The 52,769-nt window shown below is 69.2% G+C and carries 47 protein-coding genes, 2 pseudogenes and 1 CRISPR repeat array; of the genes and pseudogenes, 21 read left to right on the forward strand and 28 right to left on the reverse strand.

Annotated elements, in window-relative coordinates:
* Together ABTY15_RS32295 and ABTY15_RS32305 are read left to right on the forward strand one after the other, a co-directional pair.
* Nucleotides 1-213, forward strand: a 213-nt coding sequence (locus ABTY15_RS32295) for a putative ATP-grasp-modified RiPP (RefSeq protein ID WP_350603285.1), incomplete at its 5' end; no start/stop codon positions are given.
* A gap of 601 nt (nt 214-814) precedes the next feature.
* Entirely contained in the window at nt 815-1,303 is a 489-nt protein-coding gene (locus ABTY15_RS32305) for a hypothetical protein (RefSeq protein ID WP_350603287.1), read from the forward strand.
* Between the two features lie 464 nt (nt 1,304-1,767).
* Here the strand turns inward: ABTY15_RS32305 and ABTY15_RS32310 are convergent, their stop codons facing one another.
* The gene (locus ABTY15_RS32310; RefSeq protein WP_350603289.1) at nt 1,768-2,598 is read right to left on the reverse strand and encodes a hypothetical protein; all 831 of its coding nucleotides are present in this window, start codon (nt 2,596-2,598) and stop codon (nt 1,768-1,770) included.
* Nucleotides 2,599-2,846: 248 nt separating this feature from the next.
* Here ABTY15_RS32310 and ABTY15_RS32315 point away from each other — a divergent pair, with 248 nt between their 5' ends.
* A complete protein-coding gene (locus ABTY15_RS32315) occupies nt 2,847-3,689 on the forward strand; it encodes an NTP transferase domain-containing protein (protein ID WP_350603293.1) in 843 nt (280 codons plus the stop codon).
* 15 nt (nt 3,690-3,704) lie between these two features.
* Here ABTY15_RS32315 and ABTY15_RS32320 read toward each other — a convergent pair whose 3' ends face one another.
* The 8 genes from ABTY15_RS32320 to ABTY15_RS32355 form a co-directional block, all read right to left on the reverse strand.
* Nucleotides 3,705-4,517: an inositol monophosphatase family protein gene (locus ABTY15_RS32320; RefSeq protein ID WP_350603419.1), complete on the reverse strand. Its 813-nt coding sequence runs from the start codon at nt 4,515-4,517 to the stop codon at nt 3,705-3,707.
* Nucleotides 4,514-5,737 (reverse strand): phosphotransferase, encoded by a 1,224-nt coding sequence (locus tag ABTY15_RS32325; RefSeq protein ID WP_350603296.1) that lies wholly within the window; start codon nt 5,735-5,737, stop codon nt 4,514-4,516. Before ABTY15_RS32325 ends, ABTY15_RS32320 begins: the two co-directional genes overlap by 4 nt.
* Nucleotides 5,738-5,743: 6 nt before the next feature.
* Nucleotides 5,744-7,384, reverse strand: a complete 1,641-nt coding sequence (locus ABTY15_RS32330; RefSeq protein ID WP_350603299.1) for a 1-deoxy-D-xylulose-5-phosphate synthase N-terminal domain-containing protein — start codon at nt 7,382-7,384, stop codon at nt 5,744-5,746.
* Between the two features lie 73 nt (nt 7,385-7,457).
* Nucleotides 7,458-8,744 carry a Rieske 2Fe-2S domain-containing protein gene (locus tag ABTY15_RS32335; protein WP_350603303.1) on the reverse strand — a complete coding sequence of 429 codons (1,287 nt, stop codon included), beginning with the start codon at nt 8,742-8,744 and terminating at the stop codon, nt 7,458-7,460.
* 130 nt (nt 8,745-8,874) lie between these two features.
* On the reverse strand, nt 8,875-11,241 hold the full coding sequence (locus tag ABTY15_RS32340; RefSeq protein ID WP_350603307.1) for a peptidase domain-containing ABC transporter: 2,367 nt from the start codon (nt 11,239-11,241) through the stop codon (nt 8,875-8,877).
* 59 nt (nt 11,242-11,300) lie between these two features.
* Nucleotides 11,301-12,602, reverse strand: a complete 1,302-nt coding sequence (locus ABTY15_RS32345) for a condensation domain-containing protein (RefSeq protein ID WP_350603310.1) — start codon at nt 12,600-12,602, stop codon at nt 11,301-11,303.
* 275 nt (nt 12,603-12,877) lie between these two features.
* On the reverse strand, nt 12,878-13,390 hold the full coding sequence (locus tag ABTY15_RS32350; protein ID WP_350603315.1) for a phosphopantetheine-binding protein: 513 nt from the start codon (nt 13,388-13,390) through the stop codon (nt 12,878-12,880).
* Complete coding sequence (locus ABTY15_RS32355; protein WP_350603319.1) at nt 13,374-14,933, reverse strand: class I adenylate-forming enzyme family protein; 1,560 nt, start codon at nt 14,931-14,933, stop codon at nt 13,374-13,376. Before ABTY15_RS32355 ends, ABTY15_RS32350 begins: the two co-directional genes overlap by 17 nt.
* 174 nt (nt 14,934-15,107) lie before the next feature.
* On the opposite strand from ABTY15_RS32355, the gene ABTY15_RS32360 reads away from it, so the two are divergent.
* The 7 genes from ABTY15_RS32360 (at nt 15,108) to ABTY15_RS32390 (ending at nt 24,142) form a co-directional block, all read left to right on the forward strand.
* On the forward strand, nt 15,108-17,552 hold the full coding sequence (locus ABTY15_RS32360) for an ROK family protein (RefSeq protein ID WP_350603322.1): 2,445 nt from the start codon (nt 15,108-15,110) through the stop codon (nt 17,550-17,552).
* Nucleotides 17,549-18,625, forward strand: coding sequence for a dehydrogenase (locus ABTY15_RS32365; protein WP_350603327.1), 1,077 nt, complete (start codon nt 17,549-17,551; stop codon nt 18,623-18,625). Before ABTY15_RS32360 ends, ABTY15_RS32365 begins: the two co-directional genes overlap by 4 nt.
* A 4-nt stretch (nt 18,626-18,629) precedes the next feature.
* Nucleotides 18,630-19,682: an alcohol dehydrogenase catalytic domain-containing protein gene (locus ABTY15_RS32370; RefSeq protein ID WP_350603332.1), complete on the forward strand. Its 1,053-nt coding sequence runs from the start codon at nt 18,630-18,632 to the stop codon at nt 19,680-19,682.
* Nucleotides 19,683-19,944: 262 nt separating this feature from the next.
* Nucleotides 19,945-20,610 carry a hypothetical protein gene (locus tag ABTY15_RS32375; RefSeq protein ID WP_350603335.1) on the forward strand — a complete coding sequence of 222 codons (666 nt, stop codon included), beginning with the start codon at nt 19,945-19,947 and terminating at the stop codon, nt 20,608-20,610.
* A gap of 1,106 nt (nt 20,611-21,716) precedes the next feature.
* Nucleotides 21,717-22,094 carry a DUF6193 family natural product biosynthesis protein gene (locus ABTY15_RS32380; RefSeq protein ID WP_350603337.1) on the forward strand — a complete coding sequence of 126 codons (378 nt, stop codon included), beginning with the start codon at nt 21,717-21,719 and terminating at the stop codon, nt 22,092-22,094.
* Nucleotides 22,095-22,479: 385 nt separating this feature from the next.
* Nucleotides 22,480-23,733, forward strand: coding sequence for an IS256 family transposase (locus tag ABTY15_RS32385; RefSeq protein ID WP_350603341.1), 1,254 nt, complete (start codon nt 22,480-22,482; stop codon nt 23,731-23,733).
* A gap of 40 nt (nt 23,734-23,773) precedes the next feature.
* Nucleotides 23,774-24,142 carry a hypothetical protein gene (locus ABTY15_RS32390; protein WP_350603346.1) on the forward strand — a complete coding sequence of 123 codons (369 nt, stop codon included), beginning with the start codon at nt 23,774-23,776 and terminating at the stop codon, nt 24,140-24,142.
* A gap of 1 nt (nt 24,143) precedes the next feature.
* Here ABTY15_RS32390 and ABTY15_RS32395 read toward each other — a convergent pair whose 3' ends face one another.
* The 5 genes from ABTY15_RS32395 to ABTY15_RS32415 form a co-directional block, all read right to left on the reverse strand.
* Entirely contained in the window at nt 24,144-24,275 is a 132-nt protein-coding gene (locus ABTY15_RS32395; RefSeq protein ID WP_350603349.1) for a hypothetical protein, read from the reverse strand.
* Nucleotides 24,276-24,670: 395 nt separating this feature from the next.
* On the reverse strand, nt 24,671-25,207 hold the full coding sequence (locus ABTY15_RS32400; protein ID WP_350603352.1) for a hypothetical protein: 537 nt from the start codon (nt 25,205-25,207) through the stop codon (nt 24,671-24,673).
* A gap of 576 nt (nt 25,208-25,783) precedes the next feature.
* Complete coding sequence (gene kilB / locus ABTY15_RS32405; protein ID WP_350603355.1) at nt 25,784-26,254, reverse strand: plasmid transfer protein KilB; 471 nt, start codon at nt 26,252-26,254, stop codon at nt 25,784-25,786.
* Nucleotides 26,255-26,488: 234 nt separating this feature from the next.
* On the reverse strand, nt 26,489-27,523 hold the full coding sequence (locus tag ABTY15_RS32410) for a hypothetical protein (RefSeq protein WP_350603358.1): 1,035 nt from the start codon (nt 27,521-27,523) through the stop codon (nt 26,489-26,491).
* Nucleotides 27,524-28,600: 1,077 nt separating this feature from the next.
* The gene (locus tag ABTY15_RS32415; protein ID WP_350603359.1) at nt 28,601-30,115 is read right to left on the reverse strand and encodes an alpha/beta hydrolase family protein; all 1,515 of its coding nucleotides are present in this window, start codon (nt 30,113-30,115) and stop codon (nt 28,601-28,603) included.
* A gap of 492 nt (nt 30,116-30,607) precedes the next feature.
* Here ABTY15_RS32415 and ABTY15_RS32420 point away from each other — a divergent pair, with 492 nt between their 5' ends.
* Together ABTY15_RS32420 and ABTY15_RS32425 are read left to right on the forward strand one after the other, a co-directional pair.
* Nucleotides 30,608-31,750, forward strand: coding sequence for a sensor histidine kinase (locus ABTY15_RS32420; RefSeq protein WP_350603365.1), 1,143 nt, complete (start codon nt 30,608-30,610; stop codon nt 31,748-31,750).
* Complete coding sequence (locus ABTY15_RS32425; RefSeq protein WP_350603367.1) at nt 31,747-32,424, forward strand: response regulator transcription factor; 678 nt, start codon at nt 31,747-31,749, stop codon at nt 32,422-32,424. Before ABTY15_RS32420 ends, ABTY15_RS32425 begins: the two co-directional genes overlap by 4 nt.
* A 560-nt stretch (nt 32,425-32,984) precedes the next feature.
* Nucleotides 32,985-33,501: direct repeats of the CRISPR family, unit length 29 nt; unit sequence GTCCTCCCCGCGCCCGCGGGGGTCAGCCG.
* Nucleotides 33,502-33,710: 209 nt separating this feature from the next.
* Here ABTY15_RS32425 and ABTY15_RS32430 read toward each other — a convergent pair.
* A complete protein-coding gene (locus tag ABTY15_RS32430; protein ID WP_350603369.1) occupies nt 33,711-35,213 on the reverse strand; it encodes a carboxylesterase/lipase family protein in 1,503 nt (500 codons plus the stop codon).
* Between the two features lie 43 nt (nt 35,214-35,256).
* Nucleotides 35,257-35,544 (reverse strand): antibiotic biosynthesis monooxygenase family protein, encoded by a 288-nt coding sequence (locus tag ABTY15_RS32435; RefSeq protein ID WP_350603372.1) that lies wholly within the window; start codon nt 35,542-35,544, stop codon nt 35,257-35,259.
* Between the two features lie 253 nt (nt 35,545-35,797).
* On the opposite strand from ABTY15_RS32435, the pseudogene ABTY15_RS32440 reads away from it, so the two are divergent.
* Nucleotides 35,798-35,911 (forward strand): annotated as a pseudogene (locus tag ABTY15_RS32440) (IS5/IS1182 family transposase); the annotation flags it as partial.
* Here the strand turns inward: ABTY15_RS32440 and ABTY15_RS32445 are convergent.
* Together ABTY15_RS32445 and ABTY15_RS32450 are read right to left on the reverse strand one after the other, a co-directional pair.
* On the reverse strand, nt 35,912-36,352 hold the full coding sequence (locus tag ABTY15_RS32445) for a hypothetical protein (RefSeq protein WP_350603376.1): 441 nt from the start codon (nt 36,350-36,352) through the stop codon (nt 35,912-35,914).
* Nucleotides 36,353-36,597: 245 nt separating this feature from the next.
* On the reverse strand, nt 36,598-37,608 hold the full coding sequence (locus ABTY15_RS32450; RefSeq protein WP_350603379.1) for a glycoside hydrolase family 113 protein: 1,011 nt from the start codon (nt 37,606-37,608) through the stop codon (nt 36,598-36,600).
* Between the two features lie 130 nt (nt 37,609-37,738).
* Between ABTY15_RS32450 and ABTY15_RS32455 the strand changes: the two genes are divergently transcribed.
* Nucleotides 37,739-38,395: a TetR/AcrR family transcriptional regulator gene (locus tag ABTY15_RS32455; RefSeq protein ID WP_350603381.1), complete on the forward strand. Its 657-nt coding sequence runs from the start codon at nt 37,739-37,741 to the stop codon at nt 38,393-38,395.
* A 250-nt stretch (nt 38,396-38,645) separates the two neighbouring features.
* Entirely contained in the window at nt 38,646-39,080 is a 435-nt protein-coding gene (locus ABTY15_RS32460; RefSeq protein ID WP_350603384.1) for a hypothetical protein, read from the forward strand.
* Between the two features lie 168 nt (nt 39,081-39,248).
* Here ABTY15_RS32460 and ABTY15_RS32465 read toward each other — a convergent pair whose 3' ends face one another.
* Nucleotides 39,249-40,001 (reverse strand): flavodoxin family protein, encoded by a 753-nt coding sequence (locus tag ABTY15_RS32465; protein ID WP_350603387.1) that lies wholly within the window; start codon nt 39,999-40,001, stop codon nt 39,249-39,251.
* A gap of 135 nt (nt 40,002-40,136) precedes the next feature.
* Between ABTY15_RS32465 and ABTY15_RS32470 the strand changes: the two genes are divergently transcribed.
* On the forward strand, nt 40,137-41,045 hold the full coding sequence (locus ABTY15_RS32470; RefSeq protein WP_350603388.1) for a LysR family transcriptional regulator: 909 nt from the start codon (nt 40,137-40,139) through the stop codon (nt 41,043-41,045).
* A gap of 35 nt (nt 41,046-41,080) precedes the next feature.
* Here ABTY15_RS32470 and ABTY15_RS32475 read toward each other — a convergent pair.
* Nucleotides 41,081-41,137: pseudogene (locus ABTY15_RS32475) on the reverse strand (pentapeptide repeat-containing protein); the annotation flags it as partial.
* A gap of 47 nt (nt 41,138-41,184) precedes the next feature.
* Here ABTY15_RS32475 and ABTY15_RS32480 point away from each other — a divergent pair.
* Nucleotides 41,185-41,601 carry a DUF6191 domain-containing protein gene (locus ABTY15_RS32480; protein WP_350603391.1) on the forward strand — a complete coding sequence of 139 codons (417 nt, stop codon included), beginning with the start codon at nt 41,185-41,187 and terminating at the stop codon, nt 41,599-41,601.
* Between the two features lie 94 nt (nt 41,602-41,695).
* Here ABTY15_RS32480 and ABTY15_RS32485 read toward each other — a convergent pair whose 3' ends face one another.
* The 3 genes from ABTY15_RS32485 to ABTY15_RS32495 form a co-directional block, all read right to left on the reverse strand.
* On the reverse strand, nt 41,696-42,628 hold the full coding sequence (locus ABTY15_RS32485) for an aminoglycoside phosphotransferase family protein (protein ID WP_350603393.1): 933 nt from the start codon (nt 42,626-42,628) through the stop codon (nt 41,696-41,698).
* 41 nt (nt 42,629-42,669) lie between these two features.
* Nucleotides 42,670-43,116, reverse strand: a complete 447-nt coding sequence (locus tag ABTY15_RS32490) for a nitroreductase family deazaflavin-dependent oxidoreductase (protein ID WP_350603395.1) — start codon at nt 43,114-43,116, stop codon at nt 42,670-42,672.
* Nucleotides 43,117-43,287: 171 nt separating this feature from the next.
* Complete coding sequence (locus tag ABTY15_RS32495) at nt 43,288-43,746, reverse strand: MarR family winged helix-turn-helix transcriptional regulator (protein ID WP_350603398.1); 459 nt, start codon at nt 43,744-43,746, stop codon at nt 43,288-43,290.
* Between the two features lie 53 nt (nt 43,747-43,799).
* Here ABTY15_RS32495 and ABTY15_RS32500 point away from each other — a divergent pair, with 53 nt between their 5' ends.
* The 3 genes from ABTY15_RS32500 (at nt 43,800) to ABTY15_RS32510 (ending at nt 47,050) form a co-directional block, all read left to right on the forward strand.
* The gene (locus tag ABTY15_RS32500; protein WP_350603399.1) at nt 43,800-44,720 is read left to right on the forward strand and encodes an alpha/beta fold hydrolase; all 921 of its coding nucleotides are present in this window, start codon (nt 43,800-43,802) and stop codon (nt 44,718-44,720) included.
* A 175-nt stretch (nt 44,721-44,895) separates the two neighbouring features.
* The gene (locus ABTY15_RS32505) at nt 44,896-45,519 is read left to right on the forward strand and encodes a histidine phosphatase family protein (RefSeq protein WP_350603401.1); all 624 of its coding nucleotides are present in this window, start codon (nt 44,896-44,898) and stop codon (nt 45,517-45,519) included.
* 331 nt (nt 45,520-45,850) lie between these two features.
* Complete coding sequence (locus tag ABTY15_RS32510; protein WP_350603404.1) at nt 45,851-47,050, forward strand: serine hydrolase domain-containing protein; 1,200 nt, start codon at nt 45,851-45,853, stop codon at nt 47,048-47,050.
* A 103-nt stretch (nt 47,051-47,153) separates the two neighbouring features.
* On the opposite strand, the gene ABTY15_RS32515 is transcribed toward ABTY15_RS32510, so the two are convergent.
* Nucleotides 47,154-47,954 (reverse strand): SUKH-3 domain-containing protein, encoded by an 801-nt coding sequence (locus tag ABTY15_RS32515; protein WP_350603406.1) that lies wholly within the window; start codon nt 47,952-47,954, stop codon nt 47,154-47,156.
* Between the two features lie 71 nt (nt 47,955-48,025).
* Nucleotides 48,026-49,171 carry an NsdA family TPR-like regulatory protein gene (locus tag ABTY15_RS32520; protein ID WP_350603409.1) on the reverse strand — a complete coding sequence of 382 codons (1,146 nt, stop codon included), beginning with the start codon at nt 49,169-49,171 and terminating at the stop codon, nt 48,026-48,028.
* 371 nt (nt 49,172-49,542) lie between these two features.
* Between ABTY15_RS32520 and ABTY15_RS32525 the strand changes: the two genes are divergently transcribed.
* Entirely contained in the window at nt 49,543-49,881 is a 339-nt protein-coding gene (locus tag ABTY15_RS32525) for a hypothetical protein (RefSeq protein ID WP_350603410.1), read from the forward strand.
* A 152-nt stretch (nt 49,882-50,033) separates the two neighbouring features.
* Here the strand turns inward: ABTY15_RS32525 and ABTY15_RS32530 are convergent, their stop codons facing one another.
* The 3 genes from ABTY15_RS32530 to ABTY15_RS32540 form a co-directional block, all read right to left on the reverse strand.
* The gene (locus ABTY15_RS32530; protein ID WP_350603412.1) at nt 50,034-50,780 is read right to left on the reverse strand and encodes a hypothetical protein; all 747 of its coding nucleotides are present in this window, start codon (nt 50,778-50,780) and stop codon (nt 50,034-50,036) included.
* A gap of 466 nt (nt 50,781-51,246) precedes the next feature.
* Nucleotides 51,247-51,777, reverse strand: coding sequence for an RICIN domain-containing protein (locus ABTY15_RS32535; protein WP_350603414.1), 531 nt, complete (start codon nt 51,775-51,777; stop codon nt 51,247-51,249).
* A gap of 170 nt (nt 51,778-51,947) precedes the next feature.
* The gene (locus tag ABTY15_RS32540; protein WP_350603417.1) at nt 51,948-52,343 is read right to left on the reverse strand and encodes a hypothetical protein; all 396 of its coding nucleotides are present in this window, start codon (nt 52,341-52,343) and stop codon (nt 51,948-51,950) included.
* Between the last annotated feature and the right edge of the window lie 426 nt (nt 52,344-52,769).

Here is a 52,769-nt window from a genome sequence, read left to right on the forward strand (position 1 = left end):
TTTGTCCTCGTCCGAGGGGGGGGCCCTTCCCCCCCCCCCCCCCCCCCCGTGAGCATCGACCCGACCACGCAGCTCGGCGTGTTCCTCGACGGCGACGGCCTGGTGGTGGAGATGGGCAAGCACGGCACCAGCCGGGGAACCGAGACCAGCACCACCATCAACTCGGACTCCGCGAACCACCAGGGCTACGACCAGGACAGCGCGCAGGGCTGACCCATGACCTGGAACGGGGCCGTCCTGGTGATCACGGAAGCGCTCGACACCACCGCCGACACGGTGATCACCGAACGCAACCGGCGCGGAACACCGGTGGTCAGGTTCAACCCGGCCGACATCGGCGCCGGCCTGACGGTCTCGGCTTGGTTCGATGCCTGCCCGGCCCCCGTGACGGGCGCTGGTACCCGATCCGGCTGCGTTGTCGGTACCGCGTTGTACGGTTCCTCGCATTGGGCCGGACGGAGATCGCGAGGGACTCGCGGCCATGGGGAGCGGGTGTGGAAGGTCCCCGGCATCCAGCTCGGGACTGGAATGGGATCCATGTCCCCGCTCCCCACATAGAGCACATAGCCGCGTTCGGCGTTCGTACATGGGTTGCAGGAAGCCTGGCCATCCGGTGCCGACAAGCGCGTCCTGTCGGCCACGAAACGCCAGCTCTCGATGTCCTTCCAGTCCCAGCTATCGCGTCCCCGGCTCACGTCGCCGAGCACTTCGGGTTGGCTCTTGAGCAGTTGGCTTGGCATCTTGATCTCTGGCGTTGTGCCCGCGGTAAAGCAACGAACACCATGTAGGCAGGGCCAGAACCAGGGGTGGGCGGATGAGCGTGGTTGGGGAGCGGGAGCGATGGGAGCTGCGGCCCGACATCGGTGTAGGGCCGTTGCTCTTCGGGATGTCTCCAGCGGAAGTTGCCGAGGCGCTGCTGGTTTCCGAGCCTGAGTCACGGGTTGGTGGCCCGTACGGTCAGGAGGACTTCTCGGACGGGGTGAAGGCGTTCTACGACGCCGGCCGGCTTGCATGCGTCGCGCTGGACGCCGTCATCGGTCCGCAGGTCTGGCTGGACGGCTTCCCCCTGGCAGGGAGCGATCCGGGGCAGGGCCAGCAGTTTCTTCTGGACCATGCCGCAGAGCACGGGAACTGCATCCTTTTCACCCCGGACGCATCGCTCGCCCTGACCGACCTCGGGATCCTTCTGCGCGACCAGCGGGTCGGTGAAGCGCGGCTCACACGTCCGCTCTTCGTGAAGGAGGAGTGGCTGGAGTCGCAGTACTACCGAGACCACCTCCCGCTGGAAAGTGCCACGGCCTGAGTGCTCAACCTGTCCGTTCGTGCCGGTCGGACCACGCCACGCCCCCCACGGTCATCGGCACGATCGAAAACCTTGAGGTGAACGACGGGCACCAGGGTTACCGCCCCCAGGGCGCAGGCCATCCCGAGCCGCCGCAGCCTGCCCGAGACCTCGCCTTTCACCACCAGCGGAACCACCTTCCGAAGGAAGAGCTGTGCCCTGGTTACGCCACCTCGTACAGCGCCGCACGGTGAAATCGATCTCCGTCGCCTGGCCACCAACGGCCGCGTCGGCGATCCGGCGTTGATACCGACTGTGGACCCGGGACGGTGGTGGTAACGAACCGGACACTGCGGACACGGAGACCGTCCATGCGTTCTCTCACCACTCCTCTGCACCAACAGCGACATCGGAACCCACCGACGACCCCTGACACGCGATCTCGACCCGCCTGCCGGGAGACCCTGACGGGTCAACACAGCCACCTACGGACGAATCCGGGTCTCCCGTCGGTGTGCGAGCGCCGCCCGGACCTCTGCCAGCGCGCGTTCGCGATCGATCAGCGGCGGCTGGAACTGGCCGCTGGACAGTCGGGCGTGCTCCTCCCAACGGTCCTTCCAGAACTCCACCGTCCAGCCTGGCCATCGCCGCGACATCTCGTAGGCCTCAGCTGACGCCCCCAGCACCCACCAGCCCACCCGGCGCCGAACCGGATCGACATGGACCCCGGCTTCAGCCGGCATACGGCATATCCCCTGCTCCGGAGCGCCCACCAGCCGGTCGAGAAGTGACGGCCCCTCCCGGATCGGATGGTCGGCGACGTTCGCCACCACATGGCAGCGATCCGACCCGACCGTCACCACCGCGATCATCGGCTCGGGGTCCGCCAAGTCCTCCGCGTCCGGTTCCAGCAACGCTCCGACGAGAAGATCGCGGTCGCGGTCGCGGACGAGCTCAGGATCCAGTCCCAGATAAGTCCGCAACTCCGCGGGACCGTCGTACGCCCACCGCACGTCCCAACCCGCCCAGGCCTCTCGCAACAGCTCCAGGGCCGCGGCCCTGTGGCGCATCACGGCACTCGGCCCCTCCCAGGCGAACATCAGCAGCACCCTACGGCCGAGGTCGATCAGCGCCGCCCCCTGGCAGAGCACGTCGTCCAGCCACCAGTCATCGACTCTCAGCCGCCGGACCATCGAGAGCGCTTCCGTCGGCCCGGCCAGCAGGTCAAGGTCGATCCCCACCGCACCGAACCGGGAGAGATACAGCTCGTACGCACCGCTCTCGCGTACGACGACAAAATTCGCACGGTCAGCCACGGGCCCAGGATGGCTGACACCAGAAGCCTGCCACCACCGAATTCGAGCAGCCACGCAGCCGCAAAGCCAGGGCTTCGCCGCCCCGGAGTACTGACCCGTGCACCGGTGGTCCCGGACAGCCTCGGGCGCGGCAATGTAGGGTTCATCAGGCAAGTGATCCGGCCCCCTGGGCAGTTCCGGCGTTGCGGAGGTCAGCGGACGGATCCGCCTGATGAACAGTCAGGGACAGATCGTTCCCAAGGAGAGTCATGTCCGCGGATCCCGTGGTTGATCAGCTGAGCCGCGTGTGGGTGGCCATGCCCATCGGCGGCATGGCCACCCGGGCCAGGGAGATGACCAACGACGCCGTTCCCAAGCATCTGCTGCGCCTCGACAACGGAGAAACGATCCTGTCGACCATCTGCCGCGAATTGCAGCGGATCGGTTTTCGACGATTCGTGTTCTGCGTGGGACACATGGGCGATCAGATCGCCGAGCACCTTCAGAGCGAGGAGTGGGTGTGGAAGGAGGGCGTCTCCTACCTCTTCTCCGAGGAACGGACGCCGCTCGGACCCGACGGCGCGGTGCTCGCGGCGGTCAAACGCTGGCAGTTGCAGGGCCAGGTCCTGATGATGCCGGGCGACCTGCTGCTCCCCTGGGACGAGGTCGCCGAGATGACCTTGGCACACGCCCGCCGTGAGCCGTCGATGACGGCTGCTGTCACCAGTCACATCACCCCTCGCACCACCGATGTCGGACGGTTCATCGTCGATGCCGCCACCTGGCGCCTTCGGCACGTCTACGACCGCAGTGAACCGGTGTCACCCGCGGCACCCGGCGAACTGGCACTCACCAGCGCCGGCGCGATCGTGCTGTCCACGGATCACTTCATCGAGGTGTGCGAGGGGTACGCCAAGGACTCGGGCGAGAACGGTCCGCTGGGACTGCGTGACAACGTGTTCCCCTGGGCCATCGAGAACGGCGGGTTCAACATGTACGCGCACGATCTTCGGGGTGAGTTGCTCGACCTGGGCACTCCCTCGAGCATTCGTCATGGCCGGGAGAACTGGCGGCGGTACGTGAGCGCCGAGGTCGCCGCGATCAGTTCGTGACGGAACCCGCCGGGCTCAGAGAGACCCCCGGCGGTGGGCCAGCTCCAGCAGCAGGTCGCAGGTGCGTTCGCTCCCGACCACGAGGACGGACGAGCCGCTGTCGAGACTCTCGATGCCGATCACGGCTCCGGCCTCTCGTGCGATGACGAGGCCGGCGGCGATGTCGATGAACTTGTTCTCGGTGAGTCCCCAGCTGAGGTACGCGCCGAAGTGCCCCTGAGCCAGCCAGGCGAGGGACAGTGAACCCGATCCTATGCTCCGTACCCGGTAGAACGAGTGGAACAGCTCGGCCAGCAGGTCGTCCTGCCTCGATTTCTTCGCCGGATCTTCCTGGCGCATGAAGAAATCGATGGCCAGCTGCATGCGGGCCGGGTCAGTGGGAGCGTGGTAAGAGAGCCGGCGGCCGTTGAGATGGGCTCCGCGGCCCTCCGCGGCCGTGTAGAGCTGCCTGCTGACCGGGTTGTATATCACTCCGAATACCGGTTCGCCGTCTTTTTCGAGGCTCACGGTCACGCTCCACAGCGGCACTTCGCTGGCGAAGTTCTTCGTCCCGTCGATGGGGTCGATGTTCCACGTGTAGCCGTTACGGCTCTCGGTGCTCAGCTCGGGAAGCTCCTCCCCTTTGAAACCGCATCCGGGGAAGACCTCGCGACACAGTCCGTGGAACGCCCTTTCGATCTCGCGGTCGAGGTTCGTGGCCAGGTCGCCGCCGATGTCCTTGATCTCGACGACATCAAAGCTCCGCCACCTGTCGAAGGCCGAGTCCCCTGCCGACTTCACGAAGTCGATGACCTGTTCGAAATGATGGTCGGCAAACTCCGGCGTCATGGTGCCCACGCGATCGAGGGGACCAGTGCGCTTCCGGCCGACGAGTCCGGACCGGCTCTCTCCATCAGGTCCAGGTGGTCGTTCGCCGACTCCAGGTAATAGAGCAGCAACGGCAGGGCCACCTCGGACCGTGTGGTCGGGATGAAGGTGTGCGCGGCGGCGAAGGCGTGGAGGTCGGCGGCGAGGATGCCTCGGTCGAGCAGTCCCGGGTCGGCGACCAGGTCGGTCGCGAACACCTCGGGCAGCACGTCCTCGATCACGGCTCGCGCTATCTCCCTGGACCGACGGCCGAGGTCGGGATCGACGAAGCTCTTCAGGTCTCCGACCGTGATCTCGCCACCACCTGACGATACGGTCGGCAGGACCAGCTTCCTTTCGAAAGCGGCTTCGACATAATCCAGCGAGATGATGAACTTGCCGATGTCGTAGGCCATGTCGCCGCCGGTGTGGAAGCCGTTCGGATCGAAGAACAGTGGCTTGTCCGTACCCTCCCGGATCATGATGTTCCCCAGGTGCGGGTCGCCGTGTATGAGCCGCATCGAACTGTGCCGAGGCATCATGATCCTCATCAGGGACGGGCTGGCCCCGATCCTGTCCAGAATGGCGAGCGGCGTGAGCAGGGTACGCCCGTTGAGGGAGACGGACGGTCTGCTGATGATGTCCCGGAAAGCCCGGTCCAGCTGGAATCTGCTCAGCTCGCCGACATGGGTACCTGTGATGCTGACGGCCCGGTCGGCCCGGTCGGCCCGGTCGGCCCGGCCAACCCAGCCGGCTTGGTCGGCTTGGTCGGTGAATCGACCGAGCCGCTTCACTATCCGATCGACGTAGTTCCTGCGGGCGAACTCGGCAGGCCGCTCGGTGGAGGGATGCGCGTACAGCGTCGCCCTGAGGGCCGTGATGCTCGCCTTGATGTGGTTGACCGACTCCACGATCCCGGTGTTCCGGTCCAGGGCGATGTTCCTGAGCAATCTGCCCTCATAATAGGGCATTTCGTACGAGAAGCTTCGGCCGACCACGTCCCGCTCGACCCCGATGACCTGGCAGAAATACTCTCTGGCCGACTCCGGCAGGGTGTCGCGGATGAAGATGGCCTCGTTCTCCAGTTTGTCGTCGCCCGGATGTGCGGAAAACTTCCTGACGATCGGTCCGCTATTCGCGTCGAGGCGGTACCACAGTTCGGTGAATTCCCCCCTGTGAAGTAGCCGTGCTGTCCCTCCCATCGTGCCCTACGCGTTGATGAGCTGCCGTGCCGCTGCCAGCACCGTCAGATCGTCGAAACCGATGTCCTCGAAAACCTCGTCGAGCGTGCCGATGCTCGGGAACCGGTCCCGGATCCCGAGGATCTCGTAGCTCATCGGCTTGTGCAGGAGGTTGGCGACGATGTGCTGCCCGATGCCCGACCGCACGAAGCCGTCCTCCAGGATCAGCATCCTGCTGTTGCCGCCCATGGCCCGCTCGAGTGCTTCGAGGTCGACCGGCTTGACCTTCTGGATGTGCAGGACCTGGACGTCGTCCAGCGTGTCGGCCAGGCGGAGTGCCTTGCCCAGCGTGTTGCCGATCGATATGACGCTGAGCCGGCCGCCCTCCCGGACTTCGACGACACCGCTCTCGGTGATGCCGGTTTCGATGTCCTCACCGGGCTTGTGGATGAAGACCGGACCGTCGTGCTCGAGCGCCCGGTCGAGGAGCCGGTCGAACTCGGCCAGGCTCGACGGGTGGTACAGCTCGGCATGGGGAATCGCGTTGAGGATCGGCAGGGTGTAGATCCCCTGAAGGGTCTGCCCCTGGCTCGAGATGCCGGATCCCGGCAGAACGAACACCATGGGGACCCTCAGCATGCACGCGTCGGTGATCTGGTCCAGCGCCCGGGGGAAGAAGGTCGCCGGCACGAAGCAGATCACCTTGTTGCCGTTCAGGGCCAGGGCGGCGGAGAACGTCACGCAGTGTTGTTCGTTGATCCCCGTGTCGAAAACATGGTCGGGGTATATCTGCTTGAGCTCTTTGAGACCGGTGCTGCGAGCGGCGGCGGGCGAGACATAGTACACCTCGCCGTGCTTCTCGACCAGTTGAGGCGCCTTCCGGAGGATCAGCTCCCGGAACTTGTTGACGGGCTTCTTCTTCAGCTCGCCCGTCGCGAGGTCGAACGGATCGAGCCAGTGGAACGTGACGGGATCCCGGAGGGCGGGCTCGTAGCCCTTGCCCTTGACGGTCTTCACGTGAAGGAACACCGGGTGCTTCTTCTGCTTGATGTCCTCGAACAGCTCGATCAGCTTCTGCGTGTCATGACCGTCCACGGCGCCCACGTACTCGAAACCGAGGCTCTCGCTGAACTCGCGCAGGGTGTTCCTGGTGTGCAGGTACCCGACCGTCTCCGTGACGGCGAAGTCGTTGTCGTTGTAGATGACCAGCAGGTTCGGCGCGAGGGCGCCGGCGTGGTTGAGCGCCTCGAAGGGCTGGCCGGCGGTCATGGAACCGTCGCCGAGCAGTGCGATCGACTTGTACTCGGGGTGGTTGACGGCGTAGCCGAGGGCGGCCGAGATGGAGATGCCGATGCGGCCGCCGATGTAGAAGTCGTAGGGGCTCTCATGGATGTCGGCGTACTCGCCGATGCCGCCCCGGTGGTCCATGGTGGCGAAGGCTTCGGCGCGATCGGTCAGCAGCTTGTAGGCGTGCATCTGGTGCGCACCATCGAAGACGATCTTGTCTTCGGGGAAGTCGAAGACCTCGACCAGGGCCTGGATCACTTCGATGACCGCCAGCGGCGAGCCGACGTGGCCGCCGTCGGCGGACATCTTTTCTATGATCACTTTTCGCATATTCGCGGCTTCGGCGACCAGCTGGGCGGCCGACTTCCTGTTCACCGACATGCTCTCTCCTTCGGGGCGATCACGATGCTGATCGTGTCCACGGTCCTTGCGGCTCGACGGCACTGACGTAGGACTAGCCGTCCTGATCGGTCAGGAAGTCCTGGCCGGTCAAGAAGTCCTGGCTGATTCCCATGGCCTTCTCGAACGCGTGCCGTACGTGTGCCGGCTGCCCGGCCTGCATGGCGTAGGACGGGTCGTCGCTGAGCCGCCAGTTGAACACCCTCTTGAGCCGCCATTCGAAGAACTCGCGCTCGACTCCTTCGCGGTACAGCTGGGGTCGGTCCAAGGGCAGTGCGATGCAGGTGTTCAGCTCGGGATCGCGAACGATTCCGCGCGGGTCCTCACCCCGGGAGACGGCTTCGATGTCCGCGAAGAGCCGCTTGCGGAGCAGAATGATCCCCTCGTCACTGCGGCCCAGGTGTTCGCTGGTGCGGTCGGCTATCTCGCCCTGGCCCACCCAGGCCGCGAAGTCCTGGTTCAGGACGTGACTGGTGATCAGCTCGCCGTCGTCCCCCGTCACGGGTCCGTACCAGTGGGGGACCGGGTCCTGATCGACCGCGGGCATGTCCGTCGGGAGGGGGGAGTAGTGCCAGACGATGCTGAGGGTACGGGTGTCGTCCACCGGGACACGCCACTCGAGACTGCTGCCGGCGTACAGCACGTTCGGCCACAGACACGCGATGCCACTGCTGTCCAGCTGGTTCGTCGGAGCGAGCGGAATGGGCAGGACGGGAGTCGTCAGCTCCGCCCGCCGGGCCACGGCGATACCGAACTCGAATTCCTGGAACTCGATGTCCGTGTGGCGGGGGCCGAGTTCGGGATTCTCGGGGTTCCCCGCGCGCGCGACGTAGTTGGAGTGCCGCCACTCGAAGTGCACCGGGTCCACGGCGTTCTCATGGCACTGCAGCCAGTTGCACGGGAGGTCCGACAGGATGATCTGGACGAAGCCGCGGTTCCAGGTGAAGGGTTCGAACACGGGAATGAGGGGAGCCGGCGCCGGGCCCAGGTAGGCCCAGACCATTCCGGCGAACCCGACGGCCCGGTACGACGTGACCTTCACCTTGTCCCGGAACGGTGCGGAGGACTCGGCCATGTCCTCGTAGGGCTGCTCGACGCAGGTTCCGGCTTGATCGAACATCCAGCCGTGGTACGAGCAGCGCAGGCTCCCGCCCTCGACCCAGCCCTGGCCCAGATCCGCGCCACGATGGGGACACCGGCGCTGTACCAGGCCGTATTCATCGCTCTCGGTCCGGTACAGGACCAGGTCCTCTCCCAGCAACCGAAGTGTCTTGACCCGCTTCTCAGCGAGCTCCGAGACGGCGGCCACCGGGTGCCAGTACCGGCGCAGCAGTTCGCCCATGGGAGTCCCCGGGCCGACCTCGGTCAACATCTGATTCTTCGCTTCGGAGAGCAACTCGCCACTTTCCTTGAGTCTGGGGCACATGTCTCGGGGTAACGCCTGCGGCGGCGGCACGGCCGTCTCGGGCCGGCTATTCCCCCTGGCCGGCCACGAGGGTGCGCATGATCGGAGAATCAGCCATGAGATCCTCGTACGCGCCTTGAGCGACCACCTGGCCGGAGTCGACCACGATCACCCGGTCCGTGGCCTCCAGCACCGACAAGCGGTGCGCGATGACGATCAGGGTGTGATCGACGGCGGCAAGTCCGTCGAATATCGCCCGCTCGGTCGCGCTGTCCAACGCGCTCGTCGCTTCGTCGAGGACCAACAGTTGCGGCTTCCGGATCAACCCACGAGCGAGCGCGATGCGCTGACGCTGGCCACCGGACAGGCCGAGGCCCCCCGGGCCGAGCAACGTGTCGTAGCGCATGGGGAGCGCCATGATGTCGTCGTGGATGCACGCCAGCTTCGCCGCCTGTTTGATGTCCTCGAAGGAGGAGCCGGGCTGGGCGTAGCTGATGTTCTGCCAGATGGTGCCGGCGAAGAGCCGGGAATCCTGTGAGACGTAGGAGATCGAACGCCTCAGCGACACCCGGTCGAGCCGGTCCATGGGCTGGCCGGCGATGAGGACGGATCCGCTGCTCGGGGTCTGGAGCCCGGCGATGATGGAGGCCATCGTCGACTTGCCGGAACCCGACCGCCCCAGGATCGCCGTGAACTTCCCGCCCTCGAAGCGGACGTCGATCCGGCTCAGGACGTCCCCGGAGCTCCCCGGGTAGGCGAACGACACGTTCCGGAGCTCGACCGGACCGCTCGTGTCGTCCAGCGGCACGGCATCGGCCGGGCGTTCCTCCGGTTCGGCGCCCAGCACGTCCGTCAACCGGGAGAGCGTCGCGCCGAGGCCGGCGACCTGGAGCGCGCTCTGGACGACGCCCGCCAGGGGCACGAACATCCCGACGGCGAGCGAGGTGAACCCGACCACCGAGCTCAGCGACGCCGTACCGTTCGCAACCCTGAAGTAGCCCAGGTCGAGCACCGCGAGCGGCGCGAGGAACTGGAGCGACGCGCTCAACGCGGAGCCGATGACCTGGTTCCGCCGGCTCAGGCCCCGCTGGTTGATCTCGTCGACGACGGTGTGGCTCCAGCGGTCGTGCGCAGTGTCCTCCAGGCCGCAGGCCTTGATCGTCTGGAGTCCGTCCAGCAGTTCGAGGAGTGCGCCCTCCGAGATGGACTGCCGCTCCAGTTCCTCCGCGGAGAGGTAACGCTGCTTCTTCCAGAACACGACGAGGACGGCCACCATCACGGCCGCCAGCGCCATGCTCATCAGCGCGAACTGCAGGTCGACCACCAGGAGCAGGGTCAGGTAGACCAGCACCAGCGTGCCGTCGAACACGGCGGAGAGGGCCGCGCCCGTCAGGGTCTGACGGACCGCCGAGCTGGTCCGCACCCGCAGCGCGAGGTCACCCGGGTTCCGCCTGGTGAAGTACTCGTACGGCAGGGAGAGCAGGTGGCCGAACACGCCGAGCGTGACACGCCGGTCCGCGATCGACTGGAGCGCCACGAGCGTCAGTCCGCGGACGATCTGCAACAGCGCGAACGAAGCGCACCCCACGAGCGCGAGGCAGAGGATGACGACCGCCTGCCCCGACTGCCCACCGGTGCCGACGTGGGCGACCAGGTAGGAGGAGGCGAACGGGGTGGCGAAGTTGAAGACGAGCAGCAGGAACGACGCGACCACCAGGCCTGCCCAGCGGCGGTCCCGGGTGACGAACAGCTTGAGGTAGTGCCAGGAGCTGTTCGCGACGCCCGGTCCACGGCGGCGCACCGGCCCGCGGCCGTCGGTGAGCGGCGCTTCGAACTCCAGTGCCACCCCGGTGAAGACGTCCGCGACCTCGCTCAGTTTGAGACGCCGCCGGCCCAGGGCCGGATCGACGATGAAGGCGTGCGTCGCGGTCGCGCGTTCGAGCACGACGAAGTGGTTGAAGTTCCAGAACAGGATGCTGCCGGCCTTCAGGCGGCTGAGCCCCCCGACGCCGACCCGCACGCCGCGCCCGAGGGCACCGAAGTGCCTGGCCGCCTGGAGGAGCGCGCGCGCCGAGACCCCCGCCTGACCACCGTTGAGCCGGCGCCGCACGGCTGCGATGTCCACGTCGATGCCCAGGAAGGCCAGGACCATCGTCAGACTCGTGGGCCCGCAGTCGGCGCTCTCCGTCTGGTAGTAGACCGGTACCCGCTGCCGACGGCGTCCCGGCAGCGCTGCCGAGACTGCCGCGATGAGCTTGCGCAGGCGGCCCTCCGGACGCTCCGCCAGCAGTCCGGGCAGCGTGAGGGCATCTCCCAGGCGCCGGCCGGGAGCGTGCTTCTCGGCCGCTTGACGGCTGAACCTGGCCCGGCCCACCGGCCCCGCAACCGGAGACTCGGACGGCCCGGCTTCGGTCACTTCATTGGATTCGATCACGAACGGCACCTCCCTTCGGAGTTGGTGGTCTGGTGGGGACGTACGAGGTACGGCGGGCTTCAGCCCAGCAGGATCCGCTCGACGGCGACGGTCATCTGCCGCGCCGCGGTCTCCGTGAGGCGGGACCGGTTGAACGTGAGACGGAAATGAACGCTTTCGTCCCAGCTCCCGGCCTTGAGCTGCACTCCACTGACCACGCGCTCGACCAGCGGCGCGTAGGCGCCGTAGTGCACGACGAGACCGCCCACCGTGGCCCTGAGCCGATTGCGGGGATGGCTCAGGTAGGCGAAGCGCACGCTGCGCTCCGGCCCTCCTACCAGGTCCCCCAGATCGGTGACCCCGCCGGCATCGACGGTCTCCCGGGTGACCCGACGGTGTTTCAGCGTGTCGGCCCATTCACCGGTGAGCGTCCGGACGAGATCGGACGGCGCGGCACCGCGGTCGACGACCACCGGCAAGCCCAGGGTGAGCATGCCGAGCTGTCGCCGTTCCCGCATGCTCCGGGTGTCGACGGGCAGCCAGACCGGGACGGCGTCCGCGTCGGTGTGCTCGAACACCGCCGATGCCAGGGCGTGCTGGATCCAGATGAATTCCGAGGCGTTGTTCGAGCGCGCCGCCTTCCGCATCGTGCGGAGCCGCTCGCCCTCGAGGATGAAGCCCGTCTCCAGGCTGCCGGCCTGCGCCGTGTCGGGCGTGCCGGGAGCGGAGGAGGCGAGGAATCCCCAGTCCCGAGGTATCCGGGCGTACCGGCGCCGCCAGAAGTCGGCGATGTCACGGCCGCCGTCGGCGGCCGGGGCCTCGCGCTCCACGGCCACGTCCAGGAACCGCGGACTCGGTTCGGCGACGGCTTCGTGATCGCCGAGGCGCCGGCGGTACGCCCGCCACAGGTCCCCGCCGAAGATCGCCCGGACACTGCCGTCGACGGCGAGCTGCGAAAAGGTCGCGACGAAGGCGTGGACATCGGGTGAGTACTGGAGCAACCGCAACCGGAACGGAAACTCCGTCCGCAGGTCCCATCCCTCGGCCACGTCCTTCGTGGCCAGGCCGACGACGTACCGGGAGAACCGCTCCTCGGATCCGGCCTTGACCTTCTGGCAGGTGACCAGCTCGGCCGGCGGGGGCGTCTCCCTCGCCCACTGGTGCGGCCCGGAGGCCCCGCACTCGCAGACCGCGAGCCGCAACGCGTCATGACTGCTGACGACATCGCCCACGCTCGCGATGAACGCCGGGACGTCCAGCGGTCCTTCGATGCGGTACGACAGTTCCAGGGTCGGCCCCGCACCCGTGCCGTCTCGCAGAGTCCGGTGCATCAAGAGCTGCGGGAGCGTCAGCGGTACCGCTTCCTGACCCTGGTGGTGCATGACGTCGCCTTCCGAATCGCTGAAAGCCTCGGCTGGCATCCGGGATCCCGGATGCCAGCCAAGACTCGGTTACCGCCTACTACGAGACACAGCGCCCGGCGATGGCGGCGCCGCCGACGATGTCGTCGAGGGCCTCGTCCGACAGGGACTCAATGTCCACGATCTCGGTGTCGAAGTACTCCATGGTTCACCTCCCAAAAGGAATCGCGTTTTATGGGTTCCATCCTCCGCCCGGGCTTTTCACCGAGGTGACGAGTCCGGGCGAGGATGAGTCTCTAGGGCCGGGACCGCTCGCGGACGAGCCCCGCCAGCCGGGCGACGGTGAATTTGTCGCCGACTTCGAAGAAGTCGATCAGGACGCCGTACTCCTGGTTCAGGAATTCGATGGTCTCAACCGTCCCGAGGGAGTCTCCACCGTGCTCCCAGAACTCATCGGAAACACCGATGTCCCGCACTTCGAGGAGCTCCTTCCAGAACTCCGAGAGAGCCTGCTCCAGCGGGCCGGACGGCTGCGCGTAGACATATTCGAGTCGAGCTTCGGACGGAGTGCCGGTCGTGGCGTCCCGATGGTCGCACCAGCCTTCCCCCGGCCATTCGAGCCCGTCGACGAAGAGCACTCGCCGGACGTCCACGCCGTAGCACCTGCGGAACGCCGTGCGGATCTCGACGCCCGACCTGATACCGCTGGTGGAGATGTGGACGGTGGGTTCGGGGCCCTCCTGGAAGGAGGCACCGAGGACGTCGGGACAGACCGTGCGGAACAGTGAAACGTCAAGCTGTCGAGCCACGAGGCACCTTCTCCTCGGAGGGGGACGTCAGCGGCGTGCGGGCACGCGGAGAACCGGTGGAGTCGAAAATCGCCTTGATCGCCGTGGCGTCGGGCTTGCCGATCTCCGACCGGGGTATCTCCGCCACCTGCACGTGGATCCGCGGGAACTCATGACCGCCCGCCTGGGCGGCGCAGAACCGCTCGAGCTCCGCGAGATCGGGGACGGCCCGGGGGTCGCGGGTGACGAGCAGCATCCCCACGTCGACGCGGCCGGCGTCCGTGAGCGCGACGCATTCGGCGTCCAGGATGTCCGGATGGGTCCGGAGCACCAGCGACAGACGTCCGAGCCAGGTGACCCCGCTGGCCGTGGCGGTCTGGTTCGCCGCACGGTCGAAGACGTAGAGGTACCCGTCCTCATCGACCCATCCCATGTCGCCCAGGCTCACGAAGCCGTCGGACGTGCTCTGGAGCCAAGGAGTCGCCGAACGGGTGCGAGCGGAGGCACCGAACCGGCGGAGGTAGATCTTGCCGATTCCGTCCTCACCGCGTTCCAGGCCCCGCGCATCACCTATCCGTATTTCCGTCAGCAGTCCACGCCCGACCGATCCCGGCTTCGCCGTCCACTCGGAACCGCTGATCACCGTGACACCGACGCCCTCGGTACCCCCGTACATCTCGAAGACGCGTTCGCCGCCCAGGAGGTCCAACCAGGCCTGTTTCAACGGCGCAGGACATGGCAGCGCCGTGTGGAGGACTCCGTTCAGGCTGTCCAGGCGCTCGGGGCGCCGCACGGCGGCGGGCAGCAGGTGCCTCATGTAGTTCGGCGTCAGCATGAGCCACTCGATCCGGTGCTCCGCGATCGCGCCGAGCAGTTCCTCCGGGTCGTGATGGCTCGCCAGGAAAACCTGGTTCCGGTCCAGCACGCCTTGGACGAGGGCGGCCATCGTCCCTATGTGGTAGAGCGGAAGCATGATGAGCTGCTTCTGCCCGCTCCGCCATTTGCAGGTCCGGAAGACGATGTCGGGAACGGCCCTCGGATCGTAGCTTCCGAAATTCTGGAACGGAACGAGCTTCGGGATTCCCGTCGATCCGCTCGTCGCCAGGAGATACCGCGGACGGCGCCCTTCGGTGGGACGTTCCCAGCGTGTGATCCGAACGGTGGCGCCAGGCCCCTGGTCGGTCCCGGGCGACCCGGGTATCCGGGCGGGTCGGGTGCGACCGCTCAGTCCGGCCCGGCCCAGCGCGCTGGAAAGCACTTCGGTGTCGATCCGTGGCGCGTGCGGGAGCACGGTGACGCCGGCGCACAGCGCAGCCAGGATGATCTTCGCCGTCTCGATGGAGAGTGACGCGGGGTGGCAGACGACGGCATCGCCGTCCATGTCGCGGTTCCAGGAGCCGAAGAGCCCTGCGAGCGCCGAGACCTCTTCGAAGAGGCGTTGGTACGTGATTTCGCGGTACGAGCCGCCGGTGACCCCTTCGATGATCGCGGGGTGATCCGGAGCTTCGGCCGCCAGTTCGGCCAGTCTCTCCGATATCGATAAAACGCCCGTGCCGCGTCGCATTCACGCCTCCTTGTCTCCCGCTCGGTGACACTACATTTCCCGCCGATTGGCGCGAGTCCGAAGAGAATCGCGCCGAATAATCATCGGCTATCTCCGGCCTTCAGCTTCGGACCATGATCAGATGTTGGGGATCCAATCACGGGGTTTCAGTTGGCGTCAAGACCTTCTTGCCGGGTGCAGGACTTGGCGGCTTGCTATCGTGAGGATCGCATCGCCGACGGCATACGTCCTGCCCGCCACAAGGAGACCGCATTTCATGTTCTCAATCAATCTGAACCGTTCTCGCGCGAAATCCGTTACACATGCCGCAACGCTCCGGCGCCGCCCGTCGGTGGCTGTTCTCGGCGGGTCCCCGATACGAACGGACTTCTTCCCGGCAGAGGGCGCACGATGTGCGGCCGAACGGTTCGCCGAGGCACCGGCAGCCGAGGCACCGGCACCGGTACGGGCGTGCTCATGACGACCGCCGAGGCCGTCGCGGTCTTCGACGTCGGCGGGACCCACGCGCGCTCGGCGGTGCTGGACGGCGAGGGCCGCCTGCACGACCTCGCCGTGCGAGCGGCCCCGTCCTGGGTGAGCTGCCCGGGTGAGGAGGCGGCCTCGCTGCACCAGCGTCTCGTGAACCTGATCGTCGGCGATGCGCGTCGGCTGGCCCGCCGTCACCGGGTGACCGTGGTCGGGGTGTCGCTGGGCGCGGCCATCGATGCGCGTACCGGCCTGACGGTGGGGTCCGGTCCGCTCTGGGGCGACCAGGGCGGGCACCGGTTCGACACCGCCGGGGCGCTACGGGATGCGGCACCCGAGTTCCGATGGACGGTCGTCAACGACGTCACGGCCAGCGCGGTGGCGCTGGCAGCCCAGCCGGACGCCCAACACCTGCGGCGGCTGGCCGCCGTCGTCGTCGGCAGCGGCATCGGGCTGCGGACCGTCGAGGTCGGCACCGGCAGGGTCCCCGTGTCCGCGGACTCCGGACTGCAGGGTGAGATCGGACATCTGCCGGCCGGGTTCCGCATCGGCTCACGGGAACTCGTGTTGCGCTGTGACTGCGGTGCGACCGGGCACCTCAGCGCATACGCATCGGGTCGTGGCATCGAGCGGATCCTCACGCAGCTCGCCACCGAGGGCACGCCGTGGCTGGCCGCCGACGTTCCGCTGACCAGTCAGTTCACCAGGGCAGTGTCCGATGGTGACCGAGCGGCGCTCACCGTGCTCGAAGCCGTGACGCGGCCGCTCGCGCACGCGCTGCTCTCGGTTCTCAGCACCGATGCCGAGATCGACCGGGTGGTCCTCACCGGTGGAGTGCCGGCGGGGCTCGGCCGGGAGTACCTGGAGTGCCTGACGGCCCAGATGGACGCGGTGGGGCTCTACGGACGGTCGGGTTCACTGGCCGACAAGGTGCGGGTGGCCTCACCCGATGCCGAACTCGCGCTGCACGGGGCCGGGCTGCTGGCGCGCTCCGGCGCTGCCGGGGCACGGAGCTGGACGGTGCCGGGTGACGATCCGAAGTCGTACAGCGTGGTCATGGCTCCGAACACGCTCGCCTCCGGCCGCGGCACGCCCCAGGTCACGGCGAGGCCGGGCCGGCACGGCGCCGCACGGCGACTCGTCGTGGCCGACAAGCGGGTGTGGGAGCTCTACGGGGACGCGCTGACGAACGCGCTGACGGGTGGATCAACCGGTGGATCAGGGGACGTCACCCTTGAGACGCTGCTGCTCGCACCGGGCGAGTCGGGCAAGAACCTGGCCGCGGTGTCCGATCTGGTGGACGCCTTCGACCGGTTCGGTCTGCTGCGCCGATCGGAACCGGTCATCGCGGTGGGCGGCGGCGTGCTGCTCGATCTCGTGGGCTTCACCGCCAGCATCTACCGGCGCGGGGTTCCGCTCATCAAGGTACCGACCACCCTGCTCGGGATGATCGACGCCGGCATCGGCGTCAAGACGGCCATCAACTACGGAGGGCACAAGAGCCGGCTGGGCACCTACAGCCGTCCGAGCCAGGTCGTCATCGACCCGGGATTCCTGCCCACGCTGGATCCCCGCGAGTACCGCTGCGGCCTCGGCGAGGCGATCAAGATAGCGCTGGTGGCCGATGCGGCGCTGTTCGACCTCCTCGACGCGCACGGCCGTACGCTGGCCGCGGGCACACCGGACCCACGCGTGGAGTCCGAGATCATCGAGCGCAGCATCGCGGCCATGCTCGGCGAACTGGTCGGGAACCTCGGCGAGGACCGGCTGGACCGGCTCGCGGACATCGGCCACGCGTTCTCCGGTGCTCTGGAGATGTCCCTCGAACCCGCACTGCTGCACGGCGAGGCCGTCGCCGTCGACCTCGCCGTGACCGTCATGCTCTCGCGGAACCGAGGTCTCCTGCCGTCGGCCGTCGCCGATCGCGTCATCCGCGTCCTGACCGACCTGGGCCTGCCGACGGTCCATCCGGAGATGACCCCCGAGCTGCTGGTCGAAGCCTTGGCCCACACCAGCCTGCACCGTGACGGCCGGCAGCGCCTGCCCCTGCTGAAGGACGTCGGCCACGCCGTGTTCGTCAACGACGTGACCGAGGCGGAACTGTGCGAGGCGCTGACAGCGCTCCGGTCCCGGCAGTTGCAGGTGATGTCATGACGGGGTGGCAGCTGCTCCGCTCCGGCCGTCAGGTCCGGATGGTGCCGATGGAGAGGCCCCGAGGTGATCAGCCGTACGTGTCGATGCTCGCCGTAGGGCTGTGCGGCACCGATGTTCAGATCGGCGCCGGCCACCGGGGGGATGTCGCCGCGGTGCTCGGTCACGAAGGCGTCGGGATCCTGCACGGCGCCCCCGGTGGTGACCGGGTGGTCGCGTTCAACCCTGTGGACGTGCGGGACCAGGACTCGATCCTCGGCCACAGCTTCGACGGTCTGTTCCGCAGCTGGGTCCCCCTGGGGCCGGAGCTGCCGCTCAGCGCGTTGCAGGAGGTCGAACCGCTGGACCCGGTGGCGGTGCTCACGCTGTGCGAGCCGCTCGGCACCGTCCTCTACTCGTGGGAGCTGATCGAGCGCTCGGCCCCAACTGGTCCCCTGGCAGTCGGGGTCTGGGGTGCGGGTCCCCTCGGGTTGCTCCACGTACGCAGGGCGATCGACCTGGGGCACGAGGTCGAGCTGGTCGAGGCGCGACCGGAACGTCTCGCCTGGGTGGAGAACCGTTCCCGCCTTGCGCCCACCCACCTCTCCGTGGCCGGGCAACGGACGCCGCGGCCGGTCGATGTGGCGGTCGTCTGTGCCCCGCGGCCGGCGATGGCGGACGCCGTACGGCAGGCGGCGGACGCACTGCGCCCCGGCGGGACGATGGTGCTCGTCACCGCGCTCGACGCGGCAGCCGCAGCCCCCACGTTCGTCGACGCCACCGTCGGCCGGGTGCGCCGGCACAACGTCTGCGGCACGGTCGACCCCGAGCTGGGCGCGGTCACGGCGGTCACGCACGAGGGCAAACCACTGGTGCTCACCGGCCACCGGGGGACCTCTCTGGCCCAGCTGCACAGAGCGGAACTGCTTCTGCGGGCCGATCCCCGTGGGTACGGCGCCCTCATCACCCATGAACTGAGTCCCAGGGAAGCGGTGGACGTGATCAATCGTCGGCTCGACGGACGGTTCCGGACCGACGACGGTTCCGAGATCGTCAAGGTCGTCGTCCGCTTCTCCGACAGCGGTCGCCATGGATGAACCCGTGAGCAGCCGTGTGGAGTTGGTGCCCGGCGGGGTTCAGCTCACCACCGGTCCGTGGCCGTCCCCGGCCTCCCCGTCATGGGTGCTGGTGCTCCCACAGACCGTGGGCCTGTGCAGCTCGGACCTCAAGGAGGTCCGCCGGAGCCGGGACGTCCGGTCCGACTTCGGTCACGAAATGGTCGGTGTCGTCCACAGCAGCAGCATGGACGACTTCCCGCCCGGTCTGAGGGTGTGCCTGGACCCCCACATCCCGGTGACACGGACTACCGCGTTCAGCGAGACGGCTCTGCTGGAAGGAACGCCCGACCAGTTGCGCGCCGCCCTGCCCACCGTCCTCGACGGCACTCCGGACGACCGGGCGGTCTTCACCGAACCCCTCGCCTGCGCCGTCCACTGCGCCGGCAAGGTCCCCGTCGGTTCCGACGTGGCGATCGTCGGTGCGGGGACCGCCGGGGTGCTGCTGGCGGTGCTGCTGAGACTGAAGGGGTGCCAGGTCACCCTGGTCAACCGGAGCACCGCACGGCTGACCGTCCTCTCCGCCATGGCGTTGCTGCGAGAGGTGCCGAAGGTTCTCAACAGCGAGGTGGGAACGCGCACGTTCAGCACTGTGGTCGTCACCACGGCGTCGCTCGACGACACCACCTTCGACAGCGCCTGGAACCTGTTGCCGCGGGACGGCGGACGTCTCGTCCTGTTCGGCGGCATCAGGCCGGACTGGCGGGTACCGGGCACGGACGTGCGGTTGGACGGCATCCGTCGCGGCGAGGAGGCGTACGAGCTCGAGCTCGACGGGCGCCGCGCGCTGCTGGTGGGCACGCACGGTGCCACCGGCGCCGACTTCGCCGCGGCCGGCGCGGTGCTGGCGGCGCCGCTCCCCTGGACGGCCGGCCACATCGAGGAGCTCATCGTCGACCGGGTGACCCTGCCCGGCCTGGCCGCGCTGCTCAACGACGCGGTCAGGACGGGCGCGGATCCGATCGGGAAGCACCTGGTGGACATCGGCCGTCATCCGTCGCCCGCTGGTACGAGCTGCTCGACCGGAGCTGACCCGTGACCTGGCCGGACCAGCACGGCGGCACCCGCTGGCGCTGGACCACCCCCAGGGCGCAGGCCTTCCTGAGCCGCAGGTCAGCACCCCTCCTCCTCGCACCTGCCGGGGTAAGGTGATGCGGTGTCAGGGCGGCGCCGGGCCGTGGGCGAGCGCTTTCTCGGCGGCCCCTGAGGCGTCGGCCGACGGCGTTCATGGGAGCATGCGTCATCAGTGAACGGGGCGGTGCCGACCTTCTCGGGGCGCACCAGGCGAAGGGGTTTCAGGCATGGGGGACACATCGGCCGAGCGGCGTCGCATGCTGGAGTCGGCTTCGCCCGAGCTCGTCGCGGAAGCGGCCGCGAATCCGGGTGGGTCGATTGCGGCGATCGACTCCGATCTCGTCGGCGACCCCGATGGCTACGTGCCGAGCGAGGCCATCCAGGGCGTGTGGCGGGTCGGTGAGGACGGGAAGCTGACCGGGGAGTTCGTGGAGAATCCGAACTACGGCCCGCCCAAGGACGACTTCACCGAGCTCGCGGAGTCCAAGCACTGGCTGGACTGGCTCGGTGAGGAGCCCGCCGTGGCCGTGCGCGCGTCCATCGCGGAGATCCTGGACCAACAGGTGTCGGGCGCGGTTCTGGAGTGGCTCAAGGTCGTCGACACTCCGCGCTACCTCACCGGGGGCCGTCCACGGCCGGATGACCGGGACCACCTGATCGTCACGCGGGCCGGCATCGCCGTGCCGTTCGCCCTGTCCGTGGCCGCGCCCGGGCGCAGGCGGGACATCCTTCAAGGCGTGTTCTCCTGGGTCGCCGTCAGGCTCGACCAGCCGGGCGACCGCAAGGATCAGGTCTGGTTCGACCTGGGCGCCGACCTGGACTGGGCCGAGACGGAACTCCGCGAACGGATCTACCTCGTCGGCCAGGCCCCGGCCCCCGGCTCCACGGCCTGAGTCCCGTGCGTCGACGGGGGCGCGCAGGTGGGCGTCCCCGTCCCGGCGAGCGGTTCTGCTGGCGATCCTGAAACCGGCTCTGACCGCAGTTCCGTGAAGCCTTGGCTCGTCCCGGGCCGCCTGGAGCCGGCCACAGCGGCTGGCCGTGGATGCCGATGCGGCTGTCCGGGTGCCTTCCAGACACCGCGCGAGCGGGAGACGCCCAGTGAGGGGTATGTCGTCTCGCACGAGATGACCTCGGGACCCGTGAGGAGACCAGCGTGTACGCAGCAGTACGGCGGTACGAAGGAGTGACCGATCCTGCGGAGGCAGGTCGCCGAGTGGCCGAGGGATTCGTGCCTCTCCTTCGCCAGGTTCCCGGGTTCGTGGCCTATTACTGGGTTGACGCCGTGGATGGAGTGATGGTCTCCACCAGCGTCTTCGCAGACCAAACCGGGGCCGAAGAGTCGATCCGGAAGGCGGCGGACTTCGTCCGGGACAACCTCGCATCACTGCTCCCCAACCCTCCCCAGGTCACGGCCGGCCAGGTTGTGGCCGGCGGGTAGCGACCTCCGCAGGAACCTTCACGGAACCGCGGTCAGAGCCCGAAAACCGGCTGCGGCACACATCGCGTGACGATCACGGCGGTCCGGGCTGTCCCCGCTCCGGGGGTCAGAGATAGACGTTCTTCAGGACACCCTGCCCGGACTCGGTGGCCTGCCGGAGGAGTTGCGCGACCTCCGCCATACGGGAGGCCAGGTCGTCCAGGAGTCCCGGTGGCGGTTCCCCATTGACGTTCTGGGCGAGCACCGCCGACATCCGGGCGCGGAGGTCCGCCGCATCCAGCGCCAGGAGAGCGGCGCAGGCGGCGGCCGTGCGTTCCGGGGAGACATAGGCCAGCGTGCGTGGTGTCGTCCTCGGGGAACCGTCCCACGAGGTCCCCGCCGGTGATGACGTCGGCGAGGCTCGCTTCCGGCTACTGGCAGAGGGACTTTCCAGGTACCACCACATCTCTTCCAGTTCACACCGGAACCCGCCTCACCCCCTACCTGGGCCGGCCTACGGGCCACGTTCGGTGTGGTGATCGTTTCCCGGGGCTCTTGACGGTGCGAGGAGCCGGGGACACCGTGGTGCGTGTGGACGACGGGACTTTTGATGTGGAGGCCGCGGCGGCGTGGGTCGAGCTCCTGGGGCGCTACCGGCCGCCGGATGCCGCCGATGACTGGGTGTCGCGTTCGATGTTTCCGTTGGTCGAGGCGGCTGCTGCGGTGCCTCGGCTTCGTGCGATGTATCCGTGGACCTCGCACAGCAGCCTGAACTTCTCCCTGTCCCAGAGCTTCCGCGTCTGGGGCGCGGAGGGATTCCCCGGCATCCACGCGGGGCCCGGTCTGTACTCCGTGGTGGCGGCTCCCTGGCGGGACGGACGTGTGCTGCTGGAGACCGGTGATCCCGTAGCAGCGGTCACGTTCGTGGACCGGTGGTTCCGTGACCACGCTACTGCGTAAGCACTGTGGAGGGGGGCCGCCGTGGTTGTCGGGCCGTGAGCCACTGACCAGGTGACCTGGCCTCGTGTCCAGGGGCATGGTCAGCTTGTCGTTTAACGACTTCGTCGGGCGAGACTGATGAGGGACTCTGTCGGCCAGCAGAGCCAGTACAAGAGCCGATTCAGCACCACGTAGTAGTGGAAGCTGACCCATCCGTTCTCTTTGTCGACGATCAGGGGTGCGCCGTCCCGGTAGACGTAGCGGAGGTACCGGCGACGGATCGGAGCAATGCTCAAGACCTGTGGATCGGTTCCGGGAGGAACGCGGAGGGCGTACCTTCCCGAATGATCCTGTGATGGTCATCGAGTAGGCCGACGTTCGCAGCGTCGGTCGGGAAGGCACGCCCGTGCTCACCGTAGTCAATGCCGACGGTTCGACGCGAGAAGGCTCCCTGCTGGACGAGATCGTCCGCGAGGGAGCCCGACGGATGCTGGCCGCCGCTCTGGAGGCCGAAGTGAACTCCTACATCGTAGAGTTGGCCCACGAGCGAGATGACAACGGTCGGCGGTTGGTGGTCCGCAACGGCTACCACCAGCCGCGGAAGGTCACCACCGCCGCCGGCGTCGTCGAGGTCAAGGCGCCGCGGGTGAACGACAAGCGCGTGGATGAGGCGACCGGGGAGCGCAAGCGGTTCTCCTCGGCGATCCTGCCGCCCTGGTGCCGCAAGTCCCCGAAAATCGCCGAGGTGCTGCCGCTGCTCTACCTGCACGGCCTGTCCTCCGGCGACTTCGTGCCCGCCATGGAGCAGTTCCTCGGCTCCTCGGCGGGGCTGTCGCCGGCCACGGTCACCCGGCTGACCGCCCAGTGGCAGGCCGACCATGCCGCCTTCCAGGAGCGTGACCTGTCCGGCACCGACTACGTCTACGTCTGGGTCGACGGCATCCACCTGCGCATATGCCTGGACGAGGCCAAGGCCGCCGTCCTCGTGGTCATCGGCGTGCGCGCGGACGGCACCAAGGAACTGGTCGCGATGGCGGACGGCTACCGGGAGTCGTCCGAGTCGTGGGCCGCGCTGCTGCGGGACTGCGCGAGACGGGGCATGCGCGCGCCCGTGCTCGCGGTCGGAGACGGGGCACTCGGGTTCTGGAAGGCCCTGCGCGAGGTCTTCCCCAACACGCGCGAGCAGAGATGCTGGGTTCACAAAACAGCCAATGTCCTCGACGCCATGCCGAAGTCGGCCCAGCCGGCGGCGAAGAGGGCCATCCAGGACATCTACAACGCCGAGGACCGCGACCACGCCGAGCAGGCCGTCAAGACCTTCGCCAAGCTCTACAGCGCGAAGTTTCCCAAGGCCGTCGCCGAGATCACCAACGACCAGGACGTGCTGCTGGAGTTCTACGACTACCAGGCCGAGCACTGGATCCACCTGCGGACCACCAACCCCATCGAGTCGACCTTCGCCACCGTCCGGCTCCGCACCAAAGTCACCAAGGGCGCCGGATCCCGCGCCGCCGCCCTGGCGATGGTCTTCAAGCTCGTCGAGTCCGCCCAGGCCCGCTGGCGCTCGGTCAACGGCGCCCACCTCGTCCCGCTCGTCCGCGGCGGAGCCCGCTTCGAACGCGGCCGACTGGTCGAACGCGACGAGCCACAGGCCGCATAACAACCAAACGCCTGTTCCGATAAGCCGATACCCTTCCGGGGTGGAGCACCCTGCGCAGCAGTACTACAACCCGCACCTCACGGCAGCCGAGGAACGTGCGCTGCTGCGGCGCAACTACCTCTTGCTCCAAACCGGGCAAGCCGCGCTGGGCCTTATCGGACCAGGCATGCTCGGCATAGCCGTCGAGGCCCGGTCAGGCGTCATCGTCATCCACTTCGCCATCGCCAACCGCACCGCCGAGATCGAAGAAGACATCGACGACATCATCTTCGACGTCGAGGCGTTCCTCAGCGGCGGGCCCGAGCATCACTCACAGATCGCCAGCCAGGTCCACGTCGGCCAATCCGACAGCACCTGGCCGGGACGGTCTCACGCCCTGCTCTACCTCGCGAAGTCCCCGGCCGAATAGATCAGATCCACAGGTCTTGACAATTTCTCCGGATCGGTGCTCCGGCGATCAGCAACACCGGCGAGGCCGCGAGGATCCCCACATAGATCAGAGCTCTGCTGGCGATCAGTCCGGCCGGTTCGTCGATGCGCATGACGGCAGTGTGTCGGGCCTTGGCCGTCGTGTCAGCCTGATCGTCGGGGTTTGGTGCCCTTCTGGTGGTGGGTGGGCCGGGCGTACGCCTCGCCGGTGGCGAGGACTCTGCCCACCTCGTAGCGGGCGGCGGGCTGCTTGTTCTTCGAGCCGGGCGGTCGGCCGGGTCTCGAACAGTGCGTCGCGTCGGCCGCTCAGGCAGTCGTAGAAGACGCCCCGGAAGCGTGACAGTTCCGCGAAGGGCTCGCCCTGCACGCCTTCTTGGTCCACCAAACTCACCGCTATGGCCTTCGCGTCGAATCCCGTACCTCCTCGAGGGTCCAGGATCATGCGGAGGCGGACTCGCTGTCCGGGAATCCCCATGTGGGTGACCTACGGTCTCCGTCGGACCGGCTACTACGACGAACAAGGATCGTCCGTCGGTTGTCTCCGCTCGCCCTCGGGAGTGAAGGTCAACGATCCGCGGAACGAGTCGCCGCCGAATCGCACTGCGAGGAGCAGCGGTTGCTCGTGCTGGGGCGGCCAAGATTCGGCCCCTGGTTCGCTGCCGTTCCACAGGTGGAAGAACACCATCGGCTGCTGCGGATCCTCAGCGAGGTACCCGAGCGTCTTCCCGTACAGAGGGTTGTTCCCTCCGAACAGCACAGAGGGAGGACCGAACTCCGCTGGCACGTCAGGCCAGGTGCGGTCAACCGCGGCCCAGCGCCGGACCCGGTCTGTGAGTGCCGCGTACTCCTCCCCGGTGAGAACCCGATCGGGCTTGGGCCAGCCGCGTCGCTGTGCGAACTCCGCGTACACCGAGGCGACCTCGCAGAAGCCGACCTGTGCTGGGAACACGGCCTGGAAGGCCCCTGTGGGGCCTATGGAGGTCCACAGCCCCTGATCTTCCCAGTCCTGCTTCAGCTCGGCCCATGCATCGGGCTGGCGCTCCACACGCTCCACCCGGGCGACCGAGTCGGGTTCAACTCCGAGACGAACATGGGCTGTCTCGCCGACGCTTCTGCCTGGGAATCACTGACAACCCCGTTCCGCCAGTTCTGGCAGGCCACCCAGGCCGGCAGCCTGGAGCCACATGCCACGTGCCACGTGCCACCGAGAGTCTCGGCGACGGCTCTTTCGAGCGCACGAGAGACGAAGCCCTTCGCGCGGACCTCGTCACGCTCCCGACCGACGGGCCTGTCGTCGTCTGGCTCGGACGAACGGTGACCGGAAGCATCGCCTCGGTCGTCACTGCACCCGAAGGCGGCAGCAGGCGCTGAACCGACTGGTGGGCGCTCAGTAGATCGGGAGTTCGCAGAACCAGCAGGGCGTTCGAAGTGCCCAGATGTCGCCGAGTTCGCGGTGGGTGGCGGCGGCCTGGAACGTGCGTCCGGCGCGGTGATGGGCGTTGGGGAGGTGGGAGAGTGTGGTGGCCTCCCAGTGTGGTTGGTCCAGGAGCTGGAGGACGGTGAGTACCTGGTCGAGGTGTTGTGTAGCCTCGCTAAGTTGCCCGGCTATGGTCGCCCTCGGTCAGCCGTTGTCGGGGCTCAGGAGCATGGCGGCTGCGGCGATGAAGGCGGCGGATGCTTCCTTGGCCGCGTGCCGCCTGGCGTCCAGTTCGGCCCGGTCGATGGCCTTGCGCAGCCCGTACGTGGCATCTGCGGCCTGCTGGGCGGGGCCGGCCAGCTCGGGGACCAGGACCTGAAGGCGGATGTGGGGCGCGGTGATTGCCGCCCGGGTGTCGTGGGACCTCGTCTGGGCCTCCAGCTGGTGCTCGGTGCCCGCGTCGGTCAAGGCCAGACGCTCCCGGTGGAACATCGCCGAGCGGTGCGCGTCCAGGGCGGCTGCGAAGTCGGTGACGGCGCCGAGCTGGTCCTGACGGTGGCTGTCGGCGCGCTCCTCGGCGCGTGCGGTACGTGCCGAACGGTGCTGGAGGAGTCCGGCGGTCAGGGCACCGGCGAGGGTGCCGAGCACGGCAACGATCGAAGGCCATATGGACATCGGGTGTGGGTCCTCTCGGTGGTCGGTTTCGGTGGCGGGGTCACGTCTGCGGCGGTCCGGACCTCCCCAGGCGGTCAGTTCGCGGCTGGGGTCGGCGATGAGGAGCCCGGGGCCGTGATCACTTGCTCGGAGCCGGCGAGGGCACGGAACGGCCGGAAGCAAGTACCGGCGCGCTCCCAGAGCTCGGGCGTTTGGGGGCTCCTGGCGGTAAGACCATCGGCACGATGTCCGGGTTCAGCCGTTGTTCGCCCGCCTTGTGGGGGTGGGAGCGGGAGCGGGTGAGGATGAGGGTGCGGGTGCGGCGGGGGTGTGCGGACTCGTGGGCAGCGTGCCTCTGGCCGTCCGCAGCGCGGATCGGGCCTGTTCGGCCCCTGCTGCGGTGACCGGCGCCGGCGGTCCGGCGGCGACGACGTGTTTGCCGGGACCGGCGCACGCCCGGCAGAGGCCCGGCCTCGGTACGGGATCGTGGCAGTCGGCGCACTCGGCGTACCGGGGAGCAGCGGGCCGGGTGGGAGGTTCCGGGGGCGGCATCTTGTGCTTCAGCCGGTAGCGGAGCACGGCGGGCGCCGAGTGAACCGGTTCCGGCAGGCCCGGGAGCAGCGCCTGGGCCAGCCTGGTCGCGGTGCTTCCGCGGTCCAACCACTGTGCGACCAGCGGCGCCAGTGCCTCGGCTTCGGAATGGCCCAGGTGCAGGCGAGGTTCGGGGCTGATCACGCGCAGCAGGGTCGCCGTCGCCGCGCGGGTCCGTTCGTCCGGCGCTGTCGGCGGGGGCTCGATGGCGCCCTGGGGTCCCTGCTGTCCTCCCGTCTCACGCTTCGCGTGGGCGGTGACCAGCTTCGTGGTGACCGGCTTCGCCGACTGCTGATCGGTGGGGAGGGAGGGTTGTTTCTCCCGGTTCTTTACTTCAGGAGCGCCTGCGGGACCGGCTACCGGTTCACCGGAGACCGGACGGGTGGTACCCGGTGAACCGGTCCAGAGCTGCGGGGTGTCGTAGACGTGAGCCTCGCTGCGCAAGGTGCCGTCGGGCAGGCGGACCACCTCGACGCGGTAGAAGCCCGCTGCGGTCAGCTCCTTCAACGCCTTGCTGACGGCGCCGCGCCCCTGGGGGCTGGTGTCGGCCATGTGCCGACCGTTCTCGCGCCAGCCGTCGGGGCGGGAGAGGAGATCCGCGAGCAGGCCCCGGGCGGTGTAGCTCAGCTGCCGGTACTGAAGGACGGCGTTGGGAAGCACGGTGAACTGGCGTGCGTGTTCGGTACGATGGATACGCATCGGGAGTTGATCGCTCCTGGTGCCGGGCCCCGGGGTGTTGGTAGCACCGCCGGGGTCAACAGTTTTTGGTTGGGCTACGGAACGTACCACGGCGATCACTGCCGCAACGGGCCTTTGCGGCAACGGGCTTGATCATGTATCAGGCTGAGCTGGCAGCGGTGCCACCGGTCGGCCTACGCGGACGGGGCGCCTCGCGCATAGCTGGCCCCACCAACGCGGCCGGGCAGCCGCCATTGCGGGGCGGCGGCTTATGGAGGTCGCGTCGCGTCGACAGGAGCGAAACAGACAATCAGGCCTTGCCCGGCCTGACGGAACACCGGTTTATGCCTCCTGCGACAGGAACACGTGGCACGATTTCCATCGCCCCTTGACTTCTCAACAGCACAGCCCCGTCACTCACCATGACGGGCCACCAACGCCTGCGGCGCCAGGCCGCGTGCGGCCACCACCTGTCGGTCAAGAAGTGGCAAAGCCACTCCTTCGCCGCAGGTCAAAAAGGGTCCTCCCCGCGCCTGCGGGGGTCAGCCGGTGCCGACCCTGTCCAGCCTCGTCCTGGAGTTGTCCTCCCCGCGCCTGCGGGGGTCAGCCGGGGTCGGCGACGATGGTCGGCTGGTCCGGGATGTCCTCCCCGCGCCTGCGGGGGTCAGCCGTCCACCTCACTGGCCATCCCCGTGGCGGAGGAGTCCTCCCCGCGCCCGCGGGAGTCAGCCGGTGACCGGCGGGAGGCCGTAGTTGCCTCGGACGTTCTCCCCCCGCCCACGGGGGTCAGCCGTTTCAGAATGCGTTCTTCAACGGCGACGTTGCGTCCTCCCCGCGCCCGCGGGGGTCAGCCGCCTGGCCGGTCAGCTCTCTTGGCCGCCATGGAGTCCTCCCTGTACCCGCAGGGGTCAGCCGGTGGCGCACCACGGTTCGCCGTCGTCCGTCACGTCCTCCCCGCACCTGCGGGGGTCAGCCGAACTGCACGACGCACTGAATGCCGCGAAGTCCTCCCCGCGCCCGCGGGTCAGCTGGCGGGTGGGCTGAAGTCGCTGGCGCGGGCCTGGTCGTCCCCGCACGTGCGTGCCCCGGGGCAGCTGATCAGCGGCTGTTGTCCCGGGGGTAGACGCTGAGGTTGCCGTAGGCCGACAGGACGCCGGCCGGGTCGCCTGGTTTGTCTTTCAGGACGGCGTCCAGGAAGGCGAGGGTGGCTGCGGCGACGACGCGTGGGCTCGCGGTGCGGCCCAGGGAGCCGACGATCGAGGGCACGGGCGGCAGGTACAGGGGGCCGTCCATGAAGGTGAGGTGTGCGGCGCCGGGGATGGTGAGGCGGTAGCTCGTCGCGGTGGTGGACTTGAGCGCCTCGGTGAGGCGGGGCAGGTAGCGCGGGTCGGTTCCCGGGGTGATGGCCTGGGTGAGCGCGAGTGTCGGCTGGTCGAGGGAGGGCGTGGTGGGGCCGTGGGGGTAGCCGTCCAGGTCGATGACGGCGTGGAACCGGTGGTCCTGCCGGGCTGCTTGCAGGGCGGCGGCACCACCCATGGAGTGGCCGGTCACCGCGACCCGGCTGGTGTTCAGGTGTCCGCTCAGCGGGTCTGCGGCTTCACCTCGGTCCACATTCTCCAGCTGGGTGAGGACGAAGCTGAGGTCGGCGGCTCGGACCGCCGTCCAGCCGGCCGCCAGCTCGTCGTCCTTGTCCGGGTCTCCGCTGGAGGAGGTCTCGGTGTTGATCGTCCGGCCGTCGGCGAGGACGACGGCGGCGGAGTCGTACGGGTGGTCGAGGGCGGCGACCACATAGCCGTGGCTGGCCAGTTCCTCCGCCCAGGCGGTGTTCTGGGTGCGTACTCCGCCCGACCCGGGAGAGAACAGCACGACGGGGAACCGTCCCCCCTTGCTCTCCACCGGGGCGTCGAAGACCGAGTGGCTGCGGGCACGCGGAACGCCGTCGACCAGGAAGCCCGGCAGGCCGACCCCGCGGGCGAGGGCGTCGGAGACGGTGCGCGCCTCGTGCTCCGTGCGTCCGAGGTACTGGGCCCGCTGCGCACCCGCAGGGCTCTTCTGCGCGGGGTACCAGAGCTGGACCACGACCGTGCGCCGGTCGTCCGGGTCGGCGGTGAAGGTCTCGGGGCGGCGTGGGTCGGTCCACTGCACCACGCGGGTGCCGACCGCGAAGTCGCCCGACGGTTCGGGGAACACGGGTACGGGGAAGGCCCAGGCTGCCACCGGGCCCGTGGCGATCAGGCCGATGCAGGCCAGCGATCCCGGCAGCGCCAGCCACCAGCGGGCCCGCCACGCCGGCCGGTCGGTACGGCGGCCGGTACGGAGGCTGATACGGCGTCGCAGCAGGGGAGCGACGGCGAACGGCAACGCGATGGCAGCGCCGGCCAGTACCGGCAGCATCTGCCAGCGGATCCCCGCCACACCCAGCAGGATCGCGGACAGCACGAGAACCGCCCCTGCCACGATCGTGACGCGTGGGCGGGCGGCAGGAGGAAGCCAGCGCGCCACCACCAGTGCGACGGCACCCAGCACGGCAAGGATTTCCAGGGGGGACAGGTACAGTCCCGCGATGATCTCGGTCACCCGGCCATGCTCGGCGCCGGGTGTGCGCTGCCGCATCGGTCCCGGGTCGGCATCGTGTGCCACCGGGGTCGCAATCCGTGGCAGGTCCCTGTGCAACCGGAGTGGCAATCGAGCACGCCGGATCAGCGGCCGCCCTGCGACCACGGGAGGTAGCGGGGCTCCTCCTGCGGTCGTATCCCGGCACGGTGCCGTCAGACGGTGGTCTCATGTGCTCCGCGGGGCCCGCGGCCTACCGTGACAGGGCTGCGGCGCGGGCGGGGCAGCGCGAGGCGTACGTTCCCCGTACCCGACCTGCATTCCCGGCTGGACGCGGTGGCAGCCCCAGCCGGGGCCACCATGACGCTGAGACAGGGACGAATGATGACGGAGGCGGCCGCGGAACTCGGCAATGGCGGCCGGGTACGCCACCGGGACTGGGTGCGGTGGGCGAGGACGACCCTACGGCTGACGGGCTACGCCGACCCGACCTCCGCACGAGCGGCGCGACTGGCAGCAGCCGCCGGGCGCTGGAGCTCTCGGCTGCCGCCCATGGCGTGGGACTCGCTGCTGCCGACGCTCCTCCTCCTCAACATCGTGACCACCCGCGCGCCGCAAGAGCTGCCGGTGGCCGTGGCCCTCACCGCCGCCCTCGCGCTGCCCCTGGTGTGGCGGCGCCGGGCCCCGGTCACGGTGTTCGGCGCCGTGGCGGCCGCGGCCTCCGTCCAGTGGCTGGTGGACGTCCAACTGCCGGCGGACGTCGCTCTGCTGGTGGCCCTCTACACGGTGGCCGCGAACTTGGGCCGGCGTGGCACGCTGGTCGCCGGCGCCGTCGTGGAGGCAGGGGTCCTGCTGGCCTGCCTGCGCTGGGCGACGGAAGGCGCGTTCCTGACCCCCTTCGTCGCGGTCACCGCGATGGTCGTTGCCGCCGCCGTCCTCGGTGTGAACGCGCGGACCACGCGCGCCTACCTCGCGGCCCTGGAGGAACGGGCCGCACGCCTGGAGCAGGAACGGGAACAGCAGGCCCGGCTGGCCGTCGCCGAGGAAAGGACCCGCATCACCCGGGAGATGCACGACATCGTCACCCACAACCTGTCCGTCATGGTCGCGCTCACCGACGCCGCCGTCTACGCGCAGCACCGGTCGCCCGACCGGACCACCACCGCGATGCTCCAGGTCGCAGAGACGGGCCGACAGGCCCTGACCGACATGCGGCGCTCGTTGGGCATCCTGCAGACCGACGAACCGGACGCGCAGCGCCACCCGTTGCCCGGCATCGCCCAACTGGAGGCCCTCGCCGAGCAGATGTGCGCCGCCGGGCTGCCGACCCGCCTCGAGGTCCACGGCGGCCACGCCCACATACCCGCCACCGCACAACTCACCGTCTACCGCCTGGTACAGGAAGCCTTGACCAACGCCCTCAAGCACACACCCACCGGCACACACGCGACGGTCCGGATCGAGTGCTCAAGCGAGTCCGAGACCGTGACCATGGACGTCACCGACAACGGCCCGTGCCCGCCACTCCCGCCGCCACACCGTCCGGCGGCCACGGCATCCGGCCACGGCATCCCCGGCATGCGCGAGCGCGCGGCCGCCTACGGGGGGACGTTGCAGGCCGGACCGCTTCCGGGCGGCGGCTGGGGAGTCCGTACCCGCCTCTTCCTCGACGGCGGCGGAGCGGCGTCCGCATGACGATCCGCATCCTGATCGCCGACGACGAAGCGCTGCTCCGGATGGCCTTCAGCACCGTCCTGGAGGCCCAGCCCGACATGGCACCGGTCGGTGAAGCCGCGGACGGCAGCCAGGCCGTACGCCTCGCCCGGGAACTGCGCCCCGATGTCGTCCTCATGGACGTCCGGATGCCCGGGACCGACGGGATCGAGGCGACCCGACAGGTCATCAGGACCTCCCCGCAGAGCAGAGTGCTGATCCTCACCACCTTCGACCTGGACGAATACGCCTTCGCCGGACTCCACGCCGGAGCGTCGGGCTTCCTGCTGAAGAACGCCAGGCCTGAGGAGCTCCTCGCCGCGATACGCAGCGTCGCGGCGGGCGACGCGGTGGTCTCCCCGCGGATCACCCGACGCCTGCTGGAGAACTTCCGGCCGCACATCCCCGACGGCGGCGGTAACGGCGGCGGTAGCGCCGACCACCACGAGCGGCTGAGCCGGCTCAGCGCCCGGGAACGCGAGGTGCTGGTCCAGGTGGGCCGCGGCCTGTCCAACACCGAGATCGCGGCGACCCTGTACCTCGCGGAGGCGACCGTGAAGTCCCATCTGGGGCGAATCCTGCACAAGCTCGAACTCCGCGACCGGATACAGGCCGTGATCTTCGCCTACGAGAGCCGCCTCATCCACCCGGCATGACGCACGACCCGATCGCCGCCGTGCCCCGGCAGAACCGGCAGGAGTGGAAGCGCCGCTCGTGCGGGGAGGGTGCCCGCGGTCTGCGGAACTACGACAGGTGAGGTCGACCGCCGACAAGGGTGGTCGCGCGTTGGCTCACGTACCCCGCGACCGACCGTTGCACCGCTCACTCCACTGCACTGCTCATCCCACAGCGGGGACGCGGACTCCCTCCCAGAGCAGCCGGCACTCCCGCTGCGGGTCCACCCCGATCCGTGACGGATGGTCGATGATGCGCGTGTTCCGCTGCGCCACCGTGTCTTCCGGGTATTCCGGCCAGGAGACGAGCGGCCGGCCGGCACGACAGACAATCAGATTCTTGCCCGGCCCGACGGAACACCGTTTATGCCTCCTGCGAGCCGGAACACGTGGCACGATTTCCATCGCCCCTTGACTTCTCAACAGCACAGCCCCGCCACTCACCATGACGGGCCACCAGGCCTGTGGCACCAGGCCGCACGCGGCCACCACCCGTCGGTCAAGAAGTGGCAAAGCCACTCCTTCGCCGCAGGTCAAAAAGGGTCCTCCCCGCGCCCGCGGGGGTCAGCCGCGTCCCAAGGGAATTGGGATGGAGGCCGGCCCGTCCTCCCCGCGCCCGCGGGGGTCAGCCGACAAAAAGCGCGCGCTCCCAACCCTTCCACGGGTCCTCCCCGCGCCCGCGGGGGTCAGCCGGAGGAGGATCGCCCCGCGCTCACGATCACCGCGTCCTCCCCGCGCCCGCGGGGGTCAGCCGTCGGCGCGGAGGCGGCGCTCGTACGCGTCGAGGTCCTCCCCGCGCCCGCGGGGGTCAGCCGATCACGCACCGCATCGGCGTGTCGTGGCTCACGTCCTCCCCGCGCCCGCGGGGGTCAGCCGTTGTTCGTGATGAACGGGCCGACCATGTGCCCGTCCTCCCCGCGCCCGCGGGGGTCAGCCGAGGGGGTACCAGATGCCGGGGGCCGTCCACGTGTCCTCCCCGCGCCCGCGGGGGTCAGCCGGGCCTGGATCGCGCGCAGCCACTCGGCGAGCGGTCCTCCCCACGCCCGCGGGGGTCAGCCGACTTCGCCGGACAGAATGCTCTGCGCTATGTGGTCCTCCCCGCGCCCGCGGGGGGTCAGCCGGTGGGTCTCGGCGGGGGTCGGAGAGGTGGTCTGTCCTCCCCGCGCCCGCGGGGGTCAGCCGGGCGGCGGGTCCGCAGGTGGCGAGGACACGTCCGTCCTCCCCGCACCCGCCGGGGCAGCCGATGTCCGGCGACAACGCATGGCTGCTCATCCCGCAGCGGGGACGCGGACTCCTTCCCAGAGCAGCCGGTGTTCCCGCTGCGGGTCCACCTCGGTCCGTGACGGATGGTCGATGATGCGCGTGTTCCGTTGCGCCGCCGTGTAGGCCGGCCAGGAGGCGAGCGGTCGGCCGGTGCGGGCGAAGGCCAGCCAGTTGTCCTGGACCTCGCGCTGCACGGCGCGGAATCCCTGCCGCCCGCCGGCCAGCGTCAACAGCCGTACCGGCATGCTGTCGACACCGCCGAACACCGGCAGCAGTTCGATCCCGTGCACGGCCCCCAACCCGGCAAGGCGCAGCGCGCGCGGTGCGAAGTCGAAGCGGTAGCTGAAGGTGGGGGCCCGGCCGCTGTGCCCTTCGAGCACGGCCTGCGCCGGTCGCCACAGCACGAAGTCCGTGCTGAGCCGGACGGCGGCCGCCCGCTTCGGGTAGCCGGGGTAGGCGGTGGCCACCCGCTCGTGGTCGGCGCCGCAGCGCTGTAGCGCGGCGCGCAGCGCGGGTGCGGTGGTGGGCACGGTCGCGTCGAACCGGGACAGGGCGCATTCGTCGCGGTTGGTGCCGACGATCAGCGGCACCGCCTGCGCACTGCCTGTGGTGATGACGTCCAGCGGGTCCTGCGGCAGGAAGGCGCCATCGACCACCGGTGCGATCGGGTAGCTGCCGGGGAAGGCCCGCACCACCTCCCGCAGCGCCTGCTCGGCGGCCCGGCAGAGGTCCTTCGCGGCCGCCGTGGTCAATGCCCGCGCCGCGGAGTCCGGGGCGACGCCGAGCCGGCCGAGGAAGCGGCCGAGGAGCCTGCGGGCGAACCGCCGGGCTGCCTCGGCGTCCACGGCCGCCCAGTCCGCGGCCGGGCTCTGCGCGATCGCGCGGTGGAACAGACCGGCCGCGGCCGGCGTCGCCATCAGGGTCAGCACCGCGTCCGCGCCCGAGGACTCACCAAAGAGGGTGACGTTGTCCGGATCGCCACCGAAGGCGGCGATGTTGCGGCGCACCCACCGCAGCGCCGCCACCTGGTCCCGCAGACCGAGATTCGACTCGAAGGGTCGGTCAGCCGTGGAGAACTCGGTGAAGTCGACGTACCCGAGTGCGCCCAGGCGGTAGTTGAGCGTCACCACCACCACATCGCCGCGCGCCGCCAGCGAGTCACCCGGGTACCGGGCCGCGGTGTCGAAGAGGTAGCCGCCGCCGTGGAGGAAGACCAGCACGGGCCGCCGCGACCGCGCCGAGGGATCCGGGGGCGCGGTCACGTTCAAGGTCAGGCAGTCCTCGCCGGTCCGGCGCAACGCCACCATCGGGTTGCGGCGCTGTACGGCCGCGCACCCGAACCGGGTGGCGTCGCGTACTCCGGCCCACGGCTGCACCGGTTGCGGCGCCCGCAACCGCAACTCCCCGACCGGTGCCGCCGCGTAGGGAATCGACCGCCACTGCACCGCGCGCGGAGCCCGGCGACCGCGGACGACACCGTCCGCGGTCTCGACATCAGTCGCGAGCATCATCCCTCTCCTCGTCCGAAGCGCTGGGGTCACGGCCTCCCCGTCACCGCGACACCAGGAAGTGGACCTGGCGGGGCTTGACCTCCAGATCGCTCAGACCGTCGGGCGTCGCACCCAGCTCGCGGGCGGCGTCGGACGTCGCCCGGAACGCTTCCTCGGACTCGAACGCGCCGGTGGTGACGACCGCCTCGCCGTCGGGCGTGACCCAGACCCCGACGGACAGGAAGCCCGGCTGCGTCCGTATGACGTCGGCGACCTGGTGGCAGCGGCCGACGAACTCCTCGACGTGCTCGGGGGCCGGGTAGTGGTAGGCGACGAATCCGTAGGCCATGACGCTCTCTCCTCTGCGCTTGCGCGCCTTATACGGTGGCGTACATGACTGACGCTAACACCGCGCTATACGGTGGCGTATAGGTCTTGGGAATGAGGCGCCTGGCTCTCGAGAGGGAGAAGGGCCCACCCCTGCGGGAGCACCTTGCACGCCGCGCGAGAAGCGAGTCGAGGACGAGTTCATCACCGCTCCTCGCCCGACCTGGGACGTGTCCGACAATTGATCTTGTGGCAGAGGTGAGCTGACGGTCGCCCGCCTCAAGCACTTCCGCGCGATCGCCACCCGCTTCGACAAACTCGCCGACCGCTACCGCGCTCGAGTCGTCCTGGCTTCCCTGATCCTCTGGCTCCGCGAACCATCCCGGTGATCACTTAGCGTCTCCCGGCTGCCGTTGCTCGACTGCTCGGCGAACGGCAGCGCGGAGTTCCTCGTCGGGCTCGTTCCGCCTGAGTACGGATTCGAGAGAAACATGCGCTGCCGCCCGCACATCGGGATCCGGGTCGGAGAGCGCAGCGGCGATGATCGGCGCGTGCGTCACGGCGTCGGGGCCGAAGATGCCGAGGCCCTCGATCCCCGCGCGCCGCAACATCGCATCCTGTGCCGCCGTAGCCGCGACGAGTAGTTCCAGGGCCTCAAGCGGTGCCTTCGCGCACAGCAGCGCCAGGCCAACCAGCGCCTGTTCGAACTCCGCAGTGTCGTGGCGGGTGGCTGCGGCGAGCCGCTTGAGCGCCTCGCCCACCGCCGCCGGCGGACAGGCCGCACGAAGGCTGACCTCGTCGACCTGGGTGGGGGCGGTGTCGTCGTCCATCCGGCCATCCTGCCAGCAACCGAAACCCGATTCCCAAAGCCTCCGCGATCGACCAGCAGTTGCCCGCAACGCCCGGCATCAGCAACCCGCGCAGGTACCACACTCCGTTGGCCCGCAGGCCGCCGCGAGGCGGTAGACCGGCGCGAGGTCTGCGGCGAGTTCGGCGAACACCGCTTCCATCTGCTCGGGATCTGCACCGCGGCGCAGTGCCGATCCCGAGCCGTGGTCACCGTGCGCAGGGTCTGTCACCTCCGGTACCGCTGTGCCACTGCCGTGAAGGCGGCCTTGGGTTCCCATTCCATGTCGGGGTAGGTCTGTCCCCGGCGCCCTTCGAGGAGTTTGACGATGCCCAGGCCGGCCCGGTCCAAGTCGTCCCTGGGGTCACCGTCCGGGCGGTGCGGGTAGCCGGGCAAGGCGAACAAGAACACGAACGCGCTGTCCACGCCCTCGGTCTCGAAGATCTCGAGCAGTTCGCTCAGATATGCGGCCTGGCCGGCCTCGTCACGCTCGTACATGCCGTTCAACCGTACCGGGGCCTTGGTCTCCGGATCGTGCTCGACCACTTCCAGCACCCGTCCACCGCGGTCGCCCGCGCCGCGGTAGGCCGCAGTGCCGAACCCGGTGATGGCGAGCGGCTTCGGGCCCTGAGCCAGGGTGCGCACCGCGTCCCGGAACCGGTCGGCGACCTCGGCGGAGCGGATCAGCTCGAACGTCACCAGGTCGAAGGGAGTCCAGTCGACCTGCTCGAACTGGATGGATGCGTAGGTGAGTTTGCCCCGGAAGCGCTCGCGGACCGTGGCCGCGGCGTCGCGGAGGAATGCGTTGATGCGCACGCCGAGCTCGCACATCGCTTCGGCCCGCCGCTCGGGTCGGCCCATCAGCTGCTCGACCCGTTCCTCAGGGCTCTCTCCGGGCAGGAACCCGCGGTTCATCACGCTCAGCTCGACCCCTGCGACGAACACGACCGTGGCTCCCTGCTGCCGGAGCCGTTCCGCTCGCTCGGCGCAGTCGCGGAAGAGCGTGAGGATCTGCTCCGGACACAGCTCCAGCGGATAGGGCGAGAACCAAACCTCCAGGCCGAGTTCGGCGGCGGCACCGGCGGCCAGCTCCAGTCGTTCCGGGTCGCCGCCGATGATCTGGATCGCGTTGCAGTGCAGGTCGTCGCGGATGATGGCGAGCTCGCGCCGGACCACCGCGGGGTCGAAGTGCTCGCGGGATGTCTGGCCGTGCACGACGAATCCGGTGTCGTAGGTCATTCCTCTTGCTCGCATGGTGACGTCCTCCCTTGGTCTCGGTCGGGTCGAGGCTGACAGGAAACATGCGTGCACGCAAGTTTACGTATGCGCAACTTTGCGCGTGCGCAGCCCTGTGTGGAACGCTGACACCGTGACGACACCACCACCAGGGCTGCGGGAGCGGAAGAAGCAGGCCACGCGCGAGGCGCTACGAGAGGCGGCCCTGCGCCTGGCCCTGGAGCGCGGACCGGGCCAGGTGCGGGTCGAGGACATCGCCGAAGCGGCCGGGGTCTCGCCGCGCACCTACAACAACTACTTCGCCAGCCGCGAGCAGGCGATCGTCTCCGCCGTCACCGCGGACCGGGAGGCGCGCATCGCGGCGGCGGTCGCGGCCCGGCCCGCAGGAGTACGCCTGGCTGACGCCGTCACCCAAGCAGTGGTCGAGCAGTACACGAACACCGGCGAGCGCGAACAGAAGGCGCTGCTGCTGATCACCACCCAGACCGCGCTGCGCGAAGCGTTCCTCGATACCACCGCCGGCATCGAGCCCCCTCTCACCGCGGTGATCGCCGAACGCCTGGACGACGCCGAAACGCGCACAGCCCGCGTCCTCGCAGCAAGCGTGGCCGCGGCAGTTCGCATCGCGCTGGAAGGCTGGCTCCAGCCGGCCGGAAACGCAGAGGCCGCCGAGAGTTTCGCCACCGGAGGACTGGTCGTGCCCTCCGGCTCACTGCCCGACCAGCTCCGCACGGCGCTGGCCCCGCTCGCGCCCGCGTTCGACGCCGCCGAGCAACACACCCGGCCGTGAAGCCGACCCAACTGGGGGGTATCCGCTGAACGAGCAGTGGATCCGGCACATGCCGATGCACCCGGCTATCCTCCTCGGCAGCCGATTCACCGTAGATGACGCTATGCCAGGTCTCGATCCACGACTGGAGCACCAGCCCACTCGTCCGCAGAACTGCGATGCCCCGGGCCGTGCAAGGATCCATGCCATGAAAAGCGGAGGTGGATGGAGTACCGAACCGGCAGGCGAGGCGATGACGGAGGACGGCGACGTGGAGTCGCTGCTGCGCCGGGCTGCCCTCCGGGAACCGCACGGGCAGATCGTGATCACGCCCATTCTGTGCCGGTGGTGCGATTGGGATCGGTTCGAAGTGACTGCGGGCGAGTACTTCTGCGAGGGCTGCTGCCTGCCGGTCGACATAGCGGACGGAGATGTCCACGGAGATGTCCACGCAGGCGGACGCCCGTGGAAGCTCGCGGCGTCCGCCGCCTCGTTCCCGCGACTGCGTGAGGCATTCCACAAGCCGGCCAGCCCCACCTGCCCCGCAGGACACGAAGTGTTCCAGGTGGCGGTCGCGTACGCCCTTGCCGCGGACGGCCAGGTCCGCGGTCTATCGGTTGGACTACGGTGTCCGGACGACGGCGCGCTGCACCTCCACATCGACAACGTGCGCATTAGTGCCGCAGGATCTGAGACGGTGACCTGACCGCACATCAGCCAAGAAGCGGCGAAGCCAGTCCCGCCGCTGGCCAGCACATGTCCTCCCCGTACCTGCGGGGGTCAGCCGTCGATGTTGAGGTAGTCGGTGCCGCGACCGGCGCCGCCAGGTGCCTCGGGGCTCACTGTCGACGCCGGTGCGGGGCCGCCTGCGAGGTCAGGCGCCGGTCAGCGCCGCCGGTTCGCCGTCCTGCTCGCGGAGGGAGGCGGACAGGGCGCGGGCCTCGTGTTCGGTCATCCGCGGGGTGGCGTACGGAACGGCGTTGACCCAGCGCTGGGTCAGGCGGGCGATGCGCTCGCCGTAGCGCTCCGCGGTGATCCGGTCGCCGCGGGATCCGGCCTGTTCCGGGCCCTGGTCGGCGTGGCTCTGGCTCATCAGGCCCAGCCAGGAGCCGAGCCGGTTGACGTCCTCGCGGGTGCCGCCGCTCCAGTTGTTGCCCGGCATGTCGCCCACGCCGATCCACTGCATGCCCAGCTGCGCGGCGAACACCGCGAGCTGCTCCAGGACCATCAGCTTGTCGCCGCTCTGCGAGGCGGACATGGTGAACCCGCCGGCCAGCTTGTCCTTCCACGCCTGCGTCGTGAACGGTGTGAACGCCGCCTCCAGGAACGCCTTGAACACCGCCGACACGCTGCCCATCAGGGTCGGGCAGCCGAGGACGATCGCGTCGGAGCGGTCGAGCAGCGCCAGCACCTGCGCATCGTGCCAGCGGCCCGCGACGACGTCCTCGGGGCGGATCTCGACGAGGTGCACCTGGGCGCCCGGCACCAGGCGCGCCCCGTCGGCGAGGTGCTCGGCCAGGACCCGGGTGTGTCCGTGCACCGAGTGGTAGACGACTGTCACCGTGACCGTCGGCACGCCCTGTTCACGGTCGACATCAGGGGCAACGTCAATGTCATTGGCTGTCATGACTTTCTTCGCTTCTTCCGATCGTGGGGAATCCCTGCCTGCCCACCCATCACAGCCCGTGTACGACACGGCATCAACGCCGAACTTCGGCACGCAGCGATCGGTCACACCGATCGATCGCGATAGCCTGCCTCCATGGACAGGATGGAGCTGGAAGCGTTCGTCGCGGTCGCCGAGGAACTCCACTTCGGCCGCGCCGCCGAGCGCCTGCACCGGGGGCAGCCCACCGTCAGCGACGCCGTCCGGCGGCTGGAGGGCGGCCTGGGTGGGCGGCTGTTCCACCGCACCAGCCGCCGGGTGGCACTGACCGAGCTCGGCGAGGCGCTGCTGCCCGACGCCCGCGCCGCCCTGGCCCAGCTGCGCCGCTTCCAGCAGCGCGGACGCGCCCTGGCCGCCGGCGACCGGGCCCGCAGCACCCTCGTCGTCGGCCACGCCGAGTACACCGGCCAGCAACTGCTGCTGCGCTGCCTACCGCAACTGCGCGACCGCTTCCCCGATGTGACGATCGTGCCGGAGACCATGCCGACCACGGCCCAGCTCACCGCCCTGCGGGCGGAGACGATCGGGCTGGGCATCGGCTGGGCGATCGGCGACGTCACCGGCGTACGGGCGACGGTGCTGTCCACCGAGCGGTTCATGGCGCTCGTACCCGCGGCCCACCCGCTCTCCGGGCGCGCGGAGCTGAGCGCGTCCGAACTCTCCACCACCGACCTGCTCACCTGGCCCCACCAGATCAACAGCGGCCTCTGCGACCGTCTCCTGTCCGCCTTCCAGATCGGCGGGGCCGACCTGCGCATCATCAGGACCGCCGACAGCGTGCACGCCATCGCCGCCCATGTCGCCGCGGGAACGGGCATCGGCATCACCGTCGAGTCCGCGCTCGACCACCAGCCGCCCGGCCTGCGCGTCATCCCCCTCACCGGCCCCTCGACCACCGCCGACCAGGTCGTCCTCACCCCCGCCGAACCGTCGGACGCCGCCACGGCGCTGCGCGACCTGCTGGTGCGCGCCGCCTCGGCGGAGTCGCCCTCCGCCGTGCACTGAGCGGTGCGGGCCGTGACGCTCGCAGGTCGGCCCCCGGTCAGGTCGGCGCCTCGGAGGTCGGCCTCATTCAGGTGCGCGCGTCGAAGGTCGGCCCCCGCGTTCGGGGAACGTCCCCCAGCGGAGGAGACGTTCCCCGAACATGTCGAGTCTGCTGCCCGTCATGGGAAGCCTGCTGTTTCCCGCAGCCCTGGTCGTGCTGTTCTTCGTCGCATCTGCCGGGCGGCAGGCCGTCCTACGGACACCGAGACTGCGCTGGCTGGCCAGCCGCCTCCGGCTGAGTCACGAATCCGGTGAACGCGGGACAGGCGCGACCACGACGGAAGAACTTCACGCGCTTCTCTACCCGAGCAAGCGGATCCAACTGGAGCAGCGCCGGATCGAACTCGTGCTCCGTGACGACGAGAACGACGGCGCACCCCGTAAGACCGGCATCGACCTCACCGCCGGCACCGCAACCATTCGCCGCTCTACGAGCACCGGGTCTCGAAGCCCTCGGAACCAGGCCCTCATCGAGCCTCAGCCTGGGGAATTACGTCACCGCGGGCCTGGGGAATAGCGCGACTGCTCACAACGGCAGGCCGAACACGGACGCCCGTGCCAGCGACGCGGGTGTCCGTCTGCGCCACCGGACCCGCCAACGCGTTGACGCTCTACGAGTGTTCGGTGAGCAACGCCGCCAGGCGGTCGGCGAATTCGGTGAGCCAGTCCCGTCGTGGTCCGCTGCGGGCGATGCGGAAGCCGTGGCGGCGGCCCCAGAAGGCCGCTTGGACGGCATGGAACTGGGCCCATCGCTGGACGCGTTCGCGGTCGAGTTCCGCTGCTTCGGCGAATACGTCCAAGGTCCGGTGGACAGCCCTGCGCAGGTCGTGCGCTTCGAGGAGCGTCAGCGCGCGGGACTTCAGCAGTGTGCCGCCGTCGTAGGCGGGGTCTCCCGCGCACCCCTTGGGGTCGACGGCCAGCCATGGCTCGCGGTCGGCGCGCAGGATGTTCCGGGCGTGGAGGTCGCCGTGGATGAGGGTGTCCGGCTGGACCCGGCCCAGCTCCCGGGCGGTCGCCACGGCGGCATCCAGTACGTGGTGTGGCAACGGATGTGCCAGCTCGTCGGCGTCCCGGCGCAGCTGTTCCTCCCAGGCATCGGCCTGCTCGCGCAGCCGGGGCAGGCCGGACGGTGCGGGGATGGCCAGGCGACGATTGAGTCGCCCGGCGACCGTCACGACCTCGTCGCCGTCCTCGACCTCTGCCAGGGTCACCGGATGAACCCGCTCGAGGAGCATCGCGAACCGCTCGTCGTCGCGCTCATGCAGCCGGACGGCACCGCGCCCGGCCCACGCCACGAACGCGTCCGGCTCGTGGACGTTGCCGGGATGCGGGAACGACACCTTCAGCACAGCGGTCTCCTCGGCCCGCCGCAGTACCGGGACGATGACACCGACGCCTCCGTGCATGACCCTGCCGTCCGGCACACACTCCCAGCGCCCCAGCAACTCCTCCACGATCCCGGGCAGCTCCGCGAGCCAATCAGCCCCGGCCTCCCCCTCGCGTTCGACGGTGCTCCGGGCGAACTCCTCCGGCGTAGCGATCACCACGGCACCCTATTCGCCGGCCCGGCCGCAATCACCAAGTCCTACTCCCGCGCGGGCTCCAGCACGAAGACGGGGATCACGCGGTCGGTCTTCTCCTGGTATTCGGCGTACGGCGGATACGCGGCGACCGCGCGCTCCCACCACTCGGCTTTCTCATCCCCGGTGACCTCGCGGGCCGTCATGTCCCGGCGCACGGGCCCGTCCTGGAGCTCCACGTGCGGGTCGGACTTGACGTTGAAGTACCAGAGCGGGTGACGTGGGAAGCCGCCCTTCGAGGCCACGACCGCGTACCGCCCCTCGTGCTCCACGCGCATCAGCGGGGTCTTGCGGATCTTGCCGCTTTTCGCGCCGCGCGTCGTGAGGATGACGACGGGCAGGCCGGTGTCCCAGAGCGTCGATCCCTGCGTGCCGCCCGAGCTCTCGTACAGCTCGACCTGCTCGCGCACCCACTGCGCCGGACTCGGCTCGTACTCGCCCTCGAGAGGCATCGCGTTCTCCCCGTCATCACGTCATGAAGTGTGGTGTCCGACAGATGGTCGGGTGAAACGCAAGGCACCCACCGCCATCAGGTGCGTCACGAATTACCCGCCACAGCCATCATTTCCGAAGAGCCTCATCAGTGGTCGTAGCCGCCCCCGTTTCCGGGCGCCTCCTCGCCCCTACTCCGGCCCGTCGGCCGGGACGTGCGCGGCGTAGAGCCGTTGGAGCAGGCGGTTGAGCTGCTCGCGCTCGGCCTCGGGCAGGGCGTGGAGGAACCGGTCCTGTTCCTCCGCCGCCGCGACGGCGAGCGCCCCGACGAGGGTGCTTCCCTCCTCGGTGAGGGTGACGACGCGGCGGCGGCGGTCGGTGTCGTGGGGGCGGCGCTCGACCAGCCGCCGGTCGACCAGTTGGTCGAGGACGGGCACGAGGTTGCGGGCGTCCACGGCGATCAGTTCGGCCAGGCGGCGCTGGCCGACGACGCCGTGCCGGTCGAGGGCGACCAGCACGGCGTACTGGCCCTGGGACAGCCGGTGCTCGCCGAGGAAGGCCGTCCAGGAGCGCGCGGTGAGCGAGCCGAGGCGTGCCAGCAGGAAGCCGGTGCCTCGTTCGAAGGCCGGCCGGTCGTTGGAGCCGCTCATGGCCGCCAGTCTACCCAATAGACATGCCACATGTCGTTTGATAGACATGAATCATGTCTATTGACCTGCGCCACTCCACCGTGGCGATCGGCGAACTCTCCCTCCACCTCGTGGAATCCGGCCACCCCGAAGGCCGCCCCTACCTGTTCCTGCACGGGTGGCCCGAGTCGTGGCGGACCTGGCTGGGCGTGATGGAAGCCGCTCGCGGCGACGACGCCCGGATCGTCGCCCTCGACCTGCCCGGCATCGGCGGCTCCACCGGAGCAGTCCGCGACGGATCGAAGCGCCGGCTGGCGGACGGCGTCCACGGCCTCGTACGGGAGCTCGGCCTCACCGATGCCACGCTGATCGGCCACGACGCCGGCGGCATGGCGGCCTACGCCTACCTGCGGCAGTACGACGACACCGCCCGCGCCGTCGACCACGCCATCGACCGTGTCGTCATCATGAACACCGTCATCCCCGGCGTCGACCCCTGGAACGACGTCCTGCGCAACCCCCACATCTGGCACTTCGGCCTGCACACCGTCCCGGACCTGCCGGAGACCCTCGTCCAGGGGCGCCAGGCGGCCTACTTCGACTACTTCTACGACGTCCTGTCCGCCGACCCCCGACGGATCACCGCCGAGTCACGGGCCGCCCACGCCGCCGCCTACCGCAGCCCCGCAGCGCTCACCGCCGGCTTCGACCTGTACCGGGCCTTCGCCCAGGACGCCCGGGACAACACCGCGTTCGCCGCCGCCGGCCCCGTCGAGACGCCGCTGCTGTACGTCCGCGGCGACCGCGAGGGCAGCGACCTCCTCGCCTACGCCCAGGGCTTCCGCGACGCGGGTGTCCGGAACCTCACCACCGCGATGGTCGCCGACGCCGGACACTTCGCCCAGGAGGAGCAGCCCGCCGACGTCTGGGCACTCATCCGCGACTTCGCCGACACCACCACGACGGCGGGCCGAGCGGCGGCCGTACCCAACTAGTGGCTCCGCACAGATGGTTGACCAGGTAATCGTCCGGGCCGTCGTCGGCCGGGCTGTCCCGGAGGTTCGATTCGAGAGGATGCGCTGACCTTGACTGCCAGGAACCGTGGCTGGAGGGCCGGCGTCCACCTCAGGACGACACACAAGATCGCTAGTGGGCGCGAAGGAGTTTGGAATGACTGGAACAGCCACCCGCTACCTCTATCTCGTCCGACACGGCGAGGCCTTGCCGGACGAGAGCGGGCTGACGGAGAACGGCCGCCGTCAAGCGGTACTGCTCGGCCAACGACTCCGTGATGTCCCCTTCTCAGCCGTTCACCACGGCCCACTGCCCCGGGCGGCGCAGACCGCGCGCCTGATCGGGGAACAGCTGAACAGCATCCCTCTGCAGGTCTCGGAAGCTGCGGGGGACTACGTCCCGGACGTTCCGGAAAGGGACGAACTACCGGCGGACTCGGCTGACTTCCTGCTCCGCTTCGTCGACCAGTTCACCGCTGAGGAGCGTGAGCGCGGCCCGGTGCTGGCCCGCCAGGCACTGGAGCGGTTCACCGGACCGGTGGACGGCGACGAGGCCCGGCACGAACTGGTCGTCACCCATAACTTCCTGGTCGGCTGGCTCGTCCGGCATGCCATGGACGCGCCGAAGTGGCGCTGGCTCGGCCTCAACCACTGCAACGCCGCCCTGACGGTCATCCGATACGCGCCCGGCCGGCCGTCCTCCGTCCTCTTCTACAACGACATGCGGCATCTGCCTGCCGAGCTGCGCTGGACCGGCTTCCCGCCCGAATTGCACATCTGAACACATCGATCGTGGCTTGCCACGCGGCCCTGACCGGGTACTCGGTCCGGCCGATCCTCTGCAGTCGCCGACCCTCCTCCATGCTGACTGACCGGACGAACACTCCCGGACGACGCCCCACGGCCACCTCCAAGATCAGCTCTCGGAGACAGCCTGACGGGCTACCAGCGGCCGATCAATTTCCAGGCGGACCTATCGGGCAGAGCCGCTGGGCACCCCGGAGCCCGGGCTGGGGGACGTCCCCCAGGCCGGGCCGGGGACATCCCCCATCCGACCCTGGAGTGCGCCGGGATCCCGCCCGTTCGTAGTCGAAGCTGGTTAGCGTCCGACCATGACCTCGACGACCTCGATCCTGCCGATCCGGCGAAAGCGCCTCGCCGTCGCAGCCGGTATCGCCGCGCTGCTCGCCGCCAACGCCGTGGCCACGGCCACCACTGCCGACGCCCAGCCCAGCAGCTCGTCCCCCATGAAGCAGTTACGCCAGGACACCAAGGCCATCCACGCCCTCGGCATCAGCGGCGTGCAGGCCCGCGTGGTCACGCCCGACGGGCGGCAGTGGGTCGCCACCAGCGGCACCGCCGATCTGAAAACCGGCCGCCCCGTCCCCTCCAACGGCTACTTCCGCATGGCCAGCACGGCCAAGGCCCTGGTCGCCACCGTCGTCCTCCAGCTGGAGGCGGAGGGCAAGCTGTCCCTGGACGACACGGTCGACCACTGGCTGCCGGGCGTCGTGCAGGGCAACGGCAACGACGGCAGCCGGATCACCCTGCGCCAACTTCTCCAGCACACCAGCGGCATCTCCGACGCCGGCCTGCCCGGCTACACGACGCCGAAGGAGTACTACCAGCAGCGCCACGACGTCTACACCCCCGAGCAGTTGGTGGCCCGCGCCATGGCTCAGGCGCCCGTCGAGGGCTGGGCGTACTCCAACACCGGCTACGTCCTGCTCGGGATGGTCATCCAGAAGGCCACCGGCCAACCCGTCCACCAGCAGATCGAGAGCCGCATCCTGCGCCCGCTCGGCCTCGACCAGACCCGGTGGACGGGCACCTCCTCCACCCTCCCCCGGCCGCACGCCCAGGCCTACCAGTTCTTCGGCCCCCGCTCCCGGGTGGACGTCACCGACCAGATACCGGTGAGCCAGGACCTCTCATGGGTCACCACCACGCGGGACGAGAACAACTTCTTCCGCGCCCTGCTCGCGGGCCGCCTGCTGCCGGCCCGGCAGCAGGCCGAGATGAAGCGGACCGTCCCGGTGAGCGCGGAGCTCCAACAGATGTGGCCCGACGGCCGCTACGGGCTCGGCCTCGCCGAACGCCCCCTCAGCTGCGGCGGAACGTACTGGAGCCACGAGGGCGGCGACGGCGGCTACATCACCGTCAACGGCGTCACCGACGACGGCAAGCGAAGCGCCGTGGTCTCCATGTCCGAGGCCCGCGGCGACACCCCGCAGCACATCCAGGCGCAGGAGGCCGCGGCCAGCACCCTCATCGACCACGCCCTGTGCGGCGGGCGGCCCACCGGCAAGTAAGCGGTAGCGTCATCGCGATGGCCGGTGGGCGGCGAGCTCCGCGCAAGCCCCCGCCGGCACCGCAGATCAGCCCGGTACCCCCCGGTCCTGACGAGTCCCGGTCTCAGTCGATGCGCCGGGGAGCGATGCCCAGGGTGAGCCGCTCCAGCGCCTCCTGGACCGGGCCGAACGTCGCGACCCAGGTCTCGACGAGGTGGATCTCACCGTCCTCGTCGATGCCGAGGAAGAACCGGCCCTCGTCGAGCTCGCCGATCGGGAAGATGTCCCGTCCGAGTGTCGCGCTCCAGTCCGCGAAGCGGTCCTCCTCGCCCAGCGCCAGCTCGGGATCGAAGTGGAATCGCGCCTTGGCGACATTGATGCCGGGCCCGCTGATGCGAACGTCCAAGCCACCGAACTCGGAGAGGAAGAGTTCGGCTGCCTCGTGCATGCGAACCAGTCCCGACGCCTCCAGCAGCTCGCGCCACGGTTGGACCGGAACACGTCTCCCCGGCCGCCATCCGGCCGCGCGCAACGTCTCCTCGACCGTGCCGGCCTCTCGCAGCGGGGCGGCCTCCGCCTCCACCCAGGCCTGATCCACCGGCAGGTTCTCCGGCCAGCTCGGACGCCACCGCGCCAGCCACTCGTCGAAGTCCTCGCGCAGGAACTGCCGGTCCACCGGCTTGAGCCGCACCTGCGGCCGCTGGTCAGCCCACCAGACCTCGAACTCCGCCACGGTTCCCACGGCCGGCCACCGATGCGCGTCCTCCGGGAGCAGCAGCACGTCGACGAACCCACCGACGGGGAGGCCGACGTCGACGAAGAGTCCGGTGGCCCCCGGAGTCGGCACCGCGGTCACCGTCCCGGAAAGCCGCTGCCCCAACCGCAGGTCTCTTCGGGCCCGGATCCACTCTTCGACGCTGACCATGTGTCCCATCTTCGCAAGGTCCGTACCGCGAACGCGATGCCGAACGAAAACCCCAGTCCCGCCGCTGACGCTCAGAGCGTCGCGGTCAGCTGGTCGATCCGCGCAAGGTGACGGGCCAGGCCGGCCCGGTTGGCCAGTCCCCGGGCGTTCCGGAGATGGTTGACGGCCTGGTCGCGTTCGCCACGGATGAGGTGGGCCCTCGCGAGGTCGCAGTGCAGAGCGACGGTCGGGCGAGTGAACGTCGCGTCATTCCTGGCAAGTGCGTCGTACAGCGCATCCAGCGCGGTGTCGTCACCGAAGTGCGAGAGGATCCGGCTCCGGTGGCGGACCAGGTCGTTGTGGTTGAGGAAGATGTTCGGCATGTCGGGATCGCGGCTGTCGTCTCCCGGGGGCAGCAGCGCGTCAGCTCGGTTCAGGGCCCGCAGAGCGGCGTCCCGCTGACCCGCGTACGCGAATGACTTGGCGGCCGCGACGTGAAGCCACGCCGTCTGACGTGGAGATGCCTTGCTCCCCACCGTCCGCTGAGCTTCCTCGACGAGCAGGACCGCGAGCTCGGGCCTTCCGACGGTGGACAGCACCGTGGCCTGCCGTGCCATGGCGTACGCGAGGTACCGCGGGTCATTCGCCTCGACGGCAGCACGTCTTCCCAGTTCCGCCAGCCGCCAGGCGTTCTTGGCGGCGCCGAGGTCCCGCGCCTGTGAGGCTGCGAACGTGGCCGCACCGGCGAGGGCCCAGGCAACCTGTTCCCGTGTGCTGGGCCGCATGGTGAGGGCCAGGAAGTTCTCCAGAGCCGTCACGTGGGCGTGCGTCTGCTCCACGAGGCTGGCAGGGCCCATCTGGCGGTCGAGCGTGCGCAGGAGCTCGGTCTGGGCCATGAAGGTGTCGATCACGTCGGGGCTGAGCCGCTGGGCCCACTCGATCTGCCCGGCCAGCTCTTCGGACTCGGCGGTGAGAGCCGTCAACGTGCCTCCGACGCCGGGAGCCACAGCATCTGCATGCGCCACCCGGGCCGAGGCGATCAGGAGTTCTCGGCCGGTTTGGTCAAGGCCCAGGCCGGCAGCGAGCCGGTTCACCGACGACAGGCGCGGGCACCGCTTTCCCGACTCCAGCATGCTGATCGCGTGCCTGGACACACCTGACCGCTCCGCCAGGTCTTCCTGGGTCAGCCCAGCCTGCAGTCGAAACTCCCGCAGGACCGTCTGGAACTCCGCAGCCACGTGTCCCCCCGGCCATCCGATTCCGCCAGCCGACGAGCGAGCGGTGAACCCCCGACGCGGTCGACTCGTGCGCCGGACCGAACATACGGGTCGTCAGTACCGAACGCCACAGCAACGCAACAGGAACGACATGGAGTCCCCTGCCGTACCTGGCGAGGATGGTTCACGCGCAGAGGAGGTCCGGGGCAGGTGGACGGACCGCCGAAAGCACCAGCTCCGGAATCCCCCGGCGGCCGGGCACGACCGACCGGCCGGGGTGCCGCTCTGCGCGTGGCGCGCACATCGATGGACGGCGAGCACGCCACCCGATTCGGCGGGTTCACCACACGACAGGTACCGGTGCGACGCGCACCGTGCCAAGGGAGGAAGTCATGAGGAACATCCGGCGCACCGTCGCCATGACCGCGGCAACCGTCGCCCTCGTCGGCGGTACCACCCTCGCTCTCGGCGGCACTGCCCAGGCCGCACCTGCGAGCTGCTCCTACCCTGCGGCGCAGCTGTTCTCCCAGGTCGGAGGCCCGCAGTTCGCCTGCACCGGGTACTACAGCGGTTCCTGGTGGGGGACCTGGAAGGTGGCGTCGGGCGCCCACTGGGCCACCTTCCTCTGCAACGACAGCGGGAACTGGTACAACATCGCGCTCTCGCCGTACCAGGTGGGGTACACCCGGAACGCGAACGACGAATGCACTCAGGTCGCCGTCACCAGCTGATCCCGCGACGGCTCCGGACGGGCCGGGCTCGGACAGGCCACCCACCGGTGTCTGCACCGGCCCGTCCGTGAGCAGCGACATGGGACGGCTGAACCCCTGGGGCTTGCACCCCAGGGGTTCACCGTCCGCGCTGGTGGCTCAGTGCTGGTGGCTCAGTGCTGCTGGGCGGCCTTCACCTGGTCGAACTGCTTCTTCACCAGAGCCTGGTCCGGCTGCGGAATGGAGGCCTTCCCCAGGTTGCTGACGCCGATCACGACGTCCCCGCTCCGGACGAAGACGAAGGAGTACTCGGCCGACGTCTCGCCGCTGAAGGTCACCTTGAAGGCCAGGGTCGCGTCGCCGAGCGCCGGGGAGCTCAGCTTCGACGCGGCTATCGACGTCTTCTCGTTGCCGTTCCCGGGGACGGTGGCGGGGATGCTGGAGCACGACCCGAGCACGGCCGCGGCGGACGAGATGGCCTTGTCAGCCTGGCCGGCGCCGAACTGGTCGAGCTTGATCATCACCCCGACGTTCGAACCGGTCTTGAAGATGCTCTCCACGGCCGCGGTCGGCTTCGTCGTGGCGTTCATCTCGTCCATCAGGTCGAGCACGGGCTGACAGGCGGCGTTGTCCGCGACCGTCTTGCTGTCACCACCGGACGGGCTGGTGGTGGAGTTGGTGGCGCCCGGCACGTCGGCCTTGGTCAGCAGGGCCTTGGTGAGCTCATCGACCGACAGGCTCTTCGCCGGACCCGGCTTGCCCGTCGGAGCGGCCGTGGCGGTCGGTGCGGCCGTGCCGGTCGGTGCCGGCTTGCCCGTCGGAGCCGCCGTGCCCGTCGGTGCGGCGGTGGCGGTCGGAGCGGCCGTGGCGGTCCCGGTGTTGCTCGGCTCGGGGTTGTCGGGGCCGCACTGGGCGGCCATGGACCCGAGGAGAGCGATCGGCAGAACAGCCGTCACGAGAAAGCGCTTGTGCGAAGCACGCATGGAGAAGTTCCCCCTTGAGTTGGATCATGGTACAACTGCCGTGCCGGAGCCCGGTCATGATGCTTGCCGAGGCCCCCGCCGCAGTGATCAGCAGCGATCCCTGCATGAGCCTGCGTGAGCCGGCATGAGGGATGCGGGCCGTTCCACGGGGGCGGATGCCGCCCGCGGGGCGGGCCACCGCGCTGAGCCGCCACAAACTACCGCAAATCTCCGACTGATGAGTACAGATGATCATCCGACAGCTGGAAGTCGTCTCATGTGGAGAGTCTGCGGACTGAATGCGGACTCACAGCGGACTCACAGCGGACCGACGTGAGGGCTGCGGCGATGCCTACGAAGGCCCGGCGCAGCCGCGCCCCACGCGGTCGGCGCGGGGCGCGGCTGCACTGCTGGTGCGATGCGGTCAGTAACGCCACCAGACGTTCTCGTTGCTGACCGAGGCGCAGGGGTAGAGACGGGCCTCGTTGCCCCGCTGGTCACCGCCCCACATGTTCACGCAGTTCACCGACGCGGACTTCGGCTGGAGCTGCCAACCGATGCCCTTGTAGACGAAGTTGAACACGCGGTCGGGACTGGTGCCGCAGTCGTAGAGGCGGATGTAGTTGCCGGTGACGTCTCCGCCCTCGTAGTTGTTGAGGCAGTACTTGCCCTTCTCGAGGACGCTCTGGATCTGGAAGTGGGTGCTGTCCACCGGGATGATGTTCCAGCGCTGGGCATCGGTGTTGTTGCACCACCACGTCTGGACGATCTGCTGGCCGTACGCATCGGCGTTGGGGACGTCGAGGCAGTAGCCGTTGCTGAAGTGGATGGCGACGCCGTAGGCGGGGATGGTGTAGAGGTTCCCGGCGGCCTGGGCGGGAGTGGCGGTGAAGCTGAGGGCGCCGGCCAGCGCTGCCGTTCCGGCGGCTGCGGCGATCTTGCGACGGATGGACATGGTTGTTTCCCCCTGGTGAGTGCGACGTACGGGTCATCGCGCGTAGACCGGCGGCCAACAGCGCCCGACGCGATGCCAGGGGGAGCATGCCCGAGGCGCCTATCACCGCCCTGTCACGGGCCGAAGATCGCTCTCGGACGTGGCGGCGGCGCCCGCCCCGACGTGGGCGCTCACTCCTGGCCGGGCGATCCGTCGCCCTGCTGCCGGCTCATCCACTCGACGATGGCCTGCTCGGTCCGGGCCAGCTGGTCGGTCGGGCTGAACTGGAGCAGCTCGGTGCCCGCGTCCACGTACGGACGGTGCCCCGGCGGCTGGTAGTAGGCGTCGCCGGCCTCGTACACCTCTTCGTGGTCCTCGAACACGAAGCGCATGCGGCCGGCGATGACGTAGCCCCAGTGCGGGCACTGGCACATCCCGCCGGGTAGCGCCTGAAGCGGCCCGTCCAGGTCGGCGTCGGCCCGGAAGGAGACGAACTCGACCGTGTAGCCGTTCATCTCCTCACGGCGGTCGATCACCGGCCCGAATTCCTGGACGTTGGTCGCCGTCTGCTTGGACACCTTCGGCATCGGTGGCCCCTCTCCGTTCTCCGTGGTGACGTCCGAGAGCTCTCGTCGTCTTGAGTGGACCACCGTGACCGGCGGGGTGCATCCGGGGACGCCGGCGGGCGCACCGCCACCGGAGCCGGGCGGGCTGATCGCCGCCGGCGCGTCGGCCGCGATCACGGTTTTCGTGACTGCGCGTGAGCGCGCTGGGAGCTCCGGGTGAGGGTTGTGGTGCGGGCCACCCGGCGGGCGGGACGGGGCGGCGGTTTCGGCACCGGGGGCGGGCGGGTGGTCACGGTCTGTCGACGATGTGCGGGGGCTCACACGCCGTTTCGGGTGACCGGGACCACTTCGAGGGCTGCTTTGATCTTGGAAATAGGGGCAAATCGGACCAAAATGCCCCATTTCCTTGATCCTTACTTCCGGTAACAGCCCGCTGAGCTGGCTAAA

The sequence above is a fragment of the Kitasatospora sp. NPDC097643 genome (assembly GCF_040302625.1).
In the GTDB taxonomy this organism is placed as follows: domain Bacteria; phylum Actinomycetota; class Actinomycetes; order Streptomycetales; family Streptomycetaceae; genus Kitasatospora.

Coding starts and splice junctions, on each gene's coding strand:
- ABTY15_RS32305 (WP_350603287.1), top strand. CDS start 815: ATGAGCGTGGTTGGGGAGCGGGAGCGATGGGAGCTGCGGCCCGACATC.
- ABTY15_RS32315 (WP_350603293.1), top strand. CDS start 2,847: ATGTCCGCGGATCCCGTGGTTGATCAGCTGAGCCGCGTGTGGGTGGCC.
- ABTY15_RS32320 (WP_350603419.1), bottom strand. CDS start 4,517: ATGACGCCGGAGTTTGCCGACCATCATTTCGAACAGGTCATCGACTTC.
- ABTY15_RS32325 (WP_350603296.1), bottom strand. CDS start 5,737: ATGGGAGGGACAGCACGGCTACTTCACAGGGGGGAATTCACCGAACTG.
- ABTY15_RS32330 (WP_350603299.1), bottom strand. CDS start 7,384: ATGTCGGTGAACAGGAAGTCGGCCGCCCAGCTGGTCGCCGAAGCCGCG.
- ABTY15_RS32335 (WP_350603303.1), bottom strand. CDS start 8,744: ATGGGCGAACTGCTGCGCCGGTACTGGCACCCGGTGGCCGCCGTCTCG.
- ABTY15_RS32345 (WP_350603310.1), bottom strand. CDS start 12,602: ATGCACCACCAGGGTCAGGAAGCGGTACCGCTGACGCTCCCGCAGCTC.
- ABTY15_RS32355 (WP_350603319.1), bottom strand. CDS start 14,933: ATGCGACGCGGCACGGGCGTTTTATCGATATCGGAGAGACTGGCCGAA.
- ABTY15_RS32365 (WP_350603327.1), top strand. CDS start 17,549: ATGACGGGGTGGCAGCTGCTCCGCTCCGGCCGTCAGGTCCGGATGGTG.
- ABTY15_RS32375 (WP_350603335.1), top strand. CDS start 19,945: ATGGGGGACACATCGGCCGAGCGGCGTCGCATGCTGGAGTCGGCTTCG.
- ABTY15_RS32395 (WP_350603349.1), bottom strand. CDS start 24,275: ATGCGCATCGACGAACCGGCCGGACTGATCGCCAGCAGAGCTCTGATC.
- kilB (WP_350603355.1), bottom strand. CDS start 26,254: ATGTCCATATGGCCTTCGATCGTTGCCGTGCTCGGCACCCTCGCCGGT.
- ABTY15_RS32410 (WP_350603358.1), bottom strand. CDS start 27,523: ATGCGTATCCATCGTACCGAACACGCACGCCAGTTCACCGTGCTTCCC.
- ABTY15_RS32415 (WP_350603359.1), bottom strand. CDS start 30,115: ATGCGGCAGCGCACACCCGGCGCCGAGCATGGCCGGGTGACCGAGATC.
- ABTY15_RS32420 (WP_350603365.1), top strand. CDS start 30,608: ATGGCGTGGGACTCGCTGCTGCCGACGCTCCTCCTCCTCAACATCGTG.
- ABTY15_RS32425 (WP_350603367.1), top strand. CDS start 31,747: ATGACGATCCGCATCCTGATCGCCGACGACGAAGCGCTGCTCCGGATG.
- ABTY15_RS32430 (WP_350603369.1), bottom strand. CDS start 35,213: ATGCTCGCGACTGATGTCGAGACCGCGGACGGTGTCGTCCGCGGTCGC.
- ABTY15_RS32435 (WP_350603372.1), bottom strand. CDS start 35,544: ATGGCCTACGGATTCGTCGCCTACCACTACCCGGCCCCCGAGCACGTC.
- ABTY15_RS32445 (WP_350603376.1), bottom strand. CDS start 36,352: ATGGACGACGACACCGCCCCCACCCAGGTCGACGAGGTCAGCCTTCGT.
- ABTY15_RS32450 (WP_350603379.1), bottom strand. CDS start 37,608: ATGACCTACGACACCGGATTCGTCGTGCACGGCCAGACATCCCGCGAG.
- ABTY15_RS32465 (WP_350603387.1), bottom strand. CDS start 40,001: ATGACAGCCAATGACATTGACGTTGCCCCTGATGTCGACCGTGAACAG.
- ABTY15_RS32470 (WP_350603388.1), top strand. CDS start 40,137: ATGGACAGGATGGAGCTGGAAGCGTTCGTCGCGGTCGCCGAGGAACTC.
- ABTY15_RS32480 (WP_350603391.1), top strand. CDS start 41,185: ATGTCGAGTCTGCTGCCCGTCATGGGAAGCCTGCTGTTTCCCGCAGCC.
- ABTY15_RS32490 (WP_350603395.1), bottom strand. CDS start 43,116: ATGCCTCTCGAGGGCGAGTACGAGCCGAGTCCGGCGCAGTGGGTGCGC.
- ABTY15_RS32495 (WP_350603398.1), bottom strand. CDS start 43,746: ATGAGCGGCTCCAACGACCGGCCGGCCTTCGAACGAGGCACCGGCTTC.
- ABTY15_RS32500 (WP_350603399.1), top strand. CDS start 43,800: ATGTCTATTGACCTGCGCCACTCCACCGTGGCGATCGGCGAACTCTCC.
- ABTY15_RS32505 (WP_350603401.1), top strand. CDS start 44,896: ATGACTGGAACAGCCACCCGCTACCTCTATCTCGTCCGACACGGCGAG.
- ABTY15_RS32510 (WP_350603404.1), top strand. CDS start 45,851: ATGACCTCGACGACCTCGATCCTGCCGATCCGGCGAAAGCGCCTCGCC.
- ABTY15_RS32515 (WP_350603406.1), bottom strand. CDS start 47,954: ATGGTCAGCGTCGAAGAGTGGATCCGGGCCCGAAGAGACCTGCGGTTG.
- ABTY15_RS32525 (WP_350603410.1), top strand. CDS start 49,543: ATGAGGAACATCCGGCGCACCGTCGCCATGACCGCGGCAACCGTCGCC.
- ABTY15_RS32530 (WP_350603412.1), bottom strand. CDS start 50,780: ATGGCCGCCCAGTGCGGCCCCGACAACCCCGAGCCGAGCAACACCGGG.
- ABTY15_RS32535 (WP_350603414.1), bottom strand. CDS start 51,777: ATGTCCATCCGTCGCAAGATCGCCGCAGCCGCCGGAACGGCAGCGCTG.
- ABTY15_RS32540 (WP_350603417.1), bottom strand. CDS start 52,343: ATGCCGAAGGTGTCCAAGCAGACGGCGACCAACGTCCAGGAATTCGGG.